The sequence below is a fragment of the Dietzia sp. E1 genome (genome assembly GCF_014145015.1).
Classification (GTDB): domain Bacteria; phylum Actinomycetota; class Actinomycetes; order Mycobacteriales; family Mycobacteriaceae; genus Dietzia; species Dietzia cinnamea_A.
The window spans coordinates 1-44,336 of record NZ_JAALDU010000031.1 but is presented as its reverse complement, the minus strand read 5'-3'; the positions used below and the strand labels follow the sequence as shown (position 1 = coordinate 44,336).

Sequence of the window (44,336 nt, the reverse complement as noted above, 5' to 3'; positions counted from 1 at the left end):
GCGGGGCGACTGGACGAGGCGGAGGGCCTCATCGGCCCCGCCGAGGCACGTGCCGAGAGGCAGGGCCACCGATCCACCCTCGCCCGCCTCGGCGCCGTGCGCGCCCGCATCGCCGCCGTCCGGGGCGACGTCGACGAGTGCAACCGCATCTTCCGCCGTAGCCTCGATCACCTCGACGGACTGGCGATGCCCTACTACTCGGCGCGCATGCACTTCGGGTACGGGCAGACCCTGCGCAGGGCAGGCCGACGTCGCGAGGCCCACCTGGCGCTGGGCACGGCGCGCGACATCTACGAACAGCTCGGGGCCCGCGCGTACGTCGAGCGGTGCGACCGGGAACGCCGCGCGGGCGGCGTCGACGTCACCCGCACCGGCGGCAACAGCACCCTGACCCCCCAGGAGAGCGCCGTCGCGACCCTCGTCGCCGCCGGCCGCACCAACGCCCAGGCCGCCGAGGAACTGTTCCTGTCCGTCAAGACCGTCCAGTACCACCTGACCCGCATCTACTCGAAGCTCGGGATCAGCGGACGCACCGAACTCGCCGCCTACGTCTCCCGCAACGCCGAACCGTTCCGAACCGACCACGACCTCCCGGGAAAACTGTGACCACCGGACCCCCGACGACCGTCGCCCCGCCCACGGCCACCACCACCCGGCCCTCGCCGCGCCGGGTGCTCTCCGACATCGGCCCCCGCGAATTCGCCAACGCCCTCATCGCGCTGGTCTTCTCCGCGACCGGCCCCGTCGCCGTCATCCTCACCGCCGGCGGCCAGGGGGACCTCTCCCCCGGCCAACTGTCCTCGTGGATCTTCGGCGTCTTCTTCGCCAACGGCCTGCTCACCATCCTCATGAGCTGGATCCACCGCACGCCGCTGGCCTTCTTCTGGACCATCCCCGGCACCGTCATCGTCGGCAACTCGCTCGCCCACCTGCGGTGGTCGGAGGTCCTCGGGGCCTACGTCGTCACCGGGGTGGTGATCCTGCTGGTCGGCCTGTCCGGCCTGGCCCGCCGGCTCATGGACTGGATCCCCATGCCGATCATCATGGCCATGGTCGCCGGGGTCTTCCTCCAGTTCGGGCTCGGCCTGGTGTCCTCCGTCTGGTCCTCAGCCGCGGTGGCCCTCCCGATGGCGCTCGCCTTCGTCGTCGTCGGCTCCGTCCCCCGCGTCGCCCGCGTGGTCCCACCCATCCTCGCCGCCATGGTCGTGGGGATCGTCGCGGTCGTCCTCACCGGCGGCCTGTCACGGGGGATCCTCGACGACGGCCTCATCGCCGCGCCGATGCTGCAGACGCCCGAGTTCACCCTGCGCGCGATGACCGAACTCGTGGTCCCGCTGGCCATCACCGTCCTGGTTGTGCAGAACGGGCAGGGCATCGCCGTACTGCGCGCCAAGGGCCATCACCCGCCCGTCTCCGCGTGCGCGGTCGCGTGCGGCGTCTGGTCCCTACTCGTCTCCGCCATCGGCGCGGTCTCGACCTGCCTCACCGGACCGACCAACGCCCTCATCGTCTCCTCCGGCGACCGCGAGCGCCACTACGCCGCCGCCATCACCAACGGCGCGCTGGCGCTGGTCGTGGGGGTGCTCTCCCCCGCGTTCGTCGGCCTCATCCTGGGCACACCGGCGGCGTTCATCGCCGCGCTCGGCGGGCTCGCGATGCTCGCGCCTCTCCAGTCCGCGTTCGTCACCGCGTTCCGCACCGACCGCGCGCTCGGCCCGCTGGTGTGTCTCCTCGTGACCGTGGCCGAGGTCTCTCTGCTGGGGATCTCGGCGCCGTTCTGGGGCATCGTGGTGGGGATGGCGGTCACCGCGTTGCTCGAGCGCCGGACCCTGTCCTGACGCGCGCGGACACGAGACGGCCCCCGCCAGGTGGCGGGGGCCGTCTCGTCTGACAGGTCGCAGCGTCTCCGGGGTCAGTTCACGCCGAGCGCTCGCGGGGCTCCTCCTCGGAGACCGGGACGATCGTCGGGAGGACGTTGTCGCGCACCGTCTCGCCGGTGACCACCACGCGGGCGACGTCGTCGCGGCCCGGGATGTCGTACATGACCGGCAACAGGACCTCCTCCATGATCGCGCGCAGACCACGGGCGCCGGTACCGCGCAGGATCGCCTGATCAGCCACGGCTTCCAGCGCGTCCTGCGTGAACTCGAGCTCCACACCGTCCATCTCGAACAGGCGGGCGTACTGCTTGACCAGCGCGTTCTTCGGCTCGGCGAGGATGTTCACCAGGGCCTCGCGGTCGAGGCTCGTCACGGTCGCCACCACGGGCAGGCGCCCGATGAACTCCGGGATCAGACCGAACTTGACCAGGTCCTCGGGCATGACCTCCGAGAAATTGTCCGTGGTGTCCAGCTCGTTCTTACTGGCCACCTCCGCGCCGAACCCCAGGCCCTTGCGGCCCACGCGGTCGCCGACGATCTTCTCCAGGCCCTGGAACGCGCCGGCCACGATGAACAGCACGTTGGACGTGTCGATCTGGATGAACTCCTGGTGCGGGTGCTTGCGCCCGCCCTGCGGGGGCACCGACGCCTGGGTCCCCTCGAGGATCTTGAGCAGCGCCTGCTGGACGCCCTCGCCGGACACGTCCCGCGTGATCGACGGGTTCTCCGCCTTGCGCGCGATCTTGTCGACCTCGTCGATGTAGATGATGCCCATCTCGGCGCGCTTGGTGTCGAAGTCAGCGGCCTGGATGAGCTTGAGGAGGATGTTCTCCACGTCCTCGCCCACGTACCCGGCCTCGGTCAGCGCTGTGGCGTCCGCGATCGCGAACGGCACGTTGAGCATCTTGGCGAGGGTCTGGGCGAGGTAGGTCTTGCCGCAGCCGGTCGGGCCCAGCATGAGGATGTTGGACTTGGCCAGCTCGACGCCGTCACCGCGCCCGAGGGCCGCGCCGACGCGGATGCGCTTGTAATGGTTGTAGACGGCCACCGCGAGATTGCGCTTGGCCGCGTCCTGCCCCACCACGTACTCGTCGAGGAACGCGTGGATCTCGGCCGGCTTGGGCAGCGCGTCGAGACCCGCCTCCTGCGACTCGTCGACCTCCGACTCGATGATCTCGTTGCACAGCTCGATGCACTCGTCGCAGATGTAGACCCCGGGACCGGCGATCAGCTTCTTGACCTGCTTCTGGCTCTTCCCACAGAAGGAACACTTCAACAGGTCGCCGCTCTCACCCACACGCGCCATGAGTTCTACGTCCTCGCATTCCGGGGGCGTCGATGTCACGCCCCGTAGTCGACGGTACGCGGGAGCGGCCACAAAAGCCGCCCCGCGCGATCAGTTCATTGCACCCGACGGCGCACCGCTCCCCTGAGCGGCGCGCCCCCGCCGCGTCAGTTGCCCGCCGACAGCTTGCGGTAGTCGAACACGGTGTCGATGATGCCGTAGTCCTTGGCCTCCTCGGCCGTGAGGATCTTGTCGCGGTCCGTGTCCTTGCGGATCTGGTCGGCGTCACGACCGGTGTGACGGGCGAGGGTGGTCTCCATGAGTCGACGCATCCGCTCGATCTCCGCGGCCTGGATCTCCAGGTCCGAGACCTGACCCTGGATGCCGCCGGTGGCGGGCTGGTGGATGAGGATGCGGGCGTTGGGAAGCGCGGCACGCTTGCCCTTCGTGCCGGCCGCCAGGAGGACGGCCGCGGCCGACGCGGCCTGCCCGAGGCACACCGTCACGACGTCCGGGCGCACGTACTGCATCGTGTCGTAGATCGCCATGAGCGACGTGAACGAGCCGCCCGGCGAGTTGATGTACATGGTGATGTCGCGGTCCGGATCCTGGCCCTCCAGGACCAGGAGCTGGGCCATGATGTCGTTCGCCGAGGCGTCGTCGACCTGGGTGCCCAGGAAGATGATGCGCTCCTCGAAGAGCTTGTTGTACGGGTTGGACTCCTTGACGCCGTAGCTGGAGTGCTCGACGAAGGACGGGAGAATGTAGCGCGAGGACGGCAGTGAGGTCATCGGGGACTCCGTGGTCGTGTGCGGGGCTGGACGGTCGGCGGGAGCGCTCCCGCCGGGGAAGGACTCGATCACGACGGCGAGGACCCGCCGGACTGGGACGCACGCGAGATCACGTGGTCGACGAAGCCGTACTCCTTGGCCTGCTCGGCCGTGAACCAACGGTCACGGTCGGAGTCCTCGGTGACCTGCTCGAACGACTGACCGGTGTGGAAGGCGATGAGCTCGGCCATCTCACGCTTGGTCGCCGCGAACTGCTCGGCCTGGATGGCGATGTCCGCGGCGGAGCCACCGACGCCGGCCGACGGCTGGTGCATCATGATCTTGGCGTGCGGGAGGGCGTAGCGCTTGCCCTTCGTCCCGGCCGCCAGCAGGAACTGGCCCATCGAGGCGGCCAGCCCCATGCCGTAGGTGGCCACGTCGCACTCGACGAACTGCATGGTGTCGTAGATGGCCATGCCGGCCGTCACCGAGCCGCCGGGCGAGTTGATGTACATCGCGATGTCGCGGGAGGGGTCCTCCGCGGCGAGCAGGAGCATCTGCGCGCAGAGGCGGTTGGCGATGTCGTCGTCGACCTGGGAGCCCAGGAAGATGATCCGCTCCTGCAGGAGACGTTCGTACACCGAGTCGCCGAGAGTGAGTCCGTGGGACCCCGGCGAGTTGAGGGCGGGCTGTGTCGAACCGGGCTGAGCCGCTGAACCGTTCTGGGCCACGGGGAACCTACCTTCGCTCATCGTCTTCACCGCTCGCGCGGCGCCCGGCCGACCGGTGGCCGGGGAACCGTTACGTCAAACACTAACCAACGCCGGGGACGGAACCGTCCCGCCGGGGCGGGTGTTCGCTCTCAGCGTCGGCCGACCCCGCTCTCCGCCGGGGCAGCCCCTGACGAGGAGAGGGCCGGGGACCACGCGTGGTGGTCCCCGGCCCCCGGATGCGACTGGGCGTACCGATCAGGCGTCGGTGCCCTCGCGCGACTCGTCGGCGGAGTCGGTCGCCTCATCGGCGGCGTCCTCGTCCGAGGCGTCCTCACGGGTGCCGAAGAACTCGGAGGTGTCCACGACGTTGCCCTCGGCGTCCTTGACGGTGACCTGCTGGATCACGTCGGCCAGGGCCTTGGAGCGGCGGACGTCGGAGAACAGCGAGCCGAGCTGGCCGGTCTGCTGGATCTGCTGCACGAACTGGTTGGGGTCCATGCCGTAGCGCTGGGCCTGGAACAGGATGTGCTGCGTGAGCTCCTCCTGCGAGACGTCGGTGGAGGCCTCCTCGGCGACCGCGTCCAGCAGGAGCTGGCTACGGATGGCACGGGCGGTGGCCTCGAGCGTCTCCGCATCGAAGGTCTCGCGGTCGGTGCCCTCCGCGGCGAGCATGGAGTTGATCATGTCGTCGTCGTGCGCGGCATCGCCGAAGATCGAGTGCAGCTGCTGATGCGCCTCTGCCTCGACGAGGGCGTCGGGGGTCGGGACGTCGGTGGCCTCGAGGAGAGCGTCGAGCACCTTGTCGCGGATCTCCCCGGCGAGGCCGGCCTTGGCCTGCTGGGCGACCTTCTCGGTGAGATCGGCGCGCAGCTCCTCGAGCGTGTCGAACTCGCTGGCCATCTGGGCGAACTCGTCGTCGGCCTCGGGGAGCTCGCGCTCCTTGACCGACTGGACGGTCACCGTGATGACGGCCTCCTTGCCGGCGTGCTCACCGGCGACGAGCGAGGAGGTGAACTCCTTGGACTCGCCGGCCTTGAGGCCCTCGGCGGCCTCGTCGAGCCCCTCGATGAGCGTGCCCGAACCGAGCTCGTAGGACAGGCCCTCGGTGGAGGCGTCCTCGACCGGCTCGCCGTCGACGGTGGCGGCCAGGTCCACGGACAGGAAGTCGCCCTTGGTGGCGCCACGCTCGACGCCCTTGAGGGTGCCGAAGCGGGCGCGGAGGTTGTCGAGCTCGGCGTCGACGGCGGCGTCGTCGGTCTCGGGCGCCTCGACGGTGACCTCGAGGTCCTCGAACTTCGGCAGGGTGATCTCCGGGCGGACGTCGACCTCGGCCGTGAACTCCACGACGTCGTTGTCCTCGAGCTTGGTGACCTCGATCTCCGGCTGGGCCAGGACCACGAGCTCGTGCTCGTCGACGGCCTGGCTGTAGCGCGCGGGGATCATGTCGTTGATGACCTGCTCGAGGACGGCCGGGCGACCGATCCGCGACTCGAGGAGCTTGGCCGGGGCCTTACCGGGACGGAAGCCCGGGATGTTGACCTGGCCGGCGAGCGATTTGTAGGCCTTGGCGAAGTCCGGCTCGAGCTCCGCGAACGGCACCTCCACGGTGATCTTGACCCGGGTCGGGTTGAGCTGCTCGACAGTGCTCTTCACGGTGATGTTCTCCTAGGAAGTCTTCTGGGGGTTCGTGTCTTTCGGCTCCGCTGGTCGGGATGACAGGATTCGAACCTGCGACCCTCCGCTCCCAAAGCGGATGCGCTACCAAGCTGCGCCACATCCCGGTGGGTCGCGCGGCCGACCACCCCGCTGTCACGCACGGGAAATCCGCCGGGCCGCCAAACCAACTCGCCCAGTGTACGACAGGCCGACCCCGGCACCGATTCCGACTTATCGGCCCGGAAGTTGGGAGCGCCGCGCGGCGTCCGGTAGTGTTGTCACAGCGTGAGCGGGACCCGGGGGAAAACCCCAGGTCAGGACACCGACGCGGGTGTAGCTTAATGGTAAAGCCCCTGCCTTCCAAGCAGGATACGCGGGTTCGATTCCCGTCACCCGCTCCACAGAGAGCCCCGCCCGTCCCCACCGACGGCTCGGGGCTCTTCTCGTCAGCACGCCCCCGTCGATGCGCAGTCGCTCCCGCGGATGGCGTCTCGCGCGCCCGCCCGACCGGCCCGCCCACAGCCGCCCCTCGCCATGGCGTCTCGCCCCGACTCCTGTGCGCGCCAGACGCCATGGTCGCGCGCGGCTGCACCCCCCCACCCGAAGCCGCCCGGTCAGCGGCCGGGCCGCCCCGGCTGGCAGGTGGGACACCAGTACAGGGTCCGCGCCTCCATCGCCTGCTGACGCACCTGGTCCCCGCAGACCCGGCACTCCCAGCCGTCGCGTTGGTAAACGTAGTTGCGCGGCCGGTCGGCGCCACGCCTCGGCACGTCGCCGTGATCGTGTTCGGGACGGATGGTGTGGATGGCCCCGGTCCGTACCCCGATCTCCATCAGCGCGACGAGGTCGTCCCACACGGCGTCGAACTGCGCGCGATCGAGGTCCTTGCCCGGACGGAACGGGTCGATCCCGTGCCGGAAGAGCACCTCGGCGCGGTAGACGTTGCCGACGCCGGCCAGGACCTTCTGGTCCATGAGCAGGGCACCGATGGGCCGGGCGCTGCGCGCGATCCGGGCCCAGGCCCGCTCCGGCTCGGCGTCCGGGTCGAGGGGGTCGGGGCCCAGTCGGTCGCGCACGGCGCCGACCTCCGCCTCGGCGATCACCTCGCACCGGGTCGGTCCACGCAGGTCGACCCAGTGTGCGGGCGCCCCGTCGGCGATCGCGCCCACCCGCATGCGGACCTGCCCGACCGGAGCCGGCGGGTCCTGCCCCTCGGGAACCAGGTGGGTGTCGAAGAAGCCGTACAGGCCCAGGTGGACGTGGACGGCGAGGCCGCCCTCGTAGTGGTGGAAGAGGTGCTTGCCGACCGCCGTGGCGCGGTCGAAGTGCCGTCCGTCGACGACGACATGGTCCGCGAATCGACCCTGGGGGCTGGACACACGGACGGGCCCGCCTGCGAAGTACTCGGTGTGCAGGCGGGCCAGCCGGTGGAGGGTGTGCCCCTCAGGCACGGTGACGCTCGGACACGGTGGGGACCGGGCCGGTCAGGGAATCAGGCGCCGGGGACCGCGGGGGCCTCGCCGGTGCGCTCGTACTCGGCGAGGATGTCGATGCGCCGCTGGTGCCGCTCGGCACCCGACCACTCCTGGTCGAGGAACGCGTCGACGATCGCCAGCGCCTCCTCCTGCGAGTGCATACGCCCGCCGATGCCGATCAGCTGCGCGTTGTTGTGCTCCCGCGCGAGCCGGGCGGTCTCTACGCTCCACGCCAGGGCACAGCGGGCACCGGGCACCTTGTTCGCGGCGATCTGCTCGCCGTTGCCGGAGCCGCCCAGGACGATCCCGAGGCTGCCCGGGTCGGCGACGACCTTGCGGGCGGCGTCGATGCAGAAGGCGGGGTAGTCGTCCTCGGCGTCGTAGGTGTGGGCGCCGCAGTCGACGACCTCGTGGCCGGAGGCCTTCAGGTGCTCGGCGATGACGTTCTTGGTCTCGAAGCCGGCGTGGTCCGCTCCCAGGTAGATGCGCATGGCGGCGATTCTGCCACGCCCCGGGTGCGCCCATCCCGGGGGCACCGGGGCCGACATCGCGGCTCAGTCGAACCGCGGATCCTCCGTGCGGCTGCGCTTGAGCTCGAAGAAGTACGGGAACCCGGCGAGCAGCGCGGCGCCGTCGAACACCTTGCCGGCCTCCTCGCCGCGCGGGATGCGCGTCAGGACGGGCCCGAAGAAGGCCACCCCGTCGACGTGGACGACCGGGGTCCCGACCTCGTCGCCCACCGGGTCCATGCCCCGGTGATGGGAGGCGCGGAGCTCGTCGTCGTACTCATCGGTCCCCGCTGCCGCGGCGAGATCGGCGTCCAGGCCGGCCGCCTGGAGCGCCTCGGTGATGACGGTCGGGTCCTCGACGCCACGACCCTGGTCGTGGATGCGGGTGCCCATCTCGGTATACAGCGGCCCGAGGACCTCCTGGCCGTGGCGCTTGGCGGCGGCGATCGCCACCCGCACGGGGCCCCACGCGAGCTTCATCTTCTCCATGTAGTCCTCGGGCAGGTCGCGGCCGTCGTTGAGCACGGCCAGGCTCATGACGTTCCACGTCAGGGAGATGTCACGGACCTTCTCGACCTCGAGGATCCAGCGGCTGGTGACCCACGCGAAGGGGCACAGCGGATCGAACCAGAAGTCGACGGAACAGGTGGTGGACTGCGTACTGGAGGTCATGTCCCCATCCTCCCCGTCCGGCGCGCGTGCCGCCACTGCCGCTTACGTGTCGGGTCCGGGTGGTAGGACTGGTGCGGTAGACGAACCCCCACCGAACCGAGGTCCCACTGATGCGCTCGCTCAACCTCACCCGCGCCGACGCCACCGCGCGGTCGGACCTGCTCAGCGTCGAGTCGTACGACGTGGAGATCGACCTCACCGACGGCAGTGGCGGGCCCGGGTCCGGCACGTTCCGCTCGCGCACCGTGGTGCGGTTCTCCTGCGCGCGCCCGGGCGCGGAGACGTTCATCGACCTGCGGTCCGCCGTGATCAGGTCGGCGGTCCTCAACGGCCGGGAGCTGTTCCCGGCCGGGGAGGAGAACCGGTACGACGACGAGGAGGGCCTCACCCTTCCGGATCTGCAGGAGTCCAACGAGCTCGTGGTGGACGCCGATCTGGCGTACACCACGACCGGTGAGGGTCTGCACCGGATGGTCGATCCGGCGGACGGGGAGGTCTATCTCTACTCCCAGTTCGAGACGGCGGACGCGAAGCGTGTCTTCGCCTGCTTCGACCAGCCGGATCTCAAGGCGAGGTACACGCTCACGGTGACGGCACCCGAGAAGTGGGTCGTGGTGGCCAACACGCTGGCCGAGGAGTCACCGGCGGAGGGCGGCGGCGTGATCCACCGCTTCGCGCCGACCGAGATCATGTCCACGTACCTGGTCGCGCTCATCGCGGGCCCGTATTACGTGGTGGAGGACGCCTACACCGACGAGCACGGCACCATCCCGCTACGACTGCTGTGCCGCGCCTCGCTCGCCGAGCACCTCGACGCCGACCGCCTCTTCGCGGAGACCAAGGAGGGGTTCGGCTTCTACCACCGCGAGTTCGGGCTGCCGTACGCGTTCGGCAAGTACGACCAGATCTTCGTCCCCGAGTTCAACGCGGGAGCCATGGAGAACGCCGGCGCGGTGACGTTCCTCGAGGACTACGTCTTCCGCTCCCGGGTGACCGGCTACCGCTACGAGCGGCGCAACGAGACGATCCTCCACGAGATGGCCCACATGTGGTTCGGGGACCTCGTGACCATGCGGTGGTGGGATGACCTGTGGCTCAACGAGTCGTTCGCCACCTTCGCCTCCGTGCTCGCCCAGGTCGATGCGACGCAGTACACCGAGGCGTGGACGACGTTCGCCAACGTGGAGAAGTCGTGGGCGTACCGCCAGGACCAGCTGCCGTCGACGCACCCCGTGGCGGCGGACATGACCGATCTGGAGACGGTCGAGGCCAACTTCGACGGCATCACCTACGCCAAGGGCGCCTCGGTGCTCAAGCAGCTCGTCGCCTACGTCGGTCGCGAGCCGTTCCTCGCGGGGCTGCGCGCGTACTTCGCCGAGCACGCGTTCGGTAACGCCGAGTTCGACGATCTGCTGTCGGCGCTGGAGAAGTCCTCCGGCCGGGACCTGTCCGGCTGGGCCGACCAGTGGCTGCGGACCACCGGCATCAACCCGATCTCCGTCGACGTGGCCGTCGCCGGCAGCGGAGAGGGTGCCCGCATCTCCGAGCTGACGGTGGTCCAGGGGCCCGCCGCGCCGGGGGCCGGGGAGCTGCGCACCCACCGCCTGGGGGTGGGCCTGTACAACCGCGACGACTCCGGCGCACTCGTACGGACCGCCCGCGCCGAACTCGACATCACCGGCGAGCGGACCGTCGTCGCCGACCTGGCCGGACAGCCGGTGCCCGACCTCGTCCTGCCCAACGACGAGGACCTGACCTACTGCTCGGTCCGTCTGGACGAGGGGTCGCTGGCCACCGTCCTGGACTCCCTCGAGAACATCGTGGACCCGCTCGCGCGGACGCTGTGCTGGTCGGCGCTGTGGGAGATGACGCGGGAGGCGCGGCTCCCGGCCCGCCGCTTCGTCGAGGTGGTCTCGCGTGCCGTCCCGCGCGAGTCCCAGATCGGCGTCGTCCAGCGTGTGCTCACGCAGGCGCAGACCGCGTTGGCACGCTACGCCGACCCGGACTGGGCGGCCGCGACCGGGTGGGCGACGTTCTCCGGGGCCATGCTCGCCGCGGCCCGCGACGCCGAACCGGGTTCGGATCATCAGCTCGCGTTCCTCACCGCGCTGTGTGCGTGCCCGATCGGGATCGATCAGCAGCGTGTGCTCGGGACGCTCCTCGACGCGGGTGCCGAGGACGCGGGCCTGCCCGGCCTCGTCGTCGACACCGATCTCCGCTGGACCGTGCTCACGTCACTCGTCGCCGCGGGCGTCGAGGGCGTCGACCGCATCGATGCCGAACTCGCCGCCGACGACACGGCCGGCGGGGCGCGCCGGGCCGCCACCGCCCGGGCGGCTCGCCCCTCCGTCGCCGCGAAGGAGGAGGCGGAGGAGTTGCTCCTGACAACGGGCGCCGACGCCCCGACCAACGCGATCGTGCGTGCCACGCTCCTCGGGCTGGATCTGCCCGGCCACGAGCACCTGCTCACTGGGCTCTGCGAGCGCTATCTCGACGACGTCACCGCGTTGTGGAAGGCCCGCCCCGGCGACCTCGCGCAGACCGTCGCCGAGGGGATTTTCCCCTCCTGGGCGGTCGACAGCGAGACCGTGGAGCGGTTCGAGCAGGTGATCGCCGACGAGTCGCGGCCGTCGTCGCTGCGTCGGATCATCGCCGAGCAGACCGCGGACATGACCCGCGCGTTGGCGGCCCGGGCCGTCGACGCCGCCGAGGCCGACTGACAGGTCCATCGCCGGGCAGGCGGCCGCGGCACCTCGGCCGCCGGAGTTCGCAGGATCAGGCGGCGTCGAGGTAGAGGTAGTCCTCCCAGTACGGGCCGATCTCCCGCAACTGCGAGACGAGCCTCCACGTCCGGCCACGCGGGGCGACGAGCGGCACCTTGAGTTCCCAACCCAGCTCGGAGAGGAGCTTGTCCGCCTTGCGGTGGTTGCACGGTGCGCACGAGGCGACGCAGTTCTCCCAGTTGTGCGCTCCCCCACGGCTGCGTGGGACGACGTGGTCGACGGTCGTGGCCTTGGCGTTGCAGTAGCCGCAGCGGTGCCCGTCCCGGTGCATGAGCGCGGCGCGGGTCATCGGCACCTGCGAGCGGTACGGGATCCGGACGTACTCACGGAGCCGGATGACGGAGGGCACGCGCACCGAGGTGTCCACCGACCGCACCACGACCTCCACCGGATGCTCGTGCACCACGTCGGCCTTCCCGCCCAGCAGCATCACCACGGCTCGCCGGGCCGGCAACGCGGTGAGTGCCTCGTAGCTGGCGTTGAGCAGCAGCACGCGCGGCGCCGACGCGAGCGGGACCGGCCGGTCCGGGACCGGCTCCAGTCGCTTCGGGGCTCGAGCCCCCCGTTGTCGGTACTCCGAGTTCTCGCGCACTGCTGTGCCCATGGTCGGTCTCCGCTCGTCTGCTCCGAGCCCAGTGCACCATTCCCGACCGGGCCCGCAGTGAACCTTGCCTGCAACGATGATGCACCTTCGGTGAACTCTTCGCGCGGTTTACAGGCGAGCGGGCTCGCCGGGCCGCCCTGCCGGGACCAGTCGCGGCGGGGGCGGGGCCCAGCGTGTCGAGGCGCAGCCCAGCGGGGCGAAATTTGGACGTAATCATGTCGCTCCGGAGCCCGGATCACCAGCCTGGTTACGTCCAAAACCGCCATGCGTACGTCCATATCGCCGCAAGCGTCGCGGCGGGCGGGGCGGGCGCGGGTTCGGCGCGGCGCCACCACCTGCGCGGGGGCCCGCGGGTGTCCGCCCCGGCGGCCCGAAGGTGACCATGCAGGCATCATGGAAGGCATGAGCAGCAGCACGTTCTATGACGAGGTCGGTGGGGCGGAGACGTTCCGGAAGATCGTCCACGAGTTCTACCGCCGCGTGGCGAACGACCCCGTGCTGCGCCCGATGTACCCCGAGGAGGACCTGGGCCCCGCCGAGGACCGCCTGCGGATGTTCCTCGAGCAGTACTGGGGAGGCCCCACCACCTACTCCGAGCAACGCGGGCACCCGCGACTGCGTATGCGGCACAATCCGTACGTCGTCGACCGCGCCGCCCACGACGCGTGGCTCACCCACATGCTCGCGGCGGTCGAGACGATCGACCGCGACACCCTGGGCGACGAGCACCGCGCCGCGCTGGTGGACTACCTCACCCGCGCCGCCGCCATGATGGTCAACACCGCCGACGTGCCGTGACCCCCTCCCCCGCGCACGCCCGGCGAGCATGGGACGACATGGTCCTCTACCAGATCTACCCACGCTCGTTCGCCGACTCCGACGGTGACGGGACGGGGGATCTGCAGGGCGTCCTCGACCGCGTGGGACACCTCGAGTCGCTCGGAGTGGACGGGATCTGGCTCTCGCCGATCATGCGTTCGCCGGGCGTCGACCACGGATACGACGTCTCGGACCCACGAGACGTGGACCCGCTGTTCGGGGACGTCGCCACCCTCGAGCGGCTGCTGGAGCGACTGCACGCCGCGGGCATGGTTCTCATCATGGACCTCGTGCCCAACCACACCAGCGCGGAGCACCCCTGGTTCGCCGACGCGGTCGCCGCCGGGCCGGGCAGCCCCGAGCGGGCGCGCTACTTCTTCCGCGACGGGCGGGGCGAGGACGGATCCGAGCCGCCCAACAACTGGCCGTCCGTGTTCGGCGGCCCCGCCTGGACCCGCGTCACCGAGCCCGACGGCACGCCCGGGCAGTGGTACCTCCACCTCTTCGCCCCCGAACAGCCCGACCTCGACTGGTCGCACCCGGACGTCGCCGACGATCTCGAGCACACCCTGCGGTTCTGGCTCGACTTGGGAGTGGACGGGTTCCGGATCGACGTCGCGCACGGACTCGCGAAACCCGCCGACCTCGCGGACCTGCCCGACGACGTGGAGATCGCGCAGCTCGTCGTCGACACCCGTGACACACGGTGGGATCAGCCCGGCGTCCACGATGTCCACCGACGGATCCGGCGCGTCCTCGACGACCACCCCGGCACCGCCGCCTTCGGCGAGGTCTGGGTGGGCTCGGTCGAGCGGTTCGCGCGCTATCTCCGGCCCGACGAGCTGCACTTCGCGTTCCACTTCGCCCTCACCGGCGCCCCGTTCGAGGCGGCGGCGATCCGCGAGGCGATCGACTCCACCCTCGAGGCCGCCCGCGTCTCCGGCGCCGCCCCCACATGGGCGCTGTCGAACCACGACGTCGTGCGCGAGGTGACCCGCTACGGCAACGGCGCCATCGGCACCGCGCGCGCCCGCGCGATGGCCCTCGTCGCGCTCGCCCTGCCGGGCATCACGTTCGTCTACAATGGCGCCGAACTCGGCCTGCCCAGCGACTACTCCATCCCCCACGATCGGCTCACCGATCCGACCTGGGAGCGCACCGGCCACGCCGAGACCGGGCGCGACCACTGTCGTGTCCCGATCCCGTGGGACGGCGACCGGCCGCCGTACGGGTTCTCGGACTCGCCGCGGACCTGGCTGCCGATGCCCGACGGATGGGCGCCGCTGACGGTGGCAGCGCAGGAGGCCGACCCCCATTCCACGCTGGCGCTGTACCGGCGAGCGATCGAGATCCGGCGGTCGTGGCATGCCGCGGGTTCCTCCGCGATCGGGTGGGACGATGAACTTGACGGGTGTCTACTGTTTTGGCGCGAGGACGGCCCGGTCCTGTGCATGATCAATACGACGCGTCACCCGGTGCAGCTGCCCGACGGTGACGTGGTGCTCGCGTCGGGCCCCCTCGACGGGAGGAGACTGCCACCGGACACCGCCGTGTGGCTCCAGCGCTGACCATCGAAGGGTTCGGGATATGCGACTTTCCGGTAAGACAGCCATCGTGACCGGAGGGGCCGACGGCATCGGCCGCGGCATCACGCGCGCGTTCGTCGCCGAGGGCGCGCGCGTCCTGGTTGTGGACATCAACGACGAGGCCGGGGAGGCGCTCGCCGCCGAACTCCCGGACGCGGTGCGGTACCTGAACTCCGACATCTCGGTGGAGGCCAACGCGGAGAAGATCGTCGCCGCCGCTGTCGACGCCTTCGGCCACCTCGACGTGCTGGTCAACAACGCGCACGCCTCCCGTCAGGCCCCGCTGTTGCAGACCACCGGCGACATGATGGACCTGTCGTTCAACACCGGCTTCTACCCCACGTTCTGGCTCATGAAGGCCGCGCACCCTCACCTGGCGGAGCGGGACGGCTCGGTGATCAACTTCGCCTCCGGCGCCGGGATCGACGGCAGCCCCACCCAGGCGTCCTACGCCGCCGCCAAGGAAGCGATCCGCGCGATCAGCCGGGTGGCCGCCAACGAGTGGGCTCGCGACGGGATCAACGTCAACGTCATCTCCCCGCTCGCACTCACCGAGGGCGTCGAGGCGTACATCGAGGCGAACCCGGGGATCGAGAAGAAGCTGCTCGCGGGCACCCCCATGCGGCGGTTCGGCGATCCGCAGGCCGACATCGGCCGGGTCGCCGTGTTCCTGGCCAGCGACGACGCGTCCTACATGACCGGGCAGACGATGATGGTCGACGGCGGCAGCCTCATGCTCCGCTAGTCACCGGCCCGCAGCCTCGGCACCAGGACGTCGCGGACGGTGTCGGGGTTGCGTTCGACCACCACCCACCGTCGACCCAGTGCGCGGGCGGCCACCGCCGTCGTCCCCGAGCCGGCGAACAGATCCACGACCAGCTCGCCGGGTTCGGTGGCCAGTTCGACGATCCGCCGCATCAGCGCCTCCGGCTTGGGCGTGCGGAACCCGTCGACCCCGGCCGCCCGCAGCTCGGCGCGGGCGGTATCGGTGGAGCCGACCTCCTGGGCCAGCCAGATCGTCTTGAGCTTCTTGATGCGGCCCAGCTCGAACCTGTCGCGCTGGTAGACATCGACCCGGGGACCGCTGCGCCCCCGGACGGTACGGCACACCAGGTCCCCGACGCGCTCGCGGGCCCGGTCGCGCGACCACCGCCACACCGCCGGCGTGAGGTCGCCGAACACCGGGAGGATCTCGACCAGCCCCGGGCCGGGATCCACGGAGACGGCGCCGGTCACGGGGTCCCCGTAGAGCGGGTAGGTCATGGTGGGCGTGGTGCGCGGGTTGAAGCGCTTGTTGGTGTTGCGCAGCGGCAGGAGCCTGAAGCTGACGCCGTCGCCGTCCGTGAGCGGGAAGTCGGCGGGGTCGACCGCTGAGGCGACGCCGCCGGCGAGCCGCACGAGCTCGGGGTCGCGGGCGTACACCATGAGGCGGTCGTGGGACCCGGCGAAGAACCGGTCCAACTGGCGGCCCTTGGGGTTGCTCTCCACCGTGAGGTCGGCGATGAAGGCGTCGACGCCGAAGATGTCGTCGAGCAGGCAGCGGACGCGGTGGGCCTCGGCGTCGTCGAGATGGACCCACACGGTCCCGGTGTCGGCGAGCAGGTCGCGGGCCACGACGAGGCGGCTCTCGATGTAGTCGAGCCACTCCAGACGCGGCATGTTGTCGTGGTACGAGTCGAACCGTCCGCCGCGGTTGTACGGCGGGTCGAGGTAGACGAGCTGCGCGGCGCCCGCGGGCGCGAGGCCGTACCCGGCCAGGGCGTCCGCGGCCTCCGCGATCCGCGCCCCGTCGCCGACGAGGACGGCGCCGGCGTGCTCGCCGGGGAAGACCGCATCGATCCGCGGAGGTGGCCCCTGCTCAACGGGGGCCGGGACGCGTCCGCGCCCCGGCCATGAAACCGAGAAGCCCGGGGAGGTCACCGCAGCGGTTCGAGGGTGAGGGCGTCCGTGCGGCGGAACGCCGTGCCGTAGCGGGCGTCCAGACGCAGCCAGGCGCCCCGTTCGCTCACCCGGACAGGCTCGCCCTCGGGGGCGCGGCCCGCCTTCTCCGGCACGAACCCGCACATCACCATCGAGAACACCGTGCGCATGTCCACGCCGACGGGGTGGGCGGTGTCCGCGCGGACGGTCAGCGCCTCCTGGTCGAGCAGTGAGGGCGGGAGTCCGGCCGGACCGGCGTTCTCGCGCGCGGCCTCCCTCCCCGATTCGGTGAGATCGAGCAGGACCTGCGCGGGCACGTCCTCGACGCGCGTGAACCCGTCCGTGGGCGGCAGCAGCCCCTGCCAGGCGGAGACCAGCGGCATGCCGGGGTCGATGCGCCCCTCGAGGTCGCCGCGCGGCAGGACGTCGAGCTCGGTGAGCAGGTGGTCGGCGCCGCAGACGACGTCGCCACCGGGGCACGAACCGCCGAGGACACGGACGACGAGCGCGCCGAACGGGGTGCGGCCCCACACCCGCATCCGGTCCTCGCTCGAGGTGAGCCGGACGACGGCCGCCTCGTCGAGCCGCAGGAGCCGACGCAGGAGGGTCCGCAGGTCGTCGCGGTCGGCGGGATCCGGGATGCGGACCACGCTCTCCTCCGGCGTCTGGAACGGCCCCGGTGCCGTCACGCCGGGTCCTCGTGCCGGAACTCCAGCAGATAGCCGCGCTCGTCGCGCGTGAACCGCCGGGGGCGCTGGGTGGCGAGGTCGAAGGCGGCGATGGTGGCCGTGCAGTCCACCTCGGGTGGCGCCGAGTCCGGAGTGGTGCGGGCGCGGACCTCGTGGCGCGCGACGAACATCGCTCCGCCGACCTTCTCGCACCACATCCGGACGCGGATCGGCCCGTCGGCGTGGCGGATCTGGCCGCGGTACTTCACCGACAGGTCGGTCATCACGGCACCCGCGGTGAGCGTGGCGGTCGGCAGACCCTCGGAGAAGAGCCACGGGATCCGCGCCTCCTCGATGAGGGTGATCATCCGCGCGTGGTTCACGTGGTGGTAGAGGTCCTGGTCCGACCAGCGGACGGGCATCGCCGAGGTATACACCCGACGTCCCGGCTCCCCCGACCCGCCCAGCGGGCCGCCGGCCTCGTAGACGAGCTGGTCGGTCACCCGGCCGTCCCCTGGTCCGTGATCGCGGCCGGCTGCCGGGCGGCCTCCAGCACGTTGCGGACCCCGGACGGGATCTCCACCGCCGACGAGGTGGACGTGTCGTAGGCGACCATGACGACCCGCAGCGTGCAGCAGATCTCGCCCGCGGCGTCGTAGATCGTCTGTCGGATCTGGTACGAGGTGGTGCCGACGTGCTCGACCTCGATCGCCACGTCCACGGACGTGGAGTCCCGCAGGACGGGCCGCAGGTGGTCGATCTCGGTCCGGCGGACGACCTGTGGGAGGTTCCCGAGGCCGAACGGCCCGAAGCGGCTGCGGATGAACAGGATCCGCGCCTCCTGGGCGTACTCGATGTACTTGATGTTGTTCACATGCCCGTACTGGTCGAAGTCCGCCCACCGCACCTGCAGGGTGCAGCGGAACGTCCCGGCGTCCGTCGCGTCGCGTGATGTCATCCCGCCTCCTCCCGGTGGCCGAGCAGCGCGGCGCGCTCCTCGGGGGTGATCTCCAACGTGGTGGTCTCGTCCGCCGCCGTCACCACCATGACGGTGTCGACGACCGCGCACGGCTCGGGGCCCGTGGACTCAGAGCCGATCGAGGTCCGCATCGTGTACGAGGTGCGGCCGACGCGCAGCGTCTGCACGTCGACCCACACCTCGGGCACGCCCATGGCGATGGTGCGACGGAAATCGATCTCCATCCACCGCGCCAGGGCGATCGGCACCCGCGATCCCGCGACGTCGAACTTCTCGCGGAAGAACATCATCCGGGCGTCCTGGGAGAACTCCTGGAACCGCACGTTGTTGACGTGCGAGCCCACGAAGTCGGAGATCCGCAATGGGATGCGGACCCGGTGCACGGCGCCCGGCGCACCGCTCTCGGCCGGAGCCGGAGCGGTGCCCGTGTCGTGGGTGGTCGGGGTCGCCATCCGTGTCAGCCCCGGGTGAGCTTGCGGTGGGTGACCCGGCTGGGGCGGGCCGCCTCGGGGCCGAGACGCTCGATCTTGTTCTTCTCGTAGCCCTCGAAGTTGCCCTCGTACCAGTACCACTGGCCCTCGGCGACGTTGCCCTCCCAGGCGAGGATGTGGGTACAGGTGCGGTCGAGGAACCAGCGGTCGTGCGAGATGACCACGGCGCAACCGGGGAACTCCTCGAGGGCGTTCTCGAGGCTGCCGAGGGTCTCGGTGTCCAGGTCGTTGGTGGGCTCGTCCAGCAGGATCAGGTTGCCGCCGACCTTGAGGGTCAACGCCAGGTTGAGGCGGTTGCGCTCACCACCGGACAGGACGCCGGCCTTCTTCTGCTGGTCCGGACCCTTGAAGCCGAACGCGCTGAGGTAGGCGCGCGAGGGCATCTCGTTCTGGCCGACCTCGATGAAGTCCAGGCCGTCGGAGACCACTTCCCACACCGACTTCTCGGGGTCGATGTTGGCGCGGTTCTGGTCCACGTAGCTGAGCTTGACGGTGTCGCCGATCCGGACGGTGCCGGCGTCCGGCTCCTCCAGTCCGACGATGGTCTTGAACAGCGTCGTCTTACCGACACCGTTGGGGCCGATCACGCCGACGATGCCGTTGCGGGGCAGCGTGAAGGTGAGGTCCTTGATGAGGATCCGGTCGTCGAAGCCCTTCTGGAGGTCGTTGACCTCGACCACCACGTTGCCGAGGCGCGGCGGGGTCGGGATCTGGATCTCCTCGAAGTCCAGCTTCCTGTGCTTCTCGGCCTCGGCCGCCATCTCCTCGTACTTGGCCAGTCGGGCCTTGGACTTGGACTGGCGGGCCTTCGCGCCGGAGCGCACCCACTCGAGCTCGGCCTTGAGGCGCTTCTGCAGCTTCTGGTCCTTCTTGCCCTGGACCTCGAGCCGCTCGGCCTTCTTCTCCAGGTAGGTGGAGTAGTTGCCCTCGTAGGGGTGCAGCTTGCCGCGGTCGACCTCACAGATCCACTGGGCGACGTGGTCGAGGAAGTACCGGTCGTGCGTGACGGCCATGACGGCGCCGGGGTAGCTGGCGAGGTGCTGCTCGAGCCACAGCACGCTCTCGGCGTCGAGGTGGTTGGTGGGCTCGTCGAGCAGCAGCAGGTCGGGCTTGCTCAGCAGCAGCTTGCACAGCGCGACGCGGCGGATCTCGCCACCGGACAGGTTGGTGACCGGCGCGTCACCCGGCGGGCAGCGGAGCGCGTCCATGGCCTGCTCGATCTGCGAGTCGACCTCCCAGGCGTCGACCGCGTCCAGGTACTCCTGGAGGACGCCCATCTCCTCCATGAGCTCATCGGTGTAGTTGGTCGCCATCTCCTCGGCGACCTCGTTGTACCGCCGCAGCTTGACCATGGTCTCGCCGAGGCCGTCCTCGACGTTCTCCTTGACCGTCTTGTCCGGGTCGAGCTCGGGCTCCTGCAGGAGGATCCCGACCGTGGCCTCGGGGTCGAGGAATGCCTCGCCGTTGGAGGGCTGGTCGAGCCCGGCCATGATCTTGAGGATCGACGACTTACCGGCGCCGTTGGGGCCGACCACGCCGATCTTCGCACCGGGGTAGAAGGCCATCGTGACGTCGTCGAGGATCACCTTGTCCCCGTGCGCCTTACGAACCTTCTTCATCGTGTAAATGAACTCGGCCATTCTACCCTCTCACCTGCACAAATAGGTCACATCACCGCGGGCGGGCCGCGGGCACGACCCCCATGTTACGTGTCCGCCCGCGGCCCCGGCGTCCTCGGCGGACGCCGCCCCCGCGCCGCGCCGACCCTACAGGCCGGACGCCCCCACGAACTCGCCGTCCTCGGCCGGATCCGTGTCCGACTCGTCGAGGTCCTGCGACCCGATCTCCATGGCGTCCTCGTCCGGCTTGGCGCGGCGCACCGTGACGTCCATCCGCGACAGGTCCGGACCCAGCGCGCTGACGCGCATCTCCAGGTCGCGCATGAGATGGCCCTCGCGCTCGTACTCGTTGGTGAGCAACCGGCCGTGGACGATCACGCCGTCGCCCTTGCAGATCGACCCGGACGCCCGCTGCGCGAGCCGGCCCCAGCAGTTGGCCGAGAAGTACAGCGTGCCGCCGGTCTTCCACTCCCCCGACGTCCGGTCCTGGTAGCGGGTGTTGCTGGCCACCCGGAAGGAGAACACCTGGTCGTCGCCGACGCGCCGGGTGGTGGGGTTGGTGATCACGGTTCCGCGGACTGTGGTCTGGACTTCGTTCATGGGCTCACTCCTGTCACGCTCGGCCGACCGTGCGTCGGCCTCGTGCTCTGCAGAGTGCCCCACCTCGTCGTCGTCACCCCTCGTTCCCACCGCGCGCGGTGGTCACCCTGTGGAGAGGGGGCGGGGTGTGGAGAGAAGAGGGTCGACGACGACGAGGTGCGCGACCTCAGCGCCGGCGGTCCGCGCGGGACATCTCCGCGAGCATCTCGTTATAGGCCCTGAGCTCGGCGTCGTCGTCCCGGTCGGCCTGCCGCTCCCCGCGCCGCGCCTCGCGCATGTCGCTCTGGTACCACTGCCAGGCCAGGGCCAGCATGACGATCACCAGCGGGATCTCCCCCATCGCCCAGGCGACGCCGCCGCCGACCCGCTGACTCTGCAGCAGGTCCGGGATCCACGGAAGTCCGATGCCCGAGTACCAGCCCTCCGCCAGCACCGTGGGGTAGTTCATGAGCAGGATGCCGAAAAACGCGTGGAACGGCAGCGAGCTGAGCAGCACCATGAGCTTGTACATCGGCGAGAAGTGCCGCGGCGCCGCGTCCACGCCGATGATCACCCAGTAGAACAGGTAGCCGCTGATGAGGAAGTGCACGTTCATGAACATGTGGCCCAGGTGCTCGGAGGCCAGCGTCTCGTAGAACCCGCCGAAGTAGATGATGTAGAAGCCGGCCACGAACTGCACCGACGCGACGATGGGGTGGGTGAGGAATCGCGAGATCGGGCTGTTGATGAACTCGACCAGCCACTCGCGCGGCCCCGGCGGGTTGCCCCGACCGGCCGCCGGCAGCGCCCGTAGCGCGAGCGTGAGCGGGCCGCCCAGCGCGAGCAGGACCGGCACGAGCATCGAGATGATCATGTGGCCCACCATGTGGCTGGCGAAGTCGGCCATCATGAACATCCCCATGCCCGAACTGGTCGTGAGGAAGAGGATCACGCAGCCGGACACCCAGAAGGCGGTGCGGCCGGCCGGCCACGAGTCACCGCGCCGGCGCAGGCTGAACAGCCCCCACAGGTACAGGCCCAGCAGGATTACCGCGGCCAGGCCCAACACCAGGTCGAAGCGCCACGTGCCGAACACGGTGCCGAATCCAAATGGGCCGGGCAGCTCGAAGCCGAGCAGCGCCTCCTGGCGGGTGGGCACGTACAGCGGCGCCGGCGGCGGGGTGCGGCCCAGTGACACGGACAGTCCGATGGTGCCCGCCATGATGACGGACTCGGTGAGGATGATCCGCAGCATCGTCGCGCGGTCCACCGGGGCGTTGGCGCCCTTGGACTCGATCCGGTTGATGACCCGGCGGCGCACCGCCAGGCCGAACAGGGCGAGCAGACACAGCACGAGCGCCTTGCACACCACGAGCAGCCCGTAGGTGGAGGTGAACAGGTCGGCGGGGTGCAGGCGCACGATCGCGTTGATGACACCCGACAAGCCGAGCGCGATGATCGCCACCGTCGCCACCGCCGAGTAGCGCCGCAGGGCCAGGGCCACCCGCGTGCCGCCGACCCACGTGTGGGCGATCACCGCGACGAGCCCGCCGATGTAGAAGGCGGCACCGAACAGGTGGATGATCAGCGAGTTGGTGGCGATGTCGTGCGCGGTGCTACCCGAGGCGTGGCCCGTGGCCGCCACCGGCAGCAGCGAGAGCGCGGTGACGGCGAGCCAGATGACCGACCAGCGCCAGCTCAGCGTGAGTCGCTGCCCGATCCCGGCGACGAGCGCGATGATCGCGGCCCACCGCCACGAGGACGCCACGTCGATCTGGTTGATCGCCACCAGCCACTGGTCCGGCGGCAGCGACTGGAAGAACGTGCGCCCGGAGACGTCGGAGAGGGTCAGCGGGATGAGCAGCGCCGCCGCGACCGCCCAGGCGATGTTGGCCCAGGACGAGATCTGCTGCATGCGGTAGCCGTCCACATCGAGCGTCTTGTCCTTCTGCGGCGGAGTGAAGAACGCCGCGAACAGGGCGGCACCCACCGCCACCGACGCGAGCAGTTCGCCGATGGACCGCAGCGCCGGCAGCCCGGCCGTGGTGAGAACGCCCGGGTCGGGCACGCCCACCAGCTCCAGCGCGACGTCCCGCGACAGCGCGGAGAGCGGGATGACCACCGCGGCCGCCACCGCCGCGAGGAGCAGGACGAGCAGGACGATACTGCGGGTTCCGAGCCGCCCGGTGGTGGCTGGGGCGGTCTTCGACGACGTCATGACCACCATCGTAAGAACCCGGGCGCCCCCGGGCCGATTCGCCGGTGCCGGGACCACCCCCCGGATCGGCTACCATTCACCCGGCGACGCCCTCGCGGTGTGTCGCAGGCCTCCGTAGCTCAGTGGATAGAGCATCCGGTTTCTACCCGGCTGGTCAGGGGTTCGAATCCTCTCGGGGGCGCTTGGTTTTGCGCTGGTGAGCGCACGTTTCTGGAGAGTCGGACATAGTCCGTGCCAGGGACGTGCCAGTCGTACGTGTCCCCGTTGTCGGTGATTCCTCTTATGATCCGGCCATGGACTCCCAGACCGTCGATACGGTGACCGCGATCTTTGCCTTGCTCGCTTTCGTAGTTTCACTGTTCGCGCTCTACTTCGCTCGACGCTCGGCAATCGCTTCTGAAGCCTCCGCTGGGGCCGCCCGCGACTCGGCGAAGCACGCGGGCACCTCGGCGCGAGCGGCAAAGTCGTCTGCGGAGTCTGCCAAGCGGTCGGCCGACGCTGCGGAGACTCAGACGGCCATCAGTCAGACCGACTTCGATTCCAGAGAGCCAACGATCATGGCGCGCTGGGATGGCCACTGGGTGGTGACCAACACCGGCGGGGGTCCGGCATACAACGTGGAAGTCGAATGCGATCCGCCTGGGCACCGGTTTGCATCAGACCCGGGACCAACTGTCGATAAGGGCGGCGAGTTTTATGTACTGCCGACCGGTGGTTCACTCAAACCAAGAAGCATCTCCATCTCCTACAACCGAACGCCCGCTGGCACCGACCAACGGCTGGTCTCCGTTTTTGGAGTTCCGCGATCTGTCTAGCCCGCCTCCCCACCGCGCTCCCTTCCCCCTGTCCGACCAGAGGCGCATACTCACCCCATGTCCCCACTCACGTACTCCTTCACCGGCCGCGACGGCCAGACCGTCGCGGCCGTCGATGGCGTGGTGACGGTGAGAGTCTGGGACGTCGCCGTCCTCGTCGCCCTCCAGGACGCGGCCCTGGACCCGGTCCGCGTGACGGCCACGGGACCGTTCACCGGTGGCCAGGGCCTGGAGGATCCGACCTCCGCCTACTACGCGGCCCGCGCGGTGGTCCCAATGTGGACGTTCTCCGGGGACACCCCGGAGGTCCCGGAGATCCCGCCGTGGGACCCCGGGGTGGTCTACTCCCCCTCCCGGTGACCTGACTTCCTTCTCCGCCAGGGAAGGCGTGGCCGACGGTCGGGGCCTCCGGGCTTCAGGTTGCGAACCCCCACGTTCAGAAGTCGCTTCCCGTGGTCGTACAGCATCGTCTCCATCTGGTGCATCCAGTCGGTGTAAGGCTTCATCGTGACCCCGTCGATGGGTGCGTCCGCGTACATGGCCCTGAACGTCTGGTGGAGGTCACTGACGACCTTTCGGGCTTCAGGCTCCACCACGGCCATCCGGGCGCGGTTGAGTTCCACCTGGAACCGGCGGTGGGTCTCCTCGAACCTCTCCCTGCCCTCCGCCTCCATATCCCAGTCCGGCGGCTGGTCTTCCAGGTCTTCCAAGTTCGTCCGGAAGATGAGGAGGCCCCAGGCGAAGTCCTGTGCGGCAGCGACTAGAGCGCCTGCGGCATCACGCTGAACGGTCCGGGCCATCTCCTCCCAGTCCGCCTTAGCGCGGTAGTGGGTGACAGCGGCACCGATGAGGGCACCGACGACGGCGGCCAGGATGGTTGCGACGACGGTGGCGGTAGTGGGGTCCATTGGTGAAGCGTAGCGAGCACTTCCGACACCCAGGACGACCACGAGAAACGCCCGCACGACTCCCTGGCGTCCATCCTCCCGGCCTCTCCGCCTCCCCGGGCCTGTCAGTCCAGGGAGGCGGAGTTCTTAACCCAGGGTGAAGGGGTGCGGGGGCCGGAGAGCGGCGGCCTCCGTGGCCAAGGTCCGGAGGTCGTCGTCGGTGACCTCCACGGTGCCGCTGGCCAGGGCGCGCTCACCGATCCGGCCGACCGCCCGGGCCACGGCCATGTCCGGGTACTGGCTACGCGGGACGGGGCCGATCTTCTCCGCCAGCGCCTGGGCCGCCTGACCGTAGGGCCACCCCAGCGGCGCGGTCACGGGGTCACCTCCAGGGGCACGGTGTCCACGGTCGGCTCCTCCGGCTCCTCCACGACGTCCGGCCGTCGGTCGTCCACGACCTCCGGGGCATGGCCACGCTGTAGGCGGAGACGGACAGAGGTCAGCCGGTCGTGGTCGTGGAACTCCCCGGAGATCTCCGAAGGTAGGAGGGCGGAGTCCACGACGACCGGGCGGCCCTGGCGGAGGTCGTGACAGGCCAGGGACACCGCGTTGGGTCCGGCCATCTCCGCGTAGCCCAGCATCCGGGCCACCGCCTGGGACCCCAGGAAGTCGTCCACCAGGTCCACGGCGGTGGCCCTGGAGGTGGTGTTCATCCGTGCCATCATCGGCCTCCCTGTCCGCTGGCCGCGCCACTCCACCGAGCGTTCGCGGCCTTCTGTGCCCGCCAGTCCTTCGTGGCGGGGGCGACCGTCGCCAGGACCGCGCGGACGATCTCGGTGGTCCACTTCGCGGCCTGGGCTTCCTGGAGCCGGGCCTCCGCCGCCAGTTCCGTGATGCGGCGGGGAGATCCCCCGGAGGTCCGGGCCTTAGCGGCCTCCCGGTCCAGGTCAGCGGCCCGATTCCAGGCCCGGGCGATGGCCTGGAGGAGGTTCTCCTCCGCCTCATCCAGGACCACGTCGGGGTCGATCCCGGCCACGGTGGCCCGGATGGCGGCGACGGCGTCGGCCCCGCGCTTGCGACTGGCCATGGTGTTCTCCTAGTCCGTTTGTACAGTCCCTACAGAGTGTGTTTCGGTGAGGTCACGGCATCGGGGCATTCCCCTCCGCCGCCTCCAGGCCCCGGGGCCTGGGAAAATCCGTGCGCGCAAGGTCTGCTGCAATGCCTAGCCGATAGTGGGCTGTACCCCCCAGGGGTCTCCCCCCTGGGTGCCCCACCGCCGACCACGTAACTGGACGATACAACTAGAGGGATCCCACAAAGATGGTGACCCACCCCGCCGCCGGATGGCATGTCTACAGCGACGGGGCGGGTGCCGGAGGACCACGACCACGCCGGGACCACCACGGAGGTGGTCGGCGTCGTCGTGGTGTTCATGGTCAGACCACGGGCGGGAGCGCCACGCGGACCAGCGCGTCCGCGTGCGGGAAGCCGAAGCCTGCCGACTGAAGGGCGCGGATCAGGACCGTGTCCTTCGTGAACTCGGCGTGCTCGCTGGTGTCCAGCACCGGCTCACCGGTCAGGGCGGTGTAGGTCTGGCCCCGGTCCACGACCACGAACTGACCTTCCGGCACGTGCCGCGACACGCGCGGTGCCAGGCCCAGGACCGCACGGCCCGCGTTGGTCCCGTCCAGTTGGTCAGCATCCAGCACGCCGCCCAGCGTGGCGTCAGGACCCAGAAGGGACTCATTGGACCCGGTCCCCTTCTTCACCTTGGCCAGGCGGCCCAGGGTGCCCGGTGCCATGGCGACGTCGGTGGCGTCGTAGCCCTGGTCCAGAAGGATCGTCACCGCGTCGATGAGGGCGTCCAGGTTGTCGCCGGACTCCGCCTGGATCGTGACCACGTCGGCCCCCAGCGACCCGATGCCATCGGGCGCGGGGTCGGCCACGTCACCGAAGAACGCGGCGTCCAACTTGCCCGACATGTCCCTCACGAGGGACCGGGACGCGATCTGGAGAAGATCCAGCCGACGGGACCGGATGGCCTCACCGGTGATCGGCACGATGCCTGCCAGCTTGCCGGTCTTGACCTTCAGGCTCCGGAGGTTCGGCGCGGACTGGACGATCTCCGCACCCTCCGCCGTCCAGGTGGCCGTGGCGTCAGAGTCCACGATGGGAATGGTGATCCCATTATCGAGAGTGGTGAGGGTGGTGGACATCTGCGCGGCCACAGACCGCTTCAGGATGCGCTCCACGAGGGGCGCGGCGAGATCCACGAGGAACGCGGACAGGTCACCGTTGTAGGTGTTGATAGCCATGGTGTTGCTCCTTCGGCAGGGTAAACGGGACCGCCGCCATCGACCACCACGTGGGAGGCGTCCTGCCTCTACCGCTGTGAAGGGCGGCGGTTCTTGCTGGTCCCGCTCGGGATCTGCCCGTCGGGGCGGGGCACCTGCCCCTGGGTTCCGATGATCGGCGGTTCGAGTCGTTTACTAGGCCGGTGTGGAAGGCGGTGACGGCGGACGGGGCACCTGCCCCGCTCCCCGCCGCCACCAGCGCGCCCACATGTCCCCATCGGGTGGGACACTTCCGACTTTACGCCGCGTCCTCTACGGACGTCTAGTCCTCACGCGGCGGACTTCTTCGGGGCCAGGAGGTCGGTCTCGCCCTTCTGACCCAGCCTCCGCACGCGGCCAGCGGACACACCTACCCGTTGCCCCACCGGTGTGGCTTCCCGCCACGCCAGGCACTCAGCGCGGACCGGACAACGGGCACAAACCCGTGCCGCCCGCCACTGGCGGGCCTCCGTCTCCTCCTCACCCTCCCCGGGCAGGGCGTCATCGTGAAGGGGCTGGAGACCGGCGCACCGGGCGTGCTCCACCCACTTCCCCGGCCACGGTGCCGACACCGGGTAGGTGGAGTCATGCGCTGTCACTGGTCGCCCTCCAGCTCCGGGTGGAGATTCCGGTGGGAGTCCGCTTCTCGCTGGAGGTCCCCCAGGACGTCAGACTCCTCCCATAGCGCGCGGGAGACGGTCGCGCGGCCGTTCTCCGTGAGGACGACCCTGGGCGGGTCGGCGGCCATGTCAGCGTTCCAGTCAGCGTCCATCGTCGGTCTCCTCGGTCTCGTCGGTGATCCACTGGACGTCCACTCCGGCCTCCGTGGCGTGGACGCCGTCGAAGACCTCGGCGGAGCGCGGGAAGTTCCACCTCCACGCCTCCATGCCCTCCTGGATGGTGTTGGCGAAGACCAGGAGGGCCTGGCCGAAGGACAGGATCCCGGAGGGCATCCCCGGCCACTCCACGCGGCGCTGGCGGGGATCCTCCGCCGGGTCCGTCGGTGGGGGCTGGTAGTGCTCCCCCTCCGGGATCCGGGCCACGTACGGGGCCGGGAGGTCTTCGCGGATGCGGAGTCGTCGGCGCGGGTTCGTGGTCATCGTTCGTTCTCCTTCGACCAGCGGGCCAGGTCTGACCGCGACAGGAGGTTCTTCCGGAACCACTGGTCCCACTCCGCCGGGCTACTGTCCGCGTCCGGCTCCCATTCCGTCGCCGGGAGGGCGTCCAGACGGGCCTGGAAACGACGACGGTGGGTCACCTCCTGATAGCGCGTGAAGGGCAAGATGGCCGCCGCCTGGTCCCATAGGGCTGGGTCGATCCCATGGCCTCCGGCCGGGTCCGCGTCGTGGAGTCGGTCGGTGACCTCCCGCCGGACCTCCTCCGTGGACAAGGAGTCGAAGTCCCGGCCCGTGATGACCCGGAGGGCTGGCTTAAACAGTTCGGTCCACGCGCAACCGTTGCACGCCTCCTGGATCTCCAGGCGGGAGATCGTGGACTCCCAGACCTCCAGGGCGTGGTCCACGCGCTCCAGCCCGGGCCAGGTCTGCGCCGCCTGGCGTAGCGGGTTCGTCTTCGTGCTCATCGTGCGTGCTCCTTCGTGATGGTCTCCGCCGCCCTGTGCGGTCGGAGTTCGTGGGTGGTCCGCCGTATCACTTGGCCTGAATGGCGCGACTGGGCGTGACCTGGGGTTATGGGTGGCGTGAATGATGGCGTGACTGGTGGCGTGAATGGGCGATCTCCAGTCACGCCACCGCCGCCAGGTGGTGCCCTCCGCCGCCTTCGGACCGGTGCCAGTTGCGCCACCGCCTCCCAGTCACGCCACAGTTGCGCCACCATTTGCGCCAACTGTTTATGCAGGTCAACAACAGTCACGCCATTTACGCCACTCGATATAGAGGCGTGTGGCGTGACTGGAGGCGGCGGAGTGCTCATCCCTCCTCCTGGTCATCGGTAGAGGAGGCGGCGGGGAGATCCAGAATCCGACCTCCCAGGGACCATGTAGCGGCGGCACCGAAGCCTGACCGCGTGGACACGGCGCCGGCCGACTTCAGCGAGCGCGTGAGCGTCCGTTCGGAGTAGCCTTCCTCCGTCCCGGCGGCCACGACGTCCTTCCGCGCGGTCGGTCCGTTCTCCGCCAGGTAGTCGTGGAGCCAGGCAGCAACTTCCGACCGCCCTTCCTTCGCCCCGGTGCTGGCCGCCTCCATGACGTACTCCCCGACCAGCCGCCCGGAGTCCCGGAGGAACCGAAGACGGACCACGTCGTCCCCGGTGTCGTACCGCTCCAGGACGACGGCGTTCTCCGGCTGGCAGAAATTCGCCTTCTCCGGTCCCACCACCAGGTGGCCGTCGTCGTCCTGAAGGGCGTAGAGCGTCATCCGGGCGGCCTTGCGGAGTTCGGAGGTGCCCCCGTAGGTGTCGCGGACGTTGCCGGTGGCCAGCCGGTTGGTATGGGTTACCAACAGGCACGCCGCCCGGGTCTTCGTGGCGATCCCCTTCCACGGAGCCAGGGCCACACGGGCTTGCTGGGCATCCCTCACCGACAGGGTGTTCGGGACGGTGTCTAGCCAGGCGTCCACGATGATGAGACCCGGCGCGGGGTCCATCTCGATCACCTTATGCTCATCCCCGGGGAAGGCCGGGGGACCAGAACCGTCGGCGTCCTCACAGATGATGTGGATACGGCTCATGTCGGCCCCCGCCGCCAGGAGGCGCGGAGAGGCGACGATGGACCAGTCATCTTCGGTGAGGACCAGGACCACGTCCATCGGCTCCCCGGCGGGCAGACCGAACCACTCCAGGGGGCGGCCGGTCGTCACGGCGGCCACCAGGGCCACCGTCAGCGCCGACTTCCCGATACCCTCCGCACCCACCAGAAGGGACGTGGCGGCCTTGGGGAGGCGGTGGTGGGCCAGCCACTCCACCTTCCCCGGTGGGGCCATGTCGGCCGCGTTCCACACCTTGGCGGCGGTGCCGGGGAACTTCGCCGCCTTCCCCTTCGCCTTACCCGCCTTCGCGGCCAGTGAGGTCTCCGCCTTCGCGGCTTGCTTCCTGGGCGTAGATCCCGCCGGGGCGGAGGTGGCCACCACGGAGCCACCGGGCAGGGTGACCGTCCCCTTGTCGCCCAGGGTCGTGGCCCACCGGCCCTTGTGGCGGGCCGTCGCGGATACGCCCATGCCTGCGAGTGTGGCCGCCAGGGCCTGGCCCGGGGCCGCGCTACGTGAGGTCAGGACCAGGGCGTCGGTGACGTCGGCCATGGACTCCAGGTCCGCCGTCGTCAACTGGAGGTTGGTCCGGACCATGACGTCGGCGGCCTGATCGAGGTCGGACGACCAGAGGGTGTCCAGCCCGGGGTGGGTGTCGGTGATGATGACGGCGCTCATCGGACACCACCGCCCACATGGTGGTCCGCCACGGTATCGTCAGAGCCAGACCTGGGCGAGGTCTTAGGGGCCGCTTCCACCTTCCGGTGGGGGCGGCTTCTTCGTGCGCTCATGCGTGGCCACCACCCTGGCGGACCACGGTGGGGACGGGGACCAGGAGCGCGTCGAGGTCGGCCTTCAGGAAGCGGAGACGGCCCTGGCCGCCCAGGCGGTAGGCGGGGAGGTCCCCGCGCGACACCATGCGCCGGATGGACTTCGGAGAGACGGACAGGTATTCGGCGGCCTGGTCCAGATACAGGGGTGCGTCGGATGACGTAGACATGGCAACTCCAGAGAGTTCATCGGAGTTGCCTTAGACGACGCGCCGCTACCGTTACCGTTGTGTTCTGCCCTGGCGGGGGCGTGTCATTACCTGATGGCGCGTAGTCCGCTCCTGGGGGCGGATCCAGGTCGGTTTTGACCCGGTGAGTCCGACGCTACGCCCGCCCTGACCTGGGGCGCAACCACTACAGAGTCAACGGATGGCACCGGTGTAAGCCTCCCGGGGCGGCTGGTGTGTAGCGGTCCGGGACCGTCGTCCCAGGCCACGGAACCGACGGGGGTAGCCCCTACTCCCCGGCCATCTCCGCCATCTTCCGGGCGATCTCCTCGTCCCGCCCGGCGGCTGCGTGCTGGTAGATCATGGCCGCCGCTGGCGTGGTGTGCCCCAGGCGCGCCATGAGTTCCTTCGTGGTGGCCCCGGCGCGCGCGGCCAGCACGGCCCCCAGGTGGCGAAGATGGTGGACCTTCACCGGCTTGTCGATCCCGGCCCGCCGGAGAGCCGCCTGGAACGTATCGCGGTAGGTGGAGTGCAGGAGCCGCTTCCCGTCCTTCGTGGTGAAGACCAGGGCGTCGGAATCCAGTCCCACGTGGCGGTCCAGGTGGGCCTTCAGGACCGGGACGACGTTGGGCGGGACCGCCACGTCCCGTACGCCGTCGGCGGTCTTCGGCGGACCCACGATGAACTCCCCGCCCACGTAGGTCACGCCCCGTCGGACGCGGATCGTCTTACCGTCGGCCGTGACGTCTTTACGGCGGAGTTCGGTGACCTCCCCGTACCGCAGACCGCACCAGGCCATCACGGGCACGCTGGCGGCGTACCAGGCGGGCATCTCCGCCGTGATCCGGTTGACCTCCTCCACGGTCAGGAGGGTGAACTCCGCGCGCTTCGGGGACCGGCCAGCGGCGCGGATCTGGCAGGGGTTGACCGGGATCAGCCCGTCCTCCACGGCCGTGTTCATCACGGCCCGGAGGACCTGATAGGCGTGGGCGTTCCGGGTCTTCGTGTCGTGGTCCGTGGTGACCTCAGCCCACCAGGACCGGACCACGGCGGGGGTCGTCGTCGCCAGGGGCTTGTCCCCCAGGTACGGCTTCACCCTGGCGTCCCAGACCCGCTGGTAAGTGTCGCGGGTGGAGGGGCGGAGACTTCGCTCCGTGATCCACTTCTGGAAGTAGTCCCCCACCGTCCGGACCTTCTCCGTGGACATGGTCCGGCGCGTGGTCGGCGGGGTCCAGGCGTCGAACTCCACCAGTTTCTCCTCCGCCCTCAGCCACGCCCCGGCATCGTCACGGGACTGGAAGGTGCGCGGGGCCTTGTAGACGGCCGTGTCCGGCCCGGTGTAGCGGGCCTGGAACCGGCCCGACGGTAGGACACGGATGGATCCGAAGGATCGGCGGCGCGTAGTGGTCATGGGACTCAGCCCTCCAGGGGGTTGTGGCGTGCCACTATCGTGCCACAACACTGGCACGAAGCGACCGGAAGTGACCCACCTTGACCAACCGCGCCCCCGACTTCCGCGCTGTTCAGAGCATATTTCAGCCGGTCAGCGTTCCACGTCCCGGAGGGGTTCGAATCCTCTCGGGGGCGCTCAGTGCGTCGGGATCCGGGGCTTCACCCATCGAGCAGAGCTTTTCGCACGCCGCCACTCGACAGATACGGGCGAAAAGCTCTTCTCGACGACTACGGACGATCGTGTCGTTCCGGTCGCCTGTGAGGTGGTCCGCCTACGCCTCGTCGCCGTTCGGCGCAGGAGAAGACTCCGGGCCACGCCCGGGCCCAGCGCCACGGCCCGGCCACATCACTTTCACCAGCCCGAGTATCGGAGGGGTGAGGAAGAAGCCGCCGGCGAGCGGGTTACCCGACGCGAAGAAGGCCGCTGAGAGTGCCGTGAACAGCAGCAGAAGCGCTACTGCTGCGCGGCGGTCTTTGTCGGCACTGGCGATCTCGGCGTCCGCGAGCTTGTCTGCTCGTCTCGATCGGTCGACGGTCTCGGATTCCAGGACTCGGAGGAGCCGGTCGGCAGCCCCGGGAAGAACGTTGTCGTATGCGCCGAAGTCCGACGGGTGCGGCAGTAGACCCGACCATGACGCTGACAGAAGCTGCGACTCCTCGCGAACTACGCCAGCCTGCGGTCCACTCGCCCTCGGATCTTGTTCCGGACCTGAGAGAACCTCGCCTCTGCGCTGGGCTGGGACTCCTCGGCGATCCGGGTCCGGCGAATCCGAGACGTCGGGGTCGACGTCATCCGATCCAACCCTCTCATCCCCGCGGTGAAGGCGCTCCGGCTTGCTTTCATGCCTTTCAGTGTAGCCACGAGCGTCCCCTTCCTCGGTCCTGTTCAACTCCCCCATAGGGCGCGACGGTAGGCGTGGGGTCCGACACGATCTGTCCGATCAGCCCGCGGCCTCCCGCAGCCGGGCGAGCAGCGGCTCCGCCGCCTCATCGAGGAACCGGTCGAGCGTGGAGTCGCCGATCTGGATGAGCGCGATGTCCGTGTATCCGGCTTCCCAGTAGGGCCGGACCTTCTCCACGATCGCGTCGAGGTCGGGACCGCAGGCGAGCTGCTCCCCCACGTCCTCGGGCCGCACGAACTGGGTGGCGGCGGCGAACCCGGCGGTGGTGGGCAGGTCGGAGTTCATGGCCCAGCCGCCGGCGAACCAGCGGAATTGGTCGTGCGCGCGCTCGACGGCGGCCTTCTCGGACTCGGGGTCCCAGCTGATGGGGATCTGCGCGATCGCGCGGGCACCGTCACCGATCCGCGTCTGCCCGTCCAGGGCGTTCCACTTCTCGATGTAGCTGCTCTCGGGCTCGGTCGCAATGAGGTGGTCGCCCAGCGGGCCGAGGTGCGCGAGCGCCTTCTCGCCCCCGGCGGCCACGCCGATAGGAACCCGCTTCTCGGGCAGATCCCACAGGCGGGCGGAGTCCACGCGGAAGTGCTCGCCGGAGTAGGTGACGAGGCCTCCGTCGAAGAGCTCGCGGATGATCTCCAGCGCCTCGACCGTCATCTCGTGCCGCTCGTCGACGGATGGCCAGCGTTGGCCGACGACGTGCTCGTTGAGGTTCTCGCCGGCGCCGATGCCCAGCATGAACCGGCCGTCGGACATGATCTGCACGGTCGCGGCCTTCTGCGCGACCACGGCCGGGTGGTACCGCAGGATCGGGCAGGTGACGTAGGTGCACAGGTCGACCCGTTCGGTGACGTGGGCGACCGCACCGAGCACGCTCCACACGTACGGCGCGTGTCCCTGCGAGCTCAGCCACGGGAAGTAGTGGTCGGAGGCCACCTCGAAGTCGAACCCCGCCTGCTCGGCCTTGGCGGCGTAGCGGACGAGGTCCTTGGGGCCGGACTGTTCGGTCATGAGTGTGTATCCGAAGCGCGTCATGCCAATCGATCGTGCGCGCGAGCGGCGGCGAGCGCCACCGGTCGCCGCGGCCGAGCACCGGTGCCCGACGCCCCCGGCGTGCCCGAGGCCACACCGTGTGCGGTTGCCGCCGCGCGGCGAGACGGGCACCTTCGGGGGCATGAGTTCCGAGCGCGCACTTCTTCTCGACGTCGACGGCACGCTGATCGACTCGACCTACGTCCACGTCGCGACCTGGTACCGGGCGCTGGCGGAAGCCGGGGCGCCGGTTCCTTACGTAGAGGTCCACAAGCGGATCGGTAAGGACGGGTCCACGCTGGTGTCCGAACTCCTGGAACTCGCCGGTGTCGACGACGACGAGCGCGATGACATGGCGAGCCGGGCCAAAGACCTGCACACCGAGTATTACGCCGAGGCGCCCCTGAGGCTGCTCCCCGGTGGCCGTGAACTCGTCCGCGGAGCCAAGGAACGCGGCTGGATCACCGTGCTCGCGACCTCGGCGGCGCCGTCGGAATTCGAGCAGGCGCGCGAGTTGCTCGACGTGGACGACCACCTGGACGCCGTCACCACCGGGGAGGACGTCGACCAGGCCAAGCCGGATCCGACCATCGTGGCGATCGCTCTGGAGCGCTCCGGCGTCGACGCCGAGAACGCGATCATGGTGGGCGACGCGACCTGGGACGCGATCGCCGCCGCCAAGCTGGGCATCCGCTCGGTGGCGGTACGCACGGGAGGGATCGGCGACGCCGAGCTCACCGAGGCGGGCTTTTCCACGATCGTCGATGACGCCGCGGCCGTCCTCGAACTCCTCGAGGCCGACGAGCTCTGACCGGCGAACTCTGACCGGCGTCCCGGGGCGACCCTCCCGGGACGCCGAGGTAGCGTGCGGCCGCGGACGCGGGCCGCCGAACCCTTAATCAGCGGGTTCAGAGTTCGACCGAACGTCAGCCCAGGTGCCGGCCGCCTCGTCGCGGGTCGGCGTCCGCACCGGCAACAGCAGGAGCAGGCCCACCAGCAACACCAGGCCGATGCCCGCGATGCCCGCGCGATCCGTCGCGAACGCCCACGTGAACAGCCCGAACAGGGCGGGGGCGAGGAACGAGACCGCGCGGCCGGTGGTGGCGTAGAGGCCGAACATCTGACCATCGCTGCCCGCCGGGGCCAGCCTGGCCAGGAACGACCGCGACGCCGACTGCGCGGGCCCCACGAACAGGCACATGAGCAGCCCGAAGACCCAGAACATCGCGGGGCCGTCGACGAACAGGAGCACGGTCATGGTCGCGATCATCGCCACCAGCGAGCCGATGATCACCGCCTTGGGGCCGACCTTGTCGTCGACAAGGCCCGCGGCCGCCGCCCCCAGCGCCGCCACCACGTTGGCGGCTACGCCGAAGATGAGGACGTCCCCGGGCGCCAACCCATAGACCGTCACGGCCAGGATCGCCCCGAAGGTGAACACCCCGGCCAGGCCGTCCCGGAAGATCGCGCTCGCGACGAGGAACTTCACGGTGCGCGGATCCCGCCGCCACAGGCGCTTCAGATCGACCCAGAGGATGCGGTACGACGCGAGGAAGCCGGGCTCGTCGTCGTCGACCTCACCGGCGGCCCCACGGGCAGCGGCCGGGCGGTGCTCCGGCACCGACCGCAGCACCGGTAGCGCGAAGGTCGCGAACCACACGGCGGCGAGCAGACACACCAGGCGCACGTTCATGCCGCCGTCGGCGGTGACGCCGAGCAGCCCGCGGTCGGGGCCGTCGCCGGCGATGAAGCCGAGGAACGCCCCGAGCAGCAGGAAGATCCCGCCGAAGTAGCCCATCGCCCAGCCGAAGCCGGACACCCGGCCGACCGTGGCGGGGGTCGAGACCTGGCGCAGCATCGCGAAGTACGACACTTCGGCGAACTCGAAGGTGATCGATCCGATCGCCAGCAGGGCGAGCCCGATGAAGAACCACGGGTACGGGGCGTCCGCGTCGACGAGGAACATCAGCGCGGTGAGCAGCACCGTTGCGTAGGTCCAGATCGCGAGCGACCGTCGACGCCGACCGCCGCGGTCGGCGCGCTGCCCCATCACCGGCGCGGTGAGCGCGATGACCAGCCCGGCGACGGCGACGGAAATCGACAGCCACGTCGCGGCCGACAGCGGTCCGTCGAGGTCCGCGCCCACCGAGTCGGTGAGATAGACGGAGAAGACGAAGGTCACGATCACCGCGTTGAACGCCGCCGACCCCCAGTCCCACATCCCCCAGGCCAGGGCCCGGCCACGCGGGGTGCGCGTCACCGCCGCCGAAGGCGTCGCCGGGGCCGGGGGCGCAGGTGAGAACGTTTCGGGGCGGTTCGACTGGTTCACACCCGTCACGCTATCCGGCCGGCGGTGGCGGGTCGCTCAGCATGGGCTCGCTCGGGAGCTGACCCTCCTCTCCCTCCAACCCTCCGGCGGCCCCCGGCCAATGACGTTCGCCGGGGGCCGCGTCCCGTGCCCGGGCCGGTACGCTCAGCCTCGGTCCGCCAGCCCGCAGCCCCGAGGAGCCCCATGTCCCTGCCCACTCCCACCACGTCGAACCGAGCAGTCGTGACCGGCGCCTCCTCCGGGATCGGCATGGCGCTGGCCACCGAACTCGCCCGGCGTGGGCATTCGCTCATCGTGGTCGCCCGAAGCGAGGGCGTCCTGCAGAACCTCAAGACGCGGCTCGAGGGCGAGTACGGCGTGAGCGTCGACGTCCGCCCCTGCGACCTCGGCAGCCCCGCCGAACGCCAGCCCCTGCTCGACGAGCTGGCCACGCGGGAGATCTCGGTCCTCTGCAACAACGCCGGCATCGCCACGTTCGGACCCGTGGCGTCGCTGGACCCCGCGTACGAGAAGCAGCAGATGCAGGTCAACGCGGTGGCCTGCCACGACCTGGTCCTGGCGGTCCTCCCCGGCATGGTCGAACGGCGATCGGGAGCGATCCTCAACGTCGGATCGGCGGCCGGGAACATGCCGATCCCGAACAACGCCACCTACGCCGGCACCAAGGCGTTCCTCAACACCTTCTCCGAGTCCCTACGGGGTGAACTCATCGGCTCCGGCGTCAACGTGACCCTCCTCGCGCCCGGTCCGGTGCGCACCGAGGAGATCGCCGAGGAGGACAAGACCTTCGTCGACCGCCTGGTCCCCGACCGCCTGTGGATCGACACCGGGTACACCGCCCGCGTCTCGCTGGATGCGCTGGCCCGCAACAAGATGCGTGTGGTGCCCGGCCCGCTGAGCCAGGCCATGTCCGTGGCCGGGAACTACGTCCCGCGCGGGATCATGGCGCCGATCGTGGGCAGGTTCTACGCCAAGCTCGGCGAGGGACAGCAGGGCGGGGCCTGATCGGCCGACAGCAGCCGGGTGGGCCCGCGGCGATATAGTCGAACGATGCCCGAGTCGACCTCCGCCGAGACCGCCGCCCCGTCGTCACTGACGCCCCACCAGGAATCCAAGAACGACCGCATCGTCTGGATCGACTGCGAGATGACCGGCCTCGACACCTCCTCCGACGAGTTGGTGGAGATCGCCGCCCTGGTCACCGACTCCGACCTGAATGTGCTGGGCGAGGGCGTCGACATCGTCATCCACGCCTCCGACGCCGCGCTCGACGCCATGGTGCCGGTGGTACGGGACATGCACGCCTCCTCCGGGCTGACCGAGGAGATCCGCAGGTCGACGGTGACGGTGGCCGAGGCCGAGAAGGCCGTCCTGGACTACGTACGGGCGTGGGTGCCGGTGGCCGGGTCCGCTCCCCTGGCGGGGAACTCGATCGGCACCGACCGCGGCTTCCTCGCCCGTGACATGCCCGAGCTCAACTCCTACCTGCACTACCGGATGATCGACGTCAGCTCCATCAAGGAACTGTGCCGCCGCTGGTACCCCCGCATCTACTTCGGCCAGCCCGAGAAGGGCATGTCCCACCGCGCTCTGGCGGACATCAAGGAGTCGATCCGCGAGCTGCAGTACTACCGGGCCACCGCGTTCGTCCCGCAGCCAGGGCCGACCAGTGACGAGGTCAAGAAGGCCGCCTCCGAACTGCCCACGGTCGAGTAGTGCCACCTGCGGATTTCCCGGCGAGGCCACCTAGAGGGTAAAGTCGTCACCGCTGTCCGCGAGGGCAGCGGTGGTGGCTGTAGTTCAGTTGGTAGAGCACCAGATTGTGATTCTGGTTGTCGCGGGTTCGAGTCCCGTCAGCCACCCCGAACAGAAATGGCGGGTGACACGCACTTCGGTGCGGGTCACCCGCCATTCGCTTCTCGCCGCCCGGCCCTCGGTCCCCGCCTGCGCGGAGCGCGTCCGTCGCGCGGTCACACCCGCCCGCGTTTCCGCATGTCGACCGCGCCGGAATCCCGCGTTTCTGACCACTCGCCGAGAGTGCGCCCCGATGCGCGGACAGTATCCCCACTAGGGGGCCCTCGGGCTTTCGAACGGATCGAAGCCCCCCAGTGCGCTCGGCATGACCTCGCCTACGGGCCGGCGGACGGAAGCGATCTAGTTCATCTGCAGCCAGTTCCGGCAAGCTGTCTCTCAAATCGGCCCATACCGCGTCCAGAGGTCGGCGCGCACGACCCGCGCTGCCACCTGGAGATCCCGTGCCTGCACACGGATGGAGGTGGAGTCCTCGTCGTCGTCGACCTCGATGGACACCCGACCCCCACCCACGCCGGCCGATCCGCGCAGGGCGCCGTCCCCCGGTTCGTCACCGAACGGCGGCCGGTGGAGCGGCCTGATCCCGCTGCGGCTCTCCTCCCGCCCCGTGTGCCGATCCAGGACGTAGACCGCGCAGTTGGCCAGATAGTCCAGGCCGGCGACCGTCAGACCGACCACGAACCGGTCGGTGACGATCCCCCAGTACTCCCAGCGCTTGGTCCGCCCCCAGCCGGCGATGTGAGTGCGATGCAGGGGGCGCCGGGACCAGCCCACGGCGTCCGGGTTGAGCCTCCGGCCGTGGGCCAGGTCGACGGGTCGGGCGATCTCGCGTTCGGCGGGCATGGGGTCACTGTCGCACGCGCGCCGCCGGCCGAGGCGGAGGGTCCGGACGCGGGACCCGGATGCGCGCCCCGGCGGCCTTTCCTATGGTGCGGATGACCGACCGACGCAAGGAGGGACCGTTGCCCACACTCGATCTGTTGCTCGCGGCCGTGGGCGCTCTCGGGGTGGTGATCGTCGCCCTCTCCGCGCGGATGACGCGCTGGCCCGTGTCCGAGCCGCTGATCGCACTCGCCGGCGGCGTCATCCTGGGGCCCGCAGTCCTCGGTGTGTTGGACGTGCCCGACATCCTCGCCGAGCAGTCGACCCTCCACAACGGAGCGGAGATCCTCCTCGCCGTCTCGGTGATGGGTGTGGCCCTGCGCTACCCGTTCTCCGCCATCCGCGAGCACTGGCGGCGTCTGGCGCTCCTGCTGGTGGTGGTCCTGCCCGCGATGGCACTGATCTCGACGGGCCTGGCCATGTGGGCTCTGGGCATACCGTTCGCCCTCGCTCTGCTGTTCGGCACCGCCATCTGCCCCACTGACCCCGTCCTGGCCTCCGCCGCCGTCACCGGCGACGCCGCCGAGGAGGACCTACCCGAACACGACCGCCAGCTGCTGTCCCTGGAGTCCGGGGCCAACGACGGCCTCGCGCTGCCCCTCGTCCTGGTCGCGCTCGCCGTGGCCACCCCCCTCACCGCCGGTCAGGCCGCCACGGAAGCCCTCTGGCAGATCGGAGCAGCCCTCGCTGTGGGCGCCGTCGGTGGAGTCGCCGCCGCGAAGGCCCTCCACTTCTCGGAACGACACCACGACACCGAGAAGGGGGCCATGCTCATGTACACCCTGCTGCTGTCGATCCTCGTCCTCGGCGTGTCGGGTCTCCTCGAGGCCAACGGGGTGTTCGCGTCCTTCGTCGCCGGGCTGGCGTTCAACCTCGCGAGCTCCGGTAGCGAACGCAAGACGGAGGTGGAGATCGACGAGGCGGTCAACCAGTTCGCCGTCCTGCCGTTCTTCCTCGCCCTGGGCGCGATGATCCCGTGGACCGCCTGGGCGGAGCTCGGCTGGGGCGCCGTGTGGCTCACGGCCGGCGTCCTGCTGCTGCGTCGCCCACCGCTGCTGTTCGCCCTGATGAAGCCGCTCGCCCTGAAGGTGCGCGGCGCCGCCTACCTCGGCTGGTTCGGCCCCGTCGGCGTGGCCGCGGTGTTCTACCTGACCGAGGAGGCCTCACGGGCCGGTGCGGATCCGATACTCCTCGGCGCCGGGACACTGGTCGTGGTGGCCAGTACGGTCGCACACGGCATCACCGCCGCCCCCGGCCGTGCGCTGTTCCGGGCCGCCGCCGAGCGCGAGCAGACGACGACCTCGTCGTCGTCCCCGTCGTCGACCTAGGCTCCACCGCCGCGCGGCGCCTCGCCGTCAGCACCCCGGCACTCGGCGCGGTTCTCACCGCCGGCTCCGGCGGCGAGGTCACCTCCACGGCGATCCACACGCCCAACCGGGATGAGTCGACGGGTCAGGCGCCCCGGTCGGCGTTGCCGGCCTTCCAGGTCTCCCACGGGACGTTCCAGTCACCGAGGCCGTCCCAGCCGGGCAGCGTGGGGCCGACGGTCCCGGTGACCTCAAAGATGTCACCGCGCTTGGCGTTGTCGTAGAACCACTTGGCGTCCGCCGTGGTGACGTTGAGGCAGCCGTGGCTGGTGTTCTGGCTGCCCTGCGCCCACACCGACCACGGCGCGGCGTGGACGAAGATCCCGCTGTACGACATCCGCGTGGCGTACTGCACCGGCGTGCGGTAGCCCTCCGCCGAGTCCACCGCCACGCCGTACGTGGACGAGTCCATGATCATCGAGGCGTGCTTCTCGCCGATCACGTAGGTGCCGTTGGGCGTCGGGGTGGCGTCCTTGCCCATCGAGGTGGGCATGGTCTTGATGACCTCGCCGTTGCGCTCGACGGTGATCATCTTGGTCGAGTCGTCCACCCGGGAGATCACGGCGTCGCCGATCTCGAAGTTGCTGTGGGCGTCCTGCTGCCCGTACATCCCGCCGCCGAGATCCTCGCCGTAGATGTCCACGTGGACGTCGATCTTGGTTCCGGGCGCCCAGTACTCGGCGGGGCGCCAACGGACCTCCTGGTCGGAGACCCAGTAGAACGCGCCCTCGACCGCCGGCTCGGTGGTGATGTGGATGTTCTCCTGCGCCGCGCGGCGGTCCGCGATGGGCTCGTCGAACATCACCGCGACGGGCTGGCCGATCCCCACCACGGACCCCTCACCCGTGGTCAGGTAGGCGGCCGTCATGATGTTCGGCGTCAGCGTGGTGAACGTGGCGTTCTTACGCGTCACTAGCCCGGCTTCGTCAGTGGCGGTGGACTCCACCGTGTACTGCCGGCCGTACCCGAGCTCCTCGGTCGTGCGCCACTCGGTCAACTCCGGGTTGAACTCCCCCTGCACCTGCACGCCCTCGGGGTTGCGCACCACGACGGAGTCGAGCTTGCCGTCCTCGGCGGTGAGCACGATCGGCTCAGCGGGGTTCGCGTCGGTGGCACCGTCCGCCACCGACAGGTCGATCACCGCGGCGGGACCCGCCGGCGCCTCGGCCACGGGGGTGTCCTCCACCGTGCCGTCGCCGATAGTGCAGCCGGTGAGAACCAGTGCGCCGGTGAACACGGCGGCCAGACCGAGACGGGCCTTCGACCGGGCCCCGGTCGCTCGCCGCGCCGTCCGATCCGTTGTCCGCAGGTTCACTGATGGCCCCTTCCAGCTGTCTCTTCCGCCCAGCCGTGGCCACGCCCGGGGGATGTCTACACCAGTATGCCTGCCGGGCTGCCCTCACTCCATATCGAAACACCGGAGTATGTCACATCACGGACCCCGGGAGTTGGACGGCAACCCGAACTCTGACCAGGCGATTTCGTGATCCGGGCTCGCGGCTGTTACTGTTTCTCTCGCACCGAGCAAGGCCGCAAGGCCAGCGAGGCGAGCGCCATTAGCTCAATTGGCAGAGCAGCTGACTCTTAATCAGCGGGTTCGGGGTTCGAGTCCCTGATGGCGCACAGAGCGAAAGCCCCGGGTTTCACGACCCGGGGTTTTTTCGTGTGCGCGGGCCGCCCTGCGCCGGGCCAGGCGGGTGCGCTGAACAACGAAAAGAGCGTTCCGCACACATCGACCGAGTGGGAGTGTGCGGGACGCTCTTCTGGATGCAGCTGAACCGGAGCCGAGCGGAAGCCGCGCCGACGCCTACGCCGGAGCCGGCCGGACCGGGTCCGTGACGAGCGACGGCGGGCTCAGAGGGCCCTGCGGGCCGCCAGGTACGCCTCGATGCGCTGGCGTTCCTTGCGCTTGTTGACCATGGACACCGTGATCCCGCCGACGACCAGGGCCGCGATCCCGCCGAGCACCGCCAGGACACGCGGATCCTTCAGGGCCGCGGTCGCACGCTCCTTGCCCTCGGTCGCGAGGTTCTTGGGATTGACCCGGTCGATGATCTCGTCCAAGGTCGTCGCGAGATCGTCACGCGCCTTGGCGATATCGCCCTCGATGCTGTCGTAACTCCTGGACACGAGACCTCCGTCGATCGCTCGTCCGCGGGTGCCCCGCGGGTCTTGACCACGCCCACGCTACTGCACACCGACTGGATCCGCGCCCGAGCGCCGGTGCATCGGATAGGTTGGGAGGGTCCGACGCCCCGACTCGACCCCAGGAGCACCGGTGACCACACCACGGCTCGAGGTGGGCCAGCCGGCCCCCGCGTTCACCCTCCCCGACGCCGACGGCACGCCCACGTCGTTGCAGGACCTCCTCGCGGAGCACGGGAAGGTGCTCGTCTACGTCTACCCCGCCGCCATGACGCCGGGGTGCACAACCGAGACCGTGGACTTCGAGAACGCCCTCCAGCAGCTGCGGGACGCGGGCATGGGCGTCGTCGGCGTCTCCCCCGACGCGCCCGAGAAGCTGGCCCGGTTCCGGGACAAGTACGGCATCACGTTCCCGCTCCTGTCCGATCCCGACAAGACGATGCTCACCGAGTGGGGCGCCTTCGGCGAGAAGAAGAACTACGGCAAGACCGTCATGGGAGTGATCCGCTCGACCTTCGTGGTGGAGTCGGACGGCACCATCTCGATGGCCCGGTACAACGTCCGCGCGAAGGGGCACGTGGCGATGGTCGCCAAGCTGCTCGGTGTGGAGCTCCCCGAGCCGCAGCCGGCGGAGGGCTGAACCACCCATGCCGACCGAATCGTCCGAGCGCGCCCACGAGCCGTCACGGGATATCACCGACGAGGCCGTCCAGGACGAACCGAACATCCTCGTCCCCCGCCGCCGACCGATCCAGGAGCGCAGCCGCCGGAAGTTCCAGGCACTCCTGTCGTCGGCCCGGGAAGTGCTGGTCGAGGTCGGCTTCGACTCGTTCACCTGCGAGGAGGTGGCGTCGCGCGCGGGCGTGCCCATCGGGACGCTGTACCAGTTCTTCGCCAACAAGTACGTCCTGGTCTGCGAGCTCGACCGCCAGGACGCGCACGGGGTGATCGAGGAGGTCGAGCGCTTCGCGCAGAAGATCCCCGCGCTGGACTGGCCGGAGCTGCTCAACGACTTCCTCGACCATCTGGCCGACCTGTGGCTCCGGGATCCGTCCCGGCGCGCGGTCTGGCTGGCCACGCAGGCCACTCCCGCCACGCGGGCCACGGCCGCCGTGAACGAGCGCGAGATCGCCCGGATGATCGCCAGCGTCCTCGCGCCGCTCATGCCCGCCACCGAGCGGGAACGCCGCGCGTTCATGGCCGAGGTGTTGGTGCACGTGGCCTACTCGATGCTGAACTTCTCCGTCAGCGCCGGCCCGGTGCCCGGCGGCGAAGCGGGTGACACCGTCGGCTCCGCCGGCGGCGAGGACATGCACGACGCGACCGTCACCGAGCTCAAGCGGATGCTCACCGCCTACCTGTGGCTGGCGGAGAAGGAAGCCCAGGCCGACTGAGGCGGCCCCGCCGCTCCCCCGTCGCCCCGTCCGGCACCGCCGCGCGCCCCGCACCGCGCCGCCACCC

Annotated in this window: 46 protein-coding genes, 5 tRNA genes and 1 pseudogene; 18 read left to right on the top strand and 34 right to left on the bottom strand. The window is 69.9% G+C overall.

The genetic code is table 11. The annotated features are described in order from the left end of the window. Together G6030_RS01805 and G6030_RS01800 are read left to right on the top strand one after the other, a co-directional pair. A partial coding sequence (locus G6030_RS01805) for a helix-turn-helix transcriptional regulator (protein WP_241724086.1) occupies window positions 1-606 on the top strand: 606 nt, incomplete at its 5' end. After that, window positions 603-1,838 (top strand): benzoate/H(+) symporter BenE family transporter, encoded by a 1,236-nt coding sequence (locus G6030_RS01800; protein WP_007626665.1) that lies wholly within the window; start codon window positions 603-605, stop codon window positions 1,836-1,838. The genes G6030_RS01805 and G6030_RS01800, both read left to right, overlap by 4 nt. A gap of 79 nt (window positions 1,839-1,917) precedes the next feature. Here G6030_RS01800 and clpX read toward each other — a convergent pair whose 3' ends face one another. The 5 genes from clpX to G6030_RS01775 form a co-directional block, all read right to left on the bottom strand. Then, complete coding sequence (clpX, locus tag G6030_RS01795; protein WP_007626667.1) at window positions 1,918-3,186, bottom strand: ATP-dependent Clp protease ATP-binding subunit ClpX; 1,269 nt, start codon at window positions 3,184-3,186, stop codon at window positions 1,918-1,920. 146 nt (window positions 3,187-3,332) lie between these two features. Then, a complete protein-coding gene (locus tag G6030_RS01790) occupies window positions 3,333-3,956 on the bottom strand; it encodes an ATP-dependent Clp protease proteolytic subunit (RefSeq protein WP_007626669.1) in 624 nt (207 codons plus the stop codon). A gap of 68 nt (window positions 3,957-4,024) precedes the next feature. Next, window positions 4,025-4,666: an ATP-dependent Clp protease proteolytic subunit gene (locus G6030_RS01785; protein ID WP_007626671.1), complete on the bottom strand. Its 642-nt coding sequence runs from the start codon at window positions 4,664-4,666 to the stop codon at window positions 4,025-4,027. A gap of 237 nt (window positions 4,667-4,903) precedes the next feature. Continuing rightward, window positions 4,904-6,301, bottom strand: coding sequence for a trigger factor (tig, locus tag G6030_RS01780; protein WP_007626672.1), 1,398 nt, complete (start codon window positions 6,299-6,301; stop codon window positions 4,904-4,906). 51 nt (window positions 6,302-6,352) lie between these two features. Next, window positions 6,353-6,429: transfer RNA gene (locus G6030_RS01775), tRNA-Pro, on the bottom strand. Between the two features lie 202 nt (window positions 6,430-6,631). On the opposite strand from G6030_RS01775, the gene G6030_RS01770 reads away from it, so the two are divergent. Further along, window positions 6,632-6,705, top strand: a tRNA-Gly gene (locus tag G6030_RS01770). Window positions 6,706-6,918: 213 nt separating this feature from the next. On the opposite strand, the gene G6030_RS01765 is transcribed toward G6030_RS01770, so the two are convergent. The 3 genes from G6030_RS01765 to G6030_RS01755 form a co-directional block, all read right to left on the bottom strand. Next, window positions 6,919-7,755: a DNA-formamidopyrimidine glycosylase family protein gene (locus tag G6030_RS01765; RefSeq protein ID WP_007626674.1), complete on the bottom strand. Its 837-nt coding sequence runs from the start codon at window positions 7,753-7,755 to the stop codon at window positions 6,919-6,921. A gap of 41 nt (window positions 7,756-7,796) precedes the next feature. Continuing rightward, the gene (locus G6030_RS01760; protein WP_182642004.1) at window positions 7,797-8,270 is read right to left on the bottom strand and encodes a ribose-5-phosphate isomerase; all 474 of its coding nucleotides are present in this window, start codon (window positions 8,268-8,270) and stop codon (window positions 7,797-7,799) included. A gap of 63 nt (window positions 8,271-8,333) precedes the next feature. Beyond that, window positions 8,334-8,960 carry a DsbA family protein gene (locus G6030_RS01755; protein WP_182642003.1) on the bottom strand — a complete coding sequence of 209 codons (627 nt, stop codon included), beginning with the start codon at window positions 8,958-8,960 and terminating at the stop codon, window positions 8,334-8,336. A gap of 110 nt (window positions 8,961-9,070) precedes the next feature. Between G6030_RS01755 and pepN the strand changes: the two genes are divergently transcribed. Continuing rightward, entirely contained in the window at window positions 9,071-11,680 is a 2,610-nt protein-coding gene (gene pepN, locus G6030_RS01750) for an aminopeptidase N (RefSeq protein WP_182642002.1), read from the top strand. A gap of 55 nt (window positions 11,681-11,735) precedes the next feature. On the opposite strand, the gene G6030_RS01745 is transcribed toward pepN, so the two are convergent. Beyond that, window positions 11,736-12,347 (bottom strand): HNH endonuclease, encoded by a 612-nt coding sequence (locus tag G6030_RS01745; protein WP_131884916.1) that lies wholly within the window; start codon window positions 12,345-12,347, stop codon window positions 11,736-11,738. Between the two features lie 402 nt (window positions 12,348-12,749). Between G6030_RS01745 and G6030_RS01740 the strand changes: the two genes are divergently transcribed. Genes G6030_RS01740 through G6030_RS01730 form a run of 3 tightly spaced genes read left to right on the top strand, consistent with a single transcriptional unit; the run spans window position 12,750 to window position 15,497 of the window. Then, window positions 12,750-13,145, top strand: a complete 396-nt coding sequence (locus G6030_RS01740; protein ID WP_082904694.1) for a globin — start codon at window positions 12,750-12,752, stop codon at window positions 13,143-13,145. Between the two features lie 38 nt (window positions 13,146-13,183). After that, on the top strand, window positions 13,184-14,734 hold the full coding sequence (locus G6030_RS01735; protein ID WP_182642007.1) for a glycoside hydrolase family 13 protein: 1,551 nt from the start codon (window positions 13,184-13,186) through the stop codon (window positions 14,732-14,734). A gap of 19 nt (window positions 14,735-14,753) precedes the next feature. Then, window positions 14,754-15,497 (top strand): SDR family oxidoreductase, encoded by a 744-nt coding sequence (locus tag G6030_RS01730; RefSeq protein ID WP_182642001.1) that lies wholly within the window; start codon window positions 14,754-14,756, stop codon window positions 15,495-15,497. On the opposite strand, the gene G6030_RS01725 is transcribed toward G6030_RS01730, so the two are convergent. The 8 genes from G6030_RS01725 to G6030_RS01690 form a co-directional block, all read right to left on the bottom strand. Then, window positions 15,494-16,672 carry a DNA methyltransferase gene (locus G6030_RS01725; RefSeq protein ID WP_182642000.1) on the bottom strand — a complete coding sequence of 393 codons (1,179 nt, stop codon included), beginning with the start codon at window positions 16,670-16,672 and terminating at the stop codon, window positions 15,494-15,496. The genes G6030_RS01730 and G6030_RS01725 overlap by 4 nt on opposite strands. Then, on the bottom strand, window positions 16,669-17,361 hold the full coding sequence (locus tag G6030_RS01720; protein ID WP_182641999.1) for a hypothetical protein: 693 nt from the start codon (window positions 17,359-17,361) through the stop codon (window positions 16,669-16,671). Before G6030_RS01720 ends, G6030_RS01725 begins: the two co-directional genes overlap by 4 nt. Continuing rightward, window positions 17,358-17,843, bottom strand: coding sequence for a thioesterase family protein (locus G6030_RS01715; RefSeq protein ID WP_182641998.1), 486 nt, complete (start codon window positions 17,841-17,843; stop codon window positions 17,358-17,360). Before G6030_RS01715 ends, G6030_RS01720 begins: the two co-directional genes overlap by 4 nt. After that, on the bottom strand, window positions 17,840-18,298 hold the full coding sequence (locus G6030_RS01710; protein WP_182641997.1) for a thioesterase family protein: 459 nt from the start codon (window positions 18,296-18,298) through the stop codon (window positions 17,840-17,842). The genes G6030_RS01715 and G6030_RS01710 overlap by 4 nt, the downstream gene beginning before the upstream one ends. Then, window positions 18,295-18,771 carry a thioesterase family protein gene (locus G6030_RS01705; RefSeq protein WP_182641996.1) on the bottom strand — a complete coding sequence of 159 codons (477 nt, stop codon included), beginning with the start codon at window positions 18,769-18,771 and terminating at the stop codon, window positions 18,295-18,297. Before G6030_RS01705 ends, G6030_RS01710 begins: the two co-directional genes overlap by 4 nt. 5 nt (window positions 18,772-18,776) lie before the next feature. Further along, window positions 18,777-20,450, bottom strand: coding sequence for an energy-dependent translational throttle protein EttA (ettA, locus tag G6030_RS01700; protein WP_182641995.1), 1,674 nt, complete (start codon window positions 20,448-20,450; stop codon window positions 18,777-18,779). Window positions 20,451-20,576: 126 nt separating this feature from the next. Then, window positions 20,577-21,029: a single-stranded DNA-binding protein gene (locus tag G6030_RS01695; protein ID WP_182641994.1), complete on the bottom strand. Its 453-nt coding sequence runs from the start codon at window positions 21,027-21,029 to the stop codon at window positions 20,577-20,579. A 166-nt stretch (window positions 21,030-21,195) separates the two neighbouring features. Next, the gene (locus tag G6030_RS01690) at window positions 21,196-23,226 is read right to left on the bottom strand and encodes a cytochrome c oxidase assembly protein (RefSeq protein ID WP_182641993.1); all 2,031 of its coding nucleotides are present in this window, start codon (window positions 23,224-23,226) and stop codon (window positions 21,196-21,198) included. Between the two features lie 108 nt (window positions 23,227-23,334). Between G6030_RS01690 and G6030_RS01685 the strand changes: the two genes are divergently transcribed. The 3 genes from G6030_RS01685 (at window position 23,335) to G6030_RS01675 (ending at window position 24,401) form a co-directional block, all read left to right on the top strand. Continuing rightward, a tRNA-Arg gene (locus G6030_RS01685) sits at window positions 23,335-23,407 on the top strand. 112 nt (window positions 23,408-23,519) lie between these two features. Then, entirely contained in the window at window positions 23,520-24,041 is a 522-nt protein-coding gene (locus tag G6030_RS01680; RefSeq protein WP_182641992.1) for a hypothetical protein, read from the top strand. Between the two features lie 57 nt (window positions 24,042-24,098). Next, window positions 24,099-24,401: a hypothetical protein gene (locus tag G6030_RS01675; protein ID WP_182641991.1), complete on the top strand. Its 303-nt coding sequence runs from the start codon at window positions 24,099-24,101 to the stop codon at window positions 24,399-24,401. Here the strand turns inward: G6030_RS01675 and G6030_RS01670 are convergent. From G6030_RS01670 to G6030_RS01605, 13 genes and pseudogenes are all read right to left on the bottom strand, one after another. Further along, a complete protein-coding gene (locus tag G6030_RS01670) occupies window positions 24,383-24,949 on the bottom strand; it encodes a hypothetical protein (RefSeq protein WP_182641990.1) in 567 nt (188 codons plus the stop codon). The two genes, G6030_RS01675 and G6030_RS01670, sit on opposite strands and share 19 nt — an antisense overlap. A 126-nt stretch (window positions 24,950-25,075) precedes the next feature. Beyond that, window positions 25,076-25,306, bottom strand: coding sequence for a hypothetical protein (locus G6030_RS01665; RefSeq protein WP_182641989.1), 231 nt, complete (start codon window positions 25,304-25,306; stop codon window positions 25,076-25,078). Continuing rightward, complete coding sequence (locus G6030_RS01660; protein WP_182641988.1) at window positions 25,303-25,641, bottom strand: hypothetical protein; 339 nt, start codon at window positions 25,639-25,641, stop codon at window positions 25,303-25,305. Before G6030_RS01660 ends, G6030_RS01665 begins: the two co-directional genes overlap by 4 nt. An 8-nt stretch (window positions 25,642-25,649) precedes the next feature. After that, window positions 25,650-26,015 (bottom strand): hypothetical protein, encoded by a 366-nt coding sequence (locus G6030_RS01655; RefSeq protein ID WP_182641987.1) that lies wholly within the window; start codon window positions 26,013-26,015, stop codon window positions 25,650-25,652. Between the two features lie 349 nt (window positions 26,016-26,364). Beyond that, window positions 26,365-27,288: pseudogene (locus G6030_RS01650) on the bottom strand (phage major capsid protein); the annotation flags it as partial. A 568-nt stretch (window positions 27,289-27,856) separates the two neighbouring features. Next, window positions 27,857-28,033: a hypothetical protein gene (locus tag G6030_RS01640; RefSeq protein ID WP_182641985.1), complete on the bottom strand. Its 177-nt coding sequence runs from the start codon at window positions 28,031-28,033 to the stop codon at window positions 27,857-27,859. Continuing rightward, entirely contained in the window at window positions 28,023-28,361 is a 339-nt protein-coding gene (locus G6030_RS01635) for a hypothetical protein (RefSeq protein ID WP_182641984.1), read from the bottom strand. Before G6030_RS01635 ends, G6030_RS01640 begins: the two co-directional genes overlap by 11 nt. Continuing rightward, window positions 28,358-28,843: a hypothetical protein gene (locus G6030_RS01630; RefSeq protein ID WP_182641983.1), complete on the bottom strand. Its 486-nt coding sequence runs from the start codon at window positions 28,841-28,843 to the stop codon at window positions 28,358-28,360. Before G6030_RS01630 ends, G6030_RS01635 begins: the two co-directional genes overlap by 4 nt. Before the next feature lie 346 nt (window positions 28,844-29,189). Beyond that, the gene (locus G6030_RS01625) at window positions 29,190-30,641 is read right to left on the bottom strand and encodes an AAA family ATPase (protein ID WP_182641982.1); all 1,452 of its coding nucleotides are present in this window, start codon (window positions 30,639-30,641) and stop codon (window positions 29,190-29,192) included. Window positions 30,642-30,750: 109 nt separating this feature from the next. Next, window positions 30,751-30,963, bottom strand: a complete 213-nt coding sequence (locus G6030_RS01620; protein WP_182641981.1) for a helix-turn-helix domain-containing protein — start codon at window positions 30,961-30,963, stop codon at window positions 30,751-30,753. A 286-nt stretch (window positions 30,964-31,249) separates the two neighbouring features. Next, window positions 31,250-32,371: a site-specific integrase gene (locus G6030_RS01615; protein ID WP_182641980.1), complete on the bottom strand. Its 1,122-nt coding sequence runs from the start codon at window positions 32,369-32,371 to the stop codon at window positions 31,250-31,252. Window positions 32,372-32,684: 313 nt separating this feature from the next. Then, window positions 32,685-33,311 carry a DUF2335 domain-containing protein gene (locus tag G6030_RS01610; RefSeq protein ID WP_182641979.1) on the bottom strand — a complete coding sequence of 209 codons (627 nt, stop codon included), beginning with the start codon at window positions 33,309-33,311 and terminating at the stop codon, window positions 32,685-32,687. A 42-nt stretch (window positions 33,312-33,353) separates the two neighbouring features. Then, entirely contained in the window at window positions 33,354-34,343 is a 990-nt protein-coding gene (locus G6030_RS01605) for a TIGR03557 family F420-dependent LLM class oxidoreductase (RefSeq protein ID WP_182641978.1), read from the bottom strand. 139 nt (window positions 34,344-34,482) lie between these two features. Between G6030_RS01605 and G6030_RS01600 the strand changes: the two genes are divergently transcribed. Then, complete coding sequence (locus G6030_RS01600; protein WP_182641977.1) at window positions 34,483-35,151, top strand: HAD family hydrolase; 669 nt, start codon at window positions 34,483-34,485, stop codon at window positions 35,149-35,151. Window positions 35,152-35,235: 84 nt separating this feature from the next. Here G6030_RS01600 and G6030_RS01595 read toward each other — a convergent pair whose 3' ends face one another. Then, window positions 35,236-36,561, bottom strand: a complete 1,326-nt coding sequence (locus G6030_RS01595) for an MFS transporter (RefSeq protein ID WP_241724089.1) — start codon at window positions 36,559-36,561, stop codon at window positions 35,236-35,238. Between the two features lie 291 nt (window positions 36,562-36,852). Here G6030_RS01595 and cmrA point away from each other — a divergent pair, with 291 nt between their 5' ends. The 3 genes from cmrA (at window position 36,853) to G6030_RS01580 (ending at window position 38,531) form a co-directional block, all read left to right on the top strand. Continuing rightward, entirely contained in the window at window positions 36,853-37,674 is an 822-nt protein-coding gene (cmrA, locus tag G6030_RS01590) for a mycolate reductase (RefSeq protein WP_182641976.1), read from the top strand. Window positions 37,675-37,719: 45 nt separating this feature from the next. Then, window positions 37,720-38,385, top strand: coding sequence for an oligoribonuclease (orn, locus tag G6030_RS01585; protein WP_182641975.1), 666 nt, complete (start codon window positions 37,720-37,722; stop codon window positions 38,383-38,385). A gap of 73 nt (window positions 38,386-38,458) precedes the next feature. Beyond that, window positions 38,459-38,531, top strand: a tRNA-His gene (locus G6030_RS01580). 328 nt (window positions 38,532-38,859) lie between these two features. On the opposite strand, the gene G6030_RS01575 is transcribed toward G6030_RS01580, so the two are convergent. Continuing rightward, complete coding sequence (locus G6030_RS01575) at window positions 38,860-39,324, bottom strand: DUF2804 family protein (protein WP_182641974.1); 465 nt, start codon at window positions 39,322-39,324, stop codon at window positions 38,860-38,862. An 83-nt stretch (window positions 39,325-39,407) separates the two neighbouring features. Between G6030_RS01575 and G6030_RS01570 the strand changes: the two genes are divergently transcribed. Beyond that, the gene (locus tag G6030_RS01570) at window positions 39,408-40,691 is read left to right on the top strand and encodes a cation:proton antiporter (RefSeq protein WP_182642005.1); all 1,284 of its coding nucleotides are present in this window, start codon (window positions 39,408-39,410) and stop codon (window positions 40,689-40,691) included. A 124-nt stretch (window positions 40,692-40,815) separates the two neighbouring features. Here G6030_RS01570 and G6030_RS01565 read toward each other — a convergent pair whose 3' ends face one another. Beyond that, complete coding sequence (locus tag G6030_RS01565) at window positions 40,816-42,045, bottom strand: Ig-like domain-containing protein (RefSeq protein ID WP_109148412.1); 1,230 nt, start codon at window positions 42,043-42,045, stop codon at window positions 40,816-40,818. A gap of 235 nt (window positions 42,046-42,280) precedes the next feature. On the opposite strand from G6030_RS01565, the gene G6030_RS01560 reads away from it, so the two are divergent. After that, a tRNA-Lys gene (locus G6030_RS01560) sits at window positions 42,281-42,353 on the top strand. A 231-nt stretch (window positions 42,354-42,584) separates the two neighbouring features. On the opposite strand, the gene G6030_RS01555 is transcribed toward G6030_RS01560, so the two are convergent. Then, window positions 42,585-42,860 (bottom strand): DUF3618 domain-containing protein, encoded by a 276-nt coding sequence (locus tag G6030_RS01555; protein ID WP_131884922.1) that lies wholly within the window; start codon window positions 42,858-42,860, stop codon window positions 42,585-42,587. Window positions 42,861-43,008: 148 nt separating this feature from the next. On the opposite strand from G6030_RS01555, the gene G6030_RS01550 reads away from it, so the two are divergent. Both G6030_RS01550 and G6030_RS01545 read left to right on the top strand, forming a co-directional pair. Next, on the top strand, window positions 43,009-43,515 hold the full coding sequence (locus G6030_RS01550; protein ID WP_182641973.1) for a redoxin domain-containing protein: 507 nt from the start codon (window positions 43,009-43,011) through the stop codon (window positions 43,513-43,515). 7 nt (window positions 43,516-43,522) lie between these two features. Beyond that, on the top strand, window positions 43,523-44,269 hold the full coding sequence (locus G6030_RS01545) for a TetR/AcrR family transcriptional regulator (protein WP_007626718.1): 747 nt from the start codon (window positions 43,523-43,525) through the stop codon (window positions 44,267-44,269). The last annotated feature ends 67 nt before the right edge of the window (window positions 44,270-44,336 follow it).

Coding starts and splice junctions, on each gene's coding strand:
- clpX (WP_007626667.1), bottom strand. CDS start 3,186: ATGGCGCGTGTGGGTGAGAGCGGCGACCTGTTGAAGTGTTCCTTCTGT.
- G6030_RS01790 (WP_007626669.1), bottom strand. CDS start 3,956: ATGACCTCACTGCCGTCCTCGCGCTACATTCTCCCGTCCTTCGTCGAG.
- G6030_RS01760 (WP_182642004.1), bottom strand. CDS start 8,270: ATGCGCATCTACCTGGGAGCGGACCACGCCGGCTTCGAGACCAAGAAC.
- G6030_RS01755 (WP_182642003.1), bottom strand. CDS start 8,960: ATGACCTCCAGTACGCAGTCCACCACCTGTTCCGTCGACTTCTGGTTC.
- pepN (WP_182642002.1), top strand. CDS start 9,071: ATGCGCTCGCTCAACCTCACCCGCGCCGACGCCACCGCGCGGTCGGAC.
- G6030_RS01745 (WP_131884916.1), bottom strand. CDS start 12,347: ATGGGCACAGCAGTGCGCGAGAACTCGGAGTACCGACAACGGGGGGCT.
- G6030_RS01740 (WP_082904694.1), top strand. CDS start 12,750: ATGAGCAGCAGCACGTTCTATGACGAGGTCGGTGGGGCGGAGACGTTC.
- G6030_RS01735 (WP_182642007.1), top strand. CDS start 13,184: ATGGTCCTCTACCAGATCTACCCACGCTCGTTCGCCGACTCCGACGGT.
- G6030_RS01730 (WP_182642001.1), top strand. CDS start 14,754: ATGCGACTTTCCGGTAAGACAGCCATCGTGACCGGAGGGGCCGACGGC.
- G6030_RS01710 (WP_182641997.1), bottom strand. CDS start 18,298: ATGACATCACGCGACGCGACGGACGCCGGGACGTTCCGCTGCACCCTG.
- G6030_RS01705 (WP_182641996.1), bottom strand. CDS start 18,771: ATGGCGACCCCGACCACCCACGACACGGGCACCGCTCCGGCTCCGGCC.
- ettA (WP_182641995.1), bottom strand. CDS start 20,450: ATGGCCGAGTTCATTTACACGATGAAGAAGGTTCGTAAGGCGCACGGG.
- G6030_RS01695 (WP_182641994.1), bottom strand. CDS start 21,029: ATGAACGAAGTCCAGACCACAGTCCGCGGAACCGTGATCACCAACCCC.
- G6030_RS01690 (WP_182641993.1), bottom strand. CDS start 23,226: ATGACGTCGTCGAAGACCGCCCCAGCCACCACCGGGCGGCTCGGAACC.
- G6030_RS01680 (WP_182641992.1), top strand. CDS start 23,520: ATGGACTCCCAGACCGTCGATACGGTGACCGCGATCTTTGCCTTGCTC.
- G6030_RS01675 (WP_182641991.1), top strand. CDS start 24,099: ATGTCCCCACTCACGTACTCCTTCACCGGCCGCGACGGCCAGACCGTC.
- G6030_RS01670 (WP_182641990.1), bottom strand. CDS start 24,949: ATGGACCCCACTACCGCCACCGTCGTCGCAACCATCCTGGCCGCCGTC.
- G6030_RS01660 (WP_182641988.1), bottom strand. CDS start 25,641: ATGAACACCACCTCCAGGGCCACCGCCGTGGACCTGGTGGACGACTTC.
- G6030_RS01655 (WP_182641987.1), bottom strand. CDS start 26,015: ATGGCCAGTCGCAAGCGCGGGGCCGACGCCGTCGCCGCCATCCGGGCC.
- G6030_RS01640 (WP_182641985.1), bottom strand. CDS start 28,033: ATGGACGCTGACTGGAACGCTGACATGGCCGCCGACCCGCCCAGGGTC.
- G6030_RS01635 (WP_182641984.1), bottom strand. CDS start 28,361: ATGACCACGAACCCGCGCCGACGACTCCGCATCCGCGAAGACCTCCCG.
- G6030_RS01630 (WP_182641983.1), bottom strand. CDS start 28,843: ATGAGCACGAAGACGAACCCGCTACGCCAGGCGGCGCAGACCTGGCCC.
- G6030_RS01625 (WP_182641982.1), bottom strand. CDS start 30,641: ATGAGCGCCGTCATCATCACCGACACCCACCCCGGGCTGGACACCCTC.
- G6030_RS01620 (WP_182641981.1), bottom strand. CDS start 30,963: ATGTCTACGTCATCCGACGCACCCCTGTATCTGGACCAGGCCGCCGAA.
- G6030_RS01615 (WP_182641980.1), bottom strand. CDS start 32,371: ATGACCACTACGCGCCGCCGATCCTTCGGATCCATCCGTGTCCTACCG.
- G6030_RS01610 (WP_182641979.1), bottom strand. CDS start 33,311: ATGGGGGAGTTGAACAGGACCGAGGAAGGGGACGCTCGTGGCTACACT.
- G6030_RS01605 (WP_182641978.1), bottom strand. CDS start 34,343: ATGACGCGCTTCGGATACACACTCATGACCGAACAGTCCGGCCCCAAG.
- G6030_RS01600 (WP_182641977.1), top strand. CDS start 34,483: ATGAGTTCCGAGCGCGCACTTCTTCTCGACGTCGACGGCACGCTGATC.
- G6030_RS01595 (WP_241724089.1), bottom strand. CDS start 36,561: ATGTGGGACTGGGGGTCGGCGGCGTTCAACGCGGTGATCGTGACCTTC.
- cmrA (WP_182641976.1), top strand. CDS start 36,853: ATGTCCCTGCCCACTCCCACCACGTCGAACCGAGCAGTCGTGACCGGC.
- orn (WP_182641975.1), top strand. CDS start 37,720: ATGCCCGAGTCGACCTCCGCCGAGACCGCCGCCCCGTCGTCACTGACG.
- G6030_RS01575 (WP_182641974.1), bottom strand. CDS start 39,324: ATGCCCGCCGAACGCGAGATCGCCCGACCCGTCGACCTGGCCCACGGC.
- G6030_RS01570 (WP_182642005.1), top strand. CDS start 39,408: ATGGTGCGGATGACCGACCGACGCAAGGAGGGACCGTTGCCCACACTC.
- G6030_RS01545 (WP_007626718.1), top strand. CDS start 43,523: ATGCCGACCGAATCGTCCGAGCGCGCCCACGAGCCGTCACGGGATATC.